Origin of the sequence: Pseudomonas sp. MM213 (assembly GCF_020423045.1) — a bacterium.
GTDB lineage: Bacteria > Pseudomonadota > Gammaproteobacteria > Pseudomonadales > Pseudomonadaceae > Aquipseudomonas > Aquipseudomonas migulae.
The window spans coordinates 6643428-6701098 of sequence record NZ_CP081943.1 but is presented as its reverse complement, the minus strand read 5'-3'; the positions used below and the strand labels follow the sequence as shown (position 1 = coordinate 6701098).

The following is a 57671-nucleotide window of genomic DNA, read 5'->3' as shown; positions in this document are numbered from 1 at the left end:
CGCGGCAGATCACGCTGATCACCAGCACCTCTTCGGCTTGCGGTTGTTCTTTGTCGCTGACCGAAGGCGAAGACTTGGCATCAACCGGGAAATCGTCGTCACGACTGCTGAAGCTCGGGCCGCCGTCCAGGTCCAGGCTGAGGTTCATATCGCCTTGCGACGGCTCGCCATGGCCACGCTTGCCGCGCTTGGAACCCGACTCACGGGGCTCACGGGCAGGCATGCTCACCGACGGCAGATCGTGCTCGTCCAGTTGCGGTTCTTTGTGGGTATCCAGAACGCGCGGCGGGCCCAATAGCTCGGCGCTGGTGTCCTCGTCCGGCAAATTGGACAGACTTCGATCAAGACGGAACTTCAGTTTTCCCTTGCCGCCGCGCATACGGCGCCAGCCATCGAAAAGAATACCGGCAATGACAATAATGCCGATGACGATCAGCCACTCGCGCAGACCGATTTCCATGTAATCCCGTGCCTCTATAAAAAATGCTGAAAAATAAGGGGTTTACAACTCGTAAACCGCTTTAAAACGTGGCGCCAACTCTATGTTCTGACAGGCGTTTTGCCCACGTATACGAAAAATTGACATTAAACTAGCACGACCAAAGGCAACTTTACACCGTCTGTCACAATGGCTTGCGCGAATATGTCGATTAGCCAGCAAGTAGAGGAAGGTAAATAAGTCCTACGGACAAAAAATACTCAACCTACAGACGCCGACTCAGGCATCCACCATCGCCATCGCCTCCTCGACATCCACTGCCACCAGACGCGAGCAACCCGGTTCGTGCATCGTCACCCCCATCAATTGATCGGCCATTTCCATGGCGATCTTGTTGTGGGTGATATAGATGAACTGCACCGTCTGCGACATCTCTTTCACCAGCCGGGCGTAGCGTCCAACGTTAGCGTCATCCAGCGGCGCGTCAACTTCATCGAGCATGCAGAACGGCGCCGGATTCAACTTGAAGATCGCAAAAACCAGGGCCAATGCGGTCAGGGCTTTTTCGCCACCGGAGAGCAAATGGATGGTGCTGTTCTTCTTTCCGGGCGGCTGCGCCATGATCGTCACCCCTGTATCGAGTAGATCTTCGCCCGTCAGTTCCAAATACGCGCGCCCTCCACCGAAAACTTTTGGGAAAAGCGCCTGTAAACCGCCATTGATCTGATCAAAGGTATCCTTGAAGCGGTTGCGGGTTTCCTTGTCGATCTTGCGGATCACGTTCTCGAGGGTGTCCAGCGCTTCGACCAGATCGTCGTTCTGCGCATCCAGATAACGTTTACGCTCGGATTGTTGCTGATATTCGTCGATGGCCGCGAGGTTGATCGCGCCGAGGCGCTGAATACGTGCGGCAATGCGTTCGAGTTCTTCTTCGGCGTCCTTCTCGCTGGCTTCGGTGGTCAGCGTGGCGAGTACGCCGTGCAGGTCGTAACCGTCTTCCAGCAACTGATCTTCCAGGGTCTTGCGGCGCACGGTCAGGGCTTGCCATTCCATGCGCTGGGTTTCCATCTGGCCACGAATCAACTGCGATTGCTGCTCGGCCTGATGGCGGCGTTTTTCGGCGTCACGCAATTCGCGGTCGGCGTCTTCGAGGGCAATCTGTGCGGTCTTGAGTTCTTCGTCGACAGTCATGCGCTTGTCGAGCAACTCTTCGAGCTTCAGGCGCAGCTCTTCCAGCGGCGCCTCGCCCTCCTCCAGATTGAGGCTGAGCTGTTCGCGTTTTTCGGTGAGACGCTCGGACTGCATTTCCAGCCGCTCCAGCGCCTGACGCGTCGAGTCGTGTTGCGCCTTGAGCGAACCCAGGCGCACCGCCAATTGATGCGCGTGATCCTTGTGCTGCCGGGCTTCCTGACGCACGCGGTCAAGGCGCTCGCGCAGGCTGTCGCGCTGGGCCAGCAGCAGCTCACGCTGCTCGGTGTCCAACGCCATGGCGTCGAGAGCTTCCTGCAATTGCAGACGTGCTTCGCCGATGTTTTCGTGTTCCAGCGCACGCTGCTCGGCCAGCTCGGTGAGTTCTTCATCGAGCCGCGTACGGCGCAAGGTCAACTGCTCGACCTTGGCTTTGCCGGCAGACAACTGGGCTTTCAGTTCGCCTTGCTGACGCGCTTCGTCCTGCAGCAAACGGCGCAAATGTTCGCGACCGTTTTCCTGCTGACGCTGTTGCGCCCGCAGGTTCTGAAGTTGGGTTTCGAGGGTTTCGACCGTGGCCTCACGCTCTTCGCGTTCGCTGCTCAGACGCTGGATTTCCTGACCGCGAGCCAGCACGCCACTTTCCGCTTCGCTGGCGCGGCGCACCCGTAAAAAGTGCCGGCCGACCCAGTATCCATCGCGGCTGATCAGGCTCTGACCGGCGCTCAACTGACTGCGCAATGCCAAGGCCTGTTCGAGGTTTTCAACCGGCTTGACCTGCCCCAGCCACGGCGACAGATCGATCTGCGCCTCGACCTTGTCGAGCAAGCTGCCGGGCACGCGCACGCCATCGCTGGCGGGGCTGAGCAATCGCAAATCGCCTTGGGCAAAACCGGCCAGATCGAAGCCGCCGAAATCATCCACCAGCACCGCTTGCAGATCGGCACCGAGCACGGTTTCCACCGCCAGCTCCCAACCGGCTTCAACCTTGAGGCCTTCGGCCAGGCGTGGACGGTCCGCCAAGTGTTGTTCGCGCAACCATTCAGCGGTGCCGGTGCCCGGGTCGAGCGCGGCTTGCTGCAAGGCTTCAAGCGAGGCGAGACGCCCGTTGAGACGCTGCAAATCGCCCTGCGCCTGTTGCTGCGCCGACAACGCTTGCTGCAATTCCTGACGCAGTTGCTCAAGTCGCTCGACCTGCGCTTCTTCACTGGCCTGCAAGTCTTCGAGCGTGGCTTCTGAAGCGGCCAGTTGCTCGCTGAGCTCCATGATCGCCGCGTCTTCCGGGTCCGCCGAAAGCAAGGCGCGTTCTTCGCCGAGGCGCTTCTGGCGATCAGCCAAACGCTCCATGCTGGTTTCCAGCTGCTGGATGCGCGACTGCTGGACTTCGGACTGGCGACGCGGTTCGGCGGCGGTCAGGTTGAACGTGTCCCACTGCTCCTGCCAGCCGTGCATGGTGGTTTCGGATTCTTCCAGCGCCGCGGCGGCTTCTTCAGCGGCGGCGCTGGTGACTTCCTGCTCCGGCGTGAGCATGTCCAGCTCTTCGCCGAGGGTCAGCAGCAACGTGCGGTCGTGACCCAGGTGAGATTCGGTTTCCAGACGCGCGCGCTCGGCTTCTTTCAGATCGTCTTGCAGCTGACGCAGGCGTTGCTGACCGTGCTGGATGCTCTGCTCGACCCGGGCGATGTCGCCACCGACCGAATAGAAACGCCCCTGCACCAGATTGAAGCGCTCCGACAGGTCATGGTGCCCGTCGCGAAAGCGTTCGATGCTCGCGTCGGCGTTGCGCTGCTCGGCCACCAGCGCTTCGAACGTGACTTCCTGGGTGCCAATGATCGCTTCGCGCTGGCCGACCTGTTCGTTCAAGGCCTGCCAGCGCAGGGCCGACAGTTGCGCCTTGAGCTGACGCTCCTCGCCCTTGTATTCCTGATACTTCTTGGCCGCTTCCGCCTGGCGATGCAGGCGTTCAAGCTGACGCGTCAGCTCTTCGCGCAGGTCCGTCAGGCGCTCCAGGTTTTCGTGGGTGCGACGAATGCGGTTTTCGGTCTCGCGCCGGCGCTCCTTGTACTTGGAGATGCCCGCCGCTTCTTCAATGAAGTTGCGCAAGTCTTCGGGCTTGGACTCGATCAGCTTGGAGATCATCCCCTGCTCGATGATCGAGTAGCTGCGCGGGCCCAGGCCGGTACCGAGGAAGATGTCGGTGATATCGCGGCGACGGCACTTGGTGCCGTTGAGGTAATAGGTGGTCTGGCTGTCGCGGGTCACTTTGCGGCGAATGGAAATTTCCGCATAGGCGGCGTATTCGCCAAGCAGGGTGCCGTCGGTGTTGTCGAACACCAGCTCGATGCTGGCCTGGCTCACCGGTTTACGGCTGGTCGAACCGTTGAAGATGACGTCGGTCATCGACTCGCCGCGCAAGTTCTTGGCCGAGCTCTCGCCCATCACCCAGCGCACGGCGTCGATGATGTTCGATTTGCCGCAGCCATTGGGCCCGACCACCGCCGCCATGTTACTGGGGAAGTTCACCGTGGTCGGATCGACGAAGGATTTGAACCCCGCCAGCTTGATGCACTTGAGCCGCACGCTTAAGCGTCCGTCAGGGCAGAAATCACCAGATCGCAACTGCGCTGGCAATACGCGGTCAGCACGGTGCGAATCAGCGCATGGTCACGGGCGATCACGGCCGCGAGCAAGCGTTCGAACAGTTCCAGATACTCGCTCATCGAGGCCTTGCGCTGCTCCAGGGCGAGGAAGTACGCACGGCTCATGGCCGGTTGCAGATTCTCGACGGTTTCCTGCAAGTACGGGTTGTTGGCAAACCCGTACGTGGCGCGCATCACATTGAAACTGTCGTCGACGAAGGCATGGATGTCCTGGCGCTCGTAGCTCGCGGTCAGGCGCTGCTGGATCTGCACGAACGGCGCCAGGTCGGCCTGGACTTGCCAGCCAGTGGCCACGGCATTGGCGAGCAGGATGTACATCTCGCCCATCAGCGCGCACAGGCTCTGCACCTTGTGGGCGGTGAGTTCGGTCACATGCGCGCCGCGTCGCGGCAGGATCGCGATCAGGTGGCGACGCTCGAGGATCAGCAAGGCTTCGCGGACCGAGCCGCGGCTGACATTGAGGGCCAGCGTGACCTTCTGTTCCTGGATGCGCTCCCCGGGCTTCATTTCGCCACGAATGATGCGTTCGGCGAGGTGGTGAGCAATTTGCTCGGCGAGGCTGTCCGGCGCCTTGAACGTCATGGGTGTCCTTCAAATTCTTCGATCTGTACAAGCGGCGCAGTGTAGCGCACATGAGGGGTCATGGCGGAGTGCCCACTCGGCGGTTTTTGGCACGAATCCCGCAAAAAGCAGGCTAACCCGCAAGGGTCAATAATGAAGGAACGAGTCGTTGATCGACAAAATGCTATTTCCTGACCTTTAAGTCAGAAAATCATTGACCGCAAAGTCAGACCTGATAAATTCGGTCCAAGTCGGTTAACAACAATAATGAGTCTGCGAGGCCTTCCGTGATCCAGTTTTTACTTAACCAGGAACTCCGTAGCGAGCACGCCCTGGACCCAAACCTGACCGTGCTCAATTATCTGCGCGACCATGTGGGCAAACCCGGCACCAAAGAAGGTTGCGCCAGCGGTGACTGTGGCGCGTGTACCGTGGTGGTCGGCGAGTTGCAAACGGATGACGATGGCCGCGAACACATTCGCTATCGCAGCCTCAACTCGTGCCTGACGTTTGTTTCGTCGCTGCATGGCAAGCAACTGATCAGCGTCGAAGACCTCAAGCACCAAGGCGAACTGCACAGCGTGCAGAAAGCCATGGTCGAATGCCACGGCTCGCAATGCGGCTTCTGCACCCCCGGTTTCGTGATGTCGCTGTTCGCGCTGCAAAAGAACAGCGAACAACCGGACTCGCATAAAGCGCACGAAGCACTGGCCGGCAACCTCTGCCGCTGCACCGGCTATCGGCCGATTCTGCAAGCTGCCGAGCAATCCTGCTGCGGCAAGCAACCCGATCAATTCGACGCTCGCGAAGCCGAGACCATTGCACGTCTGAAGGCCATCGCGCCGACCGATATCGGCGAACTCAACAGCGGCGACAAGCGCTGCCTGGTGCCGCTGACCGTCGCCGATCTGGCCGACCTCTACGACGCTTATCCACAGGCCCGGCTGCTGGCCGGCGGCACGGACCTGGCGCTGGAAGTCACGCAGTTCCACCGCACGCTGCCGGTGATGATTTACGTCGGCAACGTCGCCGAGATGAAGCGCATCGAACGCTTTGACGATCGCCTGGAAATCGGCGCCGCCACCGCCCTCTCCGATTGCTATGAAGCCTTGAACGCCGAGTACCCGGACTTCGGCGAATTGCTGCATCGTTTCGCTTCGTTGCAGATCCGCAACCAGGGCACCCTCGGCGGCAACATTGGCAACGCCTCGCCGATCGGTGACTCGCCACCACTGCTGATCGCCTTGGGCGCGCAGATTGTGCTGTGTAAGGGCGAAACCCGCCGCACCCTGGCCCTGGAAGATTACTTCATCGATTACCGCGTCACCGCGCGTCAGGAAAGCGAGTTCATCGAGAAGATCATCGTGCCGCGTGCCAGCGCCGAACAACTGTTCCGTGCGTACAAGGTTTCCAAGCGTCTGGACGATGACATTTCCGCCGTTTGCGCCGCCTTCAACATCCGCCTGGAAAACGGTGTGATCGCCGACGCACGCGTTGCCTTCGGTGGCATGGCTGCCATCCCGAAACGCGCCGCCAACTGCGAAGCCGTGTTACTCGGTTCACCGTTCAACAACGCCACCGTCGAACGCGCCTGCGCCGCACTGGCCGAAGATTTCACGCCGCTCTCGGACTTCCGCGCCAGCAAGGAATACCGCCTGCTCAGCGCGCAAAACCTGCTGCGCAAATACTTCATTGAACTGCAAACGCCGCACATCGAGACTCGGGTGACCGCTTATGTCTAATCATCACGCTGTAGAGAAGACCCAAGCCGAATTGGCTGAACTGTTCGCCAAGGACCTGACCACCGGCGTCGGCCGCAGCGTCAAGCACGACAGCGCCGCCAAGCATGTGTCCGGTGAGGCGCAGTACATCGACGACCGCCTGGAATTTCCGAACCAGCTGCACGTTTACGCACGGCTGTCGGACCGCGCCCACGCGAAAATCATCAGCATCGACACCAAGCCTTGCTACGCCTTCGAAGGCGTGCGCATCGCCATCACCCACGAAGACGTGCCGGGCCTGAAAGACATCGGCCCGCTGATGCCCGGTGATCCATTGCTGGCCATCGACACGGTGCAGTTCGTCGGTCAGGTCGTCATGGCCGTGGCCGCCCGCGACCTGGAGACTGCACGCAAAGCCGCCATGGCCGCAGTGATCGAATACGAAGACCTGGAACCGGTACTGGACGTGGTCGAGGCCTTTCGCAAAAAGCATTTCGTGCTGGACAGTCACACCCATGAACGCGGTGATTCAGCGGGCGCGTTGACGACAGCGAAAAATCGTATCCAGGGCACGCTGCACATTGGCGGCCAGGAGCACTTCTACCTCGAAACACAGATCTCGTCGGTGATGCCCACTGAAGACGGCGGGATGATTGTCTACTGCTCCACGCAAAACCCCACCGAAGTACAGAAACTGGTGGCGGAAGTGCTGGACGTGTCGATGAACAAAATCGTCGTCGACATGCGCCGCATGGGCGGTGGTTTTGGTGGCAAGGAAACCCAGGCAGCGAGCCCGGCCTGCCTGTGCGCGGTGATTGCGCACCTGACCGGCCAGCCAACCAAAATGCGCTTGCCGCGTGTCGAAGACATGCTGATGACCGGCAAGCGTCACCCGTTCTATGTCGAGTACGACGTGGGCTTTGACGACAGCGGGCGCCTGCACGGCATCCAGCTGGAACTGGCGGGTAACTGCGGCTGCTCGCCGGACCTGTCGAACTCGATTGTCGACCGTGCGATGTTCCACGCCGACAACTCGTACTACCTCGGCGATGCAACCATCAACGGTCACCGCTGCAAGACCAACACCGCATCGAACACCGCTTACCGTGGCTTCGGCGGCCCGCAAGGCATGGTCGCCATCGAAGAAGTGATGGACGCGATTGCCCGGCATCTGGCCCTCGACCCGCTGGCGGTGCGCAAGGCCAACTACTACGGCAAGACCGAGCGCAACGTCACCCATTACTACCAGACCGTCGAGCACAACATGCTCGAGGAAATGACCGCCGAACTGGAAGAAAGCAGCCAGTACGCCGAGCGCCGCGAAGCGATCCGCCGCTACAACGCCAACAGCCCGATCCTGAAAAAAGGCCTGGCGCTGACTCCGGTGAAATTCGGTATTTCCTTCACCGCCAGTTTCCTCAACCAGGCCGGTGCGCTGGTGCACGTCTACACCGACGGCAGCATCCACCTGAACCACGGTGGCACGGAAATGGGCCAGGGCTTGAACACCAAAGTCGCGCAGGTCGTGGCCGAAGTGTTCCAGGTGGAAATGAACCGCGTGCAGATCACCGCGACCAACACCGACAAAGTGCCGAACACCTCGCCGACCGCCGCGTCCAGCGGTGCCGACCTGAACGGTAAAGCCGCGCAAAACGCGGCGGAAATCATCAAGAAGCGCTTGGTGGAATTCGCCGCGCGGCAATACAAGGTCAGCGAAGAGGACGTGGAATTCCACAACGGTCATGTGCGGGTTCGCGATCACATCCTGACGTTCGAAGCGCTGATTCAGCAGGCGTATTTCGCTCAGGTCTCGCTGTCGAGCACCGGCTTCTACAAGACCCCGAAAATCTTCTACGACCGCAGCCAGGCACGTGGTCGGCCGTTCTACTACTACGCGTTCGGCGCGGCGTGCTGCGAAGTGATCGTCGATACGCTGACCGGCGAGTACAAAATGCTGCGCACCGACATTCTCCACGACGTCGGCGCCTCGCTGAACCCGGCGATCGACATCGGGCAGGTCGAGGGCGGTTTCATCCAGGGCATGGGCTGGCTGACCATGGAAGAGCTGGTCTGGAATGCCAAGGGCAAACTGATGACCAACGGCCCGGCTAGCTACAAGATTCCGGCGGTGGCGGACATGCCGCTGGACCTGCGGGTGAAGCTGGTGGAAAACCGCAAGAACCCGGAAGACACGGTGTTCCATTCCAAGGCTGTGGGCGAGCCGCCGTTCATGCTCGGCATCGCGTCGTGGTGTGCGATCAAGGACGCCGTGGCGAGTCTGGGTGATTACAAACATCAACCGAAAATCGATGCGCCGGCGACGCCGGAGCGGGTGTTGTGGGGCTGTGAGCAGATGCGGCAGTTGAAGGCGGCGAAGGCCGTTGAAACCGAAACCGAGTTGGCTTCGCTCTAAGACCGAGGCGCGGCCAATCGCTAGCAGGCTAGCTCCCACAGGGGAATGCGATCAACTGTGGGAGCTAGCCTGCTAGCGATTAGGCCCGGATAGACAACAGAAATGTTGAGGTGAATATGTACAACTGGATCGACGCCCTCGCCGACCTGCAAAACCGCGGTGAACCCTGCGTGTTGGTGACCATCATCGAAGAGCTCGGCTCGACGCCGCGCAATGCCGGTTCGAAAATGGTCATCAGCGCCAGCCAGACCTTCGACACCATCGGTGGCGGGCATCTGGAATACAAGGCCATGCAGATCGGCCGCGAAATGCTCGCCAGCGGCAAGCAGGACACGCACCTGGAGCGCTTCAGCCTCGGCGCCAGCCTCGGCCAGTGCTGCGGCGGCGTGACCGTGCTGCTGTTCGAACCGATGGGCCAGGTCCAGGCGCAGATCGCCGTGTTCGGCGCCGGCCATGTCGGTCGCGCACTGGTGCCGCTGCTCGCCAGCCTGCCCTGCCGGGTGCGCTGGATCGATTCGCGGGAAGATGAATTCCCTGAACAGATCCCCCACGGCGTGCGCAAAATCGTCGCCGAAGAGCCGGTGGATGAAATCGATGACCTGCCCGCCGGCAGCTACTGCATCGTCATGACCCACAACCACCAGCTCGACCTCGAACTCACCGCCGCGATCCTCAAGCGCAACGACTTCGCCTACTTCGGCCTGATCGGTTCGAAAACCAAACGGGTGAAGTTCGAACATCGCCTGCGCGACCGTGGTTTTGACAGCAGCGTGCTGCAACGCATGCGCTGCCCGATGGGCATCGGCGAAGTCAAAGGCAAATTGCCTGTGGAAATCGCCATCTCCATCGCCGGCGAAATCATCGCCACCTATAACGCGAATTTCGGCCAGCACACCGCCAGCGCCGGATCGTCGATTGCCAAATTGCTGCCTGCTTCACGCCGCAGCCAAGCCTCTAATTGAGAACGCCCATGCCTCTGACTCGCAAAGCCTACCGCGCCGCCATCCTGCACAGCATCGCCGACCCCGCTGAAGTGGGTATCGAAGCCTCGTACGAGTATTTCGAAGACGGCTTGCTGGTGGTCGATAACGGCCAGATCAGCGCCCTCGGTCACGCCAGCGAATTGCTGCCAACCCTGCCCGCCGATATCGAGATCACTCATTATCAGGACGCGCTGATCACCCCTGGCTTCATCGACACCCACATCCATTTGCCGCAAACCGGCATGGTCGGCGCCTACGGCGAGCAATTGCTGGACTGGCTCAACACTTACACCTTCCCGTGTGAAAGCCAGTTCGCCGACAAGACTCACGCCGACGAAGTCGCAGACATTTTCATCAAGGAACTGCTGCGCAACGGCACCACCACCGCGCTGGTGTTCGGCAGCGTGCACCCGCAATCGGTGAACTCGTTCTTCGAAGCGGCTGAACAGCTGGACCTGCGGATGATCGCCGGCAAGGTGATGATGGACCGCAACGCGCCGGACTACCTGACCGACACCGCCGAATCCAGCTACGTCGAAAGCAAGGCGCTGATCGAGCGCTGGCACGGCAAGGGTCGCTTGCACTACGCCGTGACGCCGCGCTTCGCCCCGACCAGCACCCCGGAACAGCTCACCCTGGCCGGCCAGTTGCTGAGTGAATATCCGGACCTGTACATGCAGACCCACATCAGCGAAAACCTCAAGGAAATCGAGTGGGTCAAGGAACTGTTCCCGGAGCGCAAAGGCTACCTGGACGTCTACGATCACTACCAGTTGCTCGGCGAGCGCTCGGTCTTCGCCCACGGTGTGCACCTGTGCGATGACGAATGCGCGCGATTGGCAGAAACCGGCTCGGCCATCTCGTTCTGCCCGACTTCGAACTTCTTCCTCGGCAGCGGCCTGTTCAACCTGCCGATGGCCGAGAAGCACAAACTCAATGTCGGCATCGGCACCGATGTGGGTGGCGGCACCAGTTTCTCGCTGCTGCAAACGTTGAACGAGGCGTACAAGGTCATGCAGTTGCAAGGGGCGCGACTGAGCCCGTTCAAATCGTTGTACCTGGCGACGCTGGGCGGCGCACGGGCACTGCGGCTTGAGGACAAGATCGGCACACTGCAACCGGGCACCGACGCGGACTTCCTGGTGCTGGATTACAACGCCACGCCGTTGCTGAGCTACCGCTTGAAGCAGGCGAACAACATTGCCGAGACGTTGTTTGTGTTGATGACGCTGGGGGATGACCGGACGGTGTTGCAGACGTATGCGGCGGGGAATCAGGTGCATCAGCGATAGGGTTTTTCGGGCATAAAAAAATCCCCCGCAATCGATGGTTGCGGGGGATTTTTATTGGCTTTGAGGTCGCCTTCGCGGGCAAGCCTCGCTCCTACAGGTACAGCGTAAACCCCGTAGGAGCGAGGCTTGCCCGCGAAGGCAGCGCCGCGGTCTATCAGATTTTCGCCGGCGAACGCCCTGGCTTCTTGGTCTGCAACAAATGCGAGAACACCGCGTGCAAATCATCCGACGCGCTTTCTTCGTCAAGGTTGAGTTTGCTGTCGATGTGGTCCATGTGGTGCATCATCAGGTTCACCGCCAGCTCACCGTTGCGCGCTTCGATCGCGTCGATCAGCTGGGTGTGTTCGTCATAGGAACAGTGCGAACGGTTGCCGCTTTCGTACTGCGCAATGATCAACGAAGTCTGGGACACCAGGCTGCGCTGGAAGCTGATCAGCGGTGCATTCTTCGCCGCTTCGGCCAGTTTCAGGTGGAATTCGCCCGACAGACGAATGCCAGCACCGCGATCGCCACGGGAGAAGCTGTCACGCTCGTCGTTGACCATCTGCCGCAACTCGGCGATTTGCTCGGCGGTGGCGTGCTGCACGGCCAGTTCAGTGATCGCGCGCTCGACCAGACGGCGGGCGAGGAACACCTGGCGCGCTTCTTCGACACTCGGGCTGGCAACCACGGCGCCGCGATTCGGCCGCAACAGCACGACGCCTTCATGGGCCAGGCGCGACAGCGCGCGGCGAATGATGGTGCGACTGACCCCGAAAATTTCCCCCAGCGCTTCTTCGCTCAACTTGGTGCCGGGCGCCAGGCGCTGTTCGAGGATGGCCTCGAAGATATGCGCGTAGACAATATCGTCCTGGGTACCGCTGCGGCCGGCTTTGCCTGCTCGCGGTTGTTTCTTGAGGGGTTGCAACTGTTCGTTCATGGGCACTCGAGTCGGGAGAACTGCGGCGAATTGACCGTGACTGTAATACGGCACAGTGGGTCGCTGGCAAGTATCGCGTAAAAAACACCGCGATTGTACACAATGGATGGTGGCAACACGACTGTACGGCTGTTTGTCGCCTTTGCTGTATCGCAACGATTGCTTACGTTTGAGTTTAGGCTTATCCGCAGAATCCGCAGCGAATACGATCCCCTGTAGGAGCGAGGCTTGCCCGCGAAGGCGTCGTGTCAGTTGACATCAATGTTGAATGATATGACGCCTTCGCGGGCAAGCCTCGCTCCTACATTGGGGATTGTGTTGCTTTGGGTATTTTCGTACGTATTAAGGAACACCGTTGTCATGAACGACGCCACGCACACGCAGCTCCGCCCATTGGCGGACACGTCCCCTTCCGCCATCGTCGCCGGGTTCATCGCGATGATGACCGGCTACACCAGCTCGCTGGTGCTGATGTTCCAGGCCGGGCAAGCGGCAGGCCTGAGCAGCGGGCAGATTTCGTCGTGGATCTGGGCGATTTCCATTGGCATGGCGGTGTGTTCGATTGGCCTGTCCCTGCGTTATCGCACGCCGATCACCATCGCGTGGTCGACACCCGGCGCGGCGTTGCTGATCACCAGCCTGGGCGGCGTGAGCTACGGCGAAGCCATTGGCGCCTACATGACCTGTGCGGTGCTGGTCACCGTGTGTGGCATGACCGGCAGCTTCGAACGCCTGGTGAAGAAGATTCCAGCCTCATTGGCCGCCGCGTTGCTGGCCGGGATTCTGTTCAAGATCGGCAGCGAAATCTTCGTCGCCGCCCAACATCGCACCGCGCTGGTGCTGGGGATGTTTTTCACCTACCTGGTGGTCAAGCGCCTGTCGCCGCGCTACGCGGTACTCGCTGCGCTGCTGATCGGTACAGCGCTGTCAGGGTTCATGGGGCTGCTGGATTTCAGCGCGTTTCACCTGGAAGTGGCGACGCCGGTCTGGACCACGCCGCACTTCTCCCTGGCCGCGACCATCAGCATCGGCATTCCGCTGTTTGTGGTGGCGATGACCTCGCAGAACATGCCGGGCATTGCGGTGCTGCGCGCCGACGGCTACACCGTGCCGGCCTCGCCGCTGATTACTACGACGGGCATCGCCTCGCTGCTGCTAGCGCCGTTCGGTTCCCACGGGATCAACCTGGCCGCCATCAGCGCGGCGATCTGCACCGGGCCGCATGCCCACGAAGACCGCAACAAGCGTTACACGGCCGCCGTGTGGTGCGGGGTTTTCTACGGGATTGCCGGGGTATTCGGCGCGACGCTGGCGGCGCTGTTTGCCGCGCTCCCCAAAGAACTGGTGCTGTCGATTGCGGCACTGGCGTTGTTCGGCTCGATCATCAATGGCTTGAGCATTGCCATGGCCGAAGTGAAGGAACGCGAAGCGGCGCTGATCACCTTTATGGTCACGGCGTCGGGGTTGACGCTGTTTTCCGTGGGTTCGGCGTTCTGGGGGATTGTGGCGGGGGTGTTGACGCTGGTGATTCTGAATTGGCGCAAGGCCTGAGGGCCCCTTCGCGGGCAAGCCTCGCTCCTACAGGTACAGCGCAAAGCCCTTGTAGGAGCGAGGCTTGCCCGCGAAGGCATTCCCGAGATCGCCATGGCGGCCAAGCCATGCACCATCAAAAAGCAGGCATAAAAAAACGGCGACCCTTGGGTCGCCGCTTCTTTTATGACATCAAGCTACCGGATTGATCGGCTTTTCCGGGTACCAGACGTCGATCAGCGGGCTGACGGTGACTTCAGTCAGTTCGCTGCGGCCTTTGAGCCAGGCTTCAACAGCTGCACGCTGCTCTTCGGACACCGAGCCACGTTTCTGCAGGCAAACCAGACCGAAGTCGTCGCCGCCAACATAGCCCAGACCGTTGGCTTCCATGGCTTCTTTCAGGAACGCGTCGAGGAAAGCATCAATGGCTTCATCAGCCAAATCTTCTTTGAAATCCAGGTTCAGCTCGAAACCCAGCTCTTGAAATTCATCGACGCACAGTTTTTTGCGCAGACGCTGGGAACGGTTAGTCGCCATTGGAACAATCCTCATAAGTAATAACGGGCGGCACTTTAGCAGTTTAAGCCGCCAATTGCCCGACTCTCTGGGCGCAACGCGTTACCGCCGGTAAAAAAATAGCGGATTAGAAGGCGCGGGCACGGCACAAGCCGCTACACCTTGGGGCATAATGCCGACACTTTCATGACCACTGAGGGAAATTATCTTCATGCCCTCGTCTTTTTTCCCCTCGGCTGTAGGGTTTTATTTCAGATGATCAAATCTTTGCGTCCACTGCTGCTGGCCAGTCTTCTTCTCCCGCTGGCCCTCCCCGTTTCCGCCGCCACCATCAACACCGCGCTGTCGCCCAACGTCGAAAAAGCCCTCAAGGCCAGCAAGCTGCAGGACAACGCCCTGTCGCTGGTGATGATCCCGCTCAACGGTCCTGGCACCCCGACCATTTTCAACGCTGACGTCTCGGTCAACCCGGCGTCCACCATGAAACTGGTGACCACCTATGCAGCGCTGGAAATGCTCGGCCCGAACCACCAGTGGAAAACCGAGTTCTACACCGACGGCACCCTCAGCGGCGGCATTCTCAACGGCAACCTCTACCTCAAGGGTGGCGGCGATCCGAAGCTGAACATGGAAAAACTCTGGCTGCTGATGCGCGATCTGCGGGCCAACGGCGTGACGCAAGTCACCGGCGACCTGGTGCTGGATCGTGGCTTCTTCGTGCAACCGCAACTGCCGGAGTTCAACGATGACGGCAATGACGAGAACAAACCGTTCCTGGTCAAACCCGATTCGCTGCTGGTCAACCTCAAGGCCCTGCGCTTCGTCGCGCGCAACGACAACGGCCGCGTGCTGATCTCGGTAGAGCCGCCGATTGCCAGCATCCGCATCGAAAACCAGGTCAAGGCCGTCAACGGCAAGCAATGCACCGGTGGCGTGCGTTACAACCCGGTGACCCAGGCCGACGGCAGCGTCACCGTGACCGTCGGCGGGCAATTGGGCGATGGCTGCAGCTCGCAGACTTACCTGTCGCTGCTCGACCACGCGACGTACACCGCCGGTGCCGTCCGGGCGATCTGGAAGGAACTGGGCGGCAGCATTCAGGGCAGGGACGTTCTGGCGCCTACGCCGAAAGACGCCAAGGTCCTGGCTCGCGCCTTCTCGCCGGACCTGGCGGAAGTCATCCGCGACATCAATAAATACAGCAACAACACCATGGCGCAGCAGCTGTTCCTGAGCCTGGGCCAGAAATTCCGCACCGACGCCGACGCCGATGACGCCAAAGCGGCCCAGCGCGTGGTGCGTCAGTGGCTGGCGAAGAAAGGCATTACCGCGCCGCACCTGGTGATGGAAAACGGTTCCGGCCTGTCCCGCGCAGAACGCGTGAGCGCCCGTGAAATGGCGGCGATGCTGCAAGCCGCGTGGCATAGCCCGTACGCTGCCGAGTTCATCAGTTCGATGCCGATTGCCGGCACCGACGGCACCATGCGCAAACGCCTGAAGACCACCGCGATGCGCGGCGAAGCCCACGTCAAGACCGGCACCCTGAACACCGTGCGCGCGATCTCCGGCTTCAGCCGCGACGTCAATGGCAACACCTGGGCGGTGGTGGCGATCCTCAACGACAAGGCCCCGTTTGGCGCATCGTCGGTGCTGGATCAGGTGCTGCTGGACCTGTATCGCCAGCCGAAACTGCCTGATACGGCTTCAGTGTTGTAAGCACACCTCAAATCCAATGTGGGAGCTAGCCTGCTAGCGATAGCGGTGTGTCAGTCGGCACATGTATTGACTGACACACCGCTATCGCTAGCAGGCTAGCTCCCACAGGGGGTTGTGTGTATCCCCGACTTAACCCAACTCCCCCTGAACCCGATCCCGTCCCGCCTGTTTCGCCGCATACACCCCCGAGTCCGCCCGCAGCAACAGCGCATCCGCGCCCTCGTCGGCACGCCAACTGGCAATGCCGAAACTCGCCGTGACGACCCCGACATCGTCGATCGGTGAACTGCGCAAGCCCTGCCACAACTCCAGCGCCAGCCCATAGGCTTGTTCGCCATCGATGTCCGGGCAGAGCACCATGAACTCTTCACCGCCCAGGCGACAGAACACATCGGTGCGACGCAGGCGATTGCCGATGCGCTCGCACACCGCCTGCAACACCCGATCGCCCACGGCGTGGCCATGCTGGTCATTGATGCGTTTGAAATGGTCGATGTCGAGCATGATCACCGACAACTCGCCGCCACCGCGCTCCACACGAACCATCTCGGTGGTCAGGCGCTCCTGGAAGTAGCGACGGTTGTGGATCCCGGTCAGCGAGTCGGTGATCGACAGCGCCCGCAGCTCTTCTTCGACGCGCTTGAGGTCGGAGATGTCCGAGATGTAACCATGCCAGAGCACGCCACCGCCCGGCAGTTCCTCCGGGGTCGCTTCGCCACGGACCCAGCGCACCCCCCGCGTTGGCAACTGCACGCGGTATTCCTCGCGCCACGGACTGAGCGTGTCCGCCGACGCCCGGATCGAAGCGCGGACCCGGGTGGTGTCCTGGGGGTGAATCCGGGTGAAAATCGCTTCGGCATTGAGCAACAAGACATCCGGCTCGAGCTCGTAGATATCGCGGATGCCGTCGCTGGCGTAGATCACACTGAAGCGCCCGTCGAATTCCATCTTGAACTGGTAAATCCCGCCGGGCACATGGGCGCTGAGTTTCTTCAGGAGCAAATCCCGTGCGGCGAGCGCTTCGTACACGCGCTTGCGCTCGGTGACGTCGATGCAGATCGCCAGGTGCCCGACCCACAAACCTTGCTCGTCGAGCACTGGGGTCGCCAGCATGTTCACCGTCAACTGGCTGCCATCGCCACGCACCAGCGTCCACTCCCGCGCCTCGTGACCGCCCTCCTCGCCGCCCTCGACCAACATCGCCTGGCAGGTCGGAATCGGTTTGCCATAACGTGCACTCAACTCGGCCGAACGCGCGGCAAGTTCCCGGGGCAGGTGCAGGTTTTCCAGGGTCATGTGCCCCACCACTTCCACGCTTGAATAGCCGAGCATCTGCTCCGCCCCGGCGTTGAACGTGCTGATGACGCCGCGCAGGTCGGTGGCGATGATTGCCACCTGGGTCGCGGCATTCAACACGCCACGCAGTTGACCATGGGTACCGCGCAGCTCCTGCTCACGGGCACGCAACTCCTGGGTCCGTTGCTCGACCATTTTCAGCGCGCGTTGCCGCTGACTGACCAACACATAAAGCAGCGAGCTGAGCAGCAGACTGAGCAACCCGCCCAGCACCACCAGGCTGCTGACCGAAGAGTGGTTGGCTTGCAGGAAGGCCTCGCTGGGCTGGATGTCGACCTGATAGTCATGGTCGGCCAGCCGCAGCAGCCGGGTCGCGGACAACTCACTGACGGCAGGGCCGTTGGGCGATTCGTAAAGCACTTCGTGCTGTTCTTCGATGGACAGGTCGAGGATTCGCACTGACAGATAATCACGGCCCGCTTCCGGCAAGCCATCGGCCAGCAACTGCCGCATGCTGATCACCGCCATCACATAACCGTAAGGTTTCGTGTCTGGACTTTTGCGTGGCATGACCGGTGCCACCAGCAACACGCCCCGCGCATAAGCCGGCTCGATAGCGACAAGATGCATCGGCTGCGACACCGCCATCCGGCCATGCTGGTCCGCCCGGTCCAGGGTGGCACGGCGCAGGGGCTGCGCGGCCAGGTCGTAACCCAACGGTGAGCCGAGCTTGCTCTGGGTCTGGCTGTACAGCACCGCGACATACTCATCGCGCTCCGCCGCCAATTGCAGCTGACCGTCGGCATTGAGCTCACGAATGTTGAAATCGGGTACCCCCTCTTTCCGCACCCGACGCTCAAACTCCGCCCGCTCGGCACGACTGACCCGCAGGGCGAACGAATAGGCCTGAGTCCGGTGCAGCAAAGGTTGGGTGTAACCGTCGAATTCCTCGCGGGCAACCGAAGCGGAATTGACAAAGAACCGGCGCAGGCCATCGAGGCGCTGCTCCTGATCTTCGAAGCGTTCTTCGATACGGCTGTAACGTTCACTGGCCAGCAGTTGGAAACGTTGCCGCAATTGTTGGTGAAACAGATTCAGGGTCGACCAGGCGAGCAACCCGGTGAGAACCCCGCCGACGACCAATACAAACAGCGCGACCAGCCAGGCCGAGACGTCTTCACTGATAAAACCCAGGATCTTTGGGCGCACGGCGTGCAACGACATAGAGGCAACTCAAAACGCCAGGTGCCGGAAAAGCCCATTGGCCATGCGATGAGTTATAGCTATTAGCCATCAATTTGACCAGCACTGAAAGAAGCCAAGAGCCTTTAAAAATCAAGGCTCTGTGGATCCAATGCAAAAAACTGTCAACGCGCGGTGATTTTCCAGGCCCGGTGGATCTTGCCGTTGCGGGCGAAGTCCGGATCGATGGTCTGGGTCGTGATCTCCTCGACCGCGTAACGCTCGGTGAGGTTTTCCTCGAGCGCGAACTTGCGGAAGTTGTTGGAGAAGTACAACACGCCACCCGGCGCCAGTCGCGCCATGGCCAGGTCGATCAACTGCACCTGATCGCGCTGCACGTCGAAGATCCCTTCCATGCGCTTGGAGTTGGAGAAGGTCGGCGGGTCGATGAAGATCAGGTCGAACTCGTCACGGCAGGCATCCAGCCAGACCATCACGTCGCTCTGCTCCAGACGGTTCTTGTCGGAGAAACCGTTCAGCGACAGGTTGCGACGCGCCCAGTCGAGGTAGGTTTTCGACAAGTCGACGCTGGTCGTACTACGCGCGCCGCCCTTGGCTGCGTGGACGCTGGCCGTCGCGGTGTAGCAATACAGATTGAGGAAGCGCTTGCCGGCCGCCTCTTTCTGGATGCGCATGCGCATTGGCCGGTGGTCGAGGAACAGCCCGGTGTCGAGGTAGTCGGTGAGGTTGACCAGCAGCTTCACGCCGCCTTCGTTGACCTCGACGAACTTGCCTTGCGCCGCCTGGCGTTCGTACTGCTTGGTGCCGCTCTGACGCTCGCGACGCTTGACCACTACGCGGTTCTTGTCGATGTTCAACGCCTGCGGAATGGCTGCCAGTGCATCGAACATGCGCGCCGAGGCTTTTTCCGGGTCGATGGATTTCGGCGCGGCGTATTCCTGGACGTGGACCCAATCCTGATACAGGTCGATGGCCATCGAGTATTCCGGCATGTCGGCATCGTAGACGCGATAGCAGTCGATGCCTTCACGCTTGACCCACTTGCCCAGCGCCTTGAGGTTCTTTTGCAGACGGTTGGCAAACATTTGCCCGCCTTCGCTCAAACGCGGTTGCTCGATCACCGGAGCGGGTGCCGCGGCCGGTTTGATCGGGTTACCGTTTTTGTTGTACTGGCGTTCCTGCGGCTCGTTCGGTGCCTGATCGTATTCCGCCTGCTCGCGCTCGACTTGACGCTGTTCCGGGGTGCGACGCTCGCCGGTGACGAACTGATCCGGCGTGACCTTGATCAGCAGCAGCTTGCACGGCAACGCGCCGTTCCAGAACGAATACTGTTTGTGGCTGCGGATGCCCATGCGCTTGCCCAGGTCCGGCGCGCCGGTGAACACCGCCGCTTCCCAGTTCAGGCAGGCCTGACGCAGACGCTCGCCGAGGTTCTGGTAGAGGTAGAGCAGGCTCGCCTCGTCGCCCAGACGCTCGCCGTACGGTGGGTTGCAGATCACCAGGCCTTTCTGGTTCTGGTCCGGACGCGGCTCGAAGGTGCCGACTTCGCCCTGGTAGATCTTGATCCACTCGCTCAGGCCGGCACGCTCGACGTTGTTGCGGCCCGGTTGAATCAGGCGCGGGTCGGCTTCGTAGCCACGAATCCACAACGGTGGCTTGGCCAGACCGGCCGCAGCGCGCTCGGTGGCTTCTTCGTGAAGCTTTTTCCACAGCGCCGGCACGTGGCCAAGCCACGCGGTGAAACCCCACTGCTCGCGACGCAGGTTCGGTGCCATATCGGCGGCGATCATCGCCGCTTCGACGAGGAACGTACCGACACCGCACATCGGGTCAGCCAGCGCGCCGCCGTCGGCGGCAATGCGCGGCCAGCCGGAACGGATCAGGATGGCAGCCGCGAGGTTTTCCTTCAGCGGCGCCGCGCCTTGCTGCAGGCGGTAACCGCGCTGGTGCAGGCTGTGGCCGGAGAGGTCGAGGGACAGGATCGCTTCGCCACGGTCCAGGCGCAGGTGAATGCGCAGGTCCGGGTTGAGTTTGTCGATGGACGGACGGTCGCCCTGCGGAGTGCGCAGTTTGTCGACGATGGCGTCTTTGACTTTCAGGGCGCCGAAGTGCGTGTTATCGATGCCCGAACCGTGACCGCTGAACTCGACGGCCAGGGTGCCGTCGTTGAGCATGTGGTCTTGCCACTCGATATCGAGCACGCCGTGATACAGGTCTTCGGCGTCCTTCATCGGGAAACGCTTGAGCACCAGCAGCACCCGGTTCGCCAGACGCGACCACAGGCACAGGCGATAAGCGGTTTCCATGGTCGCCATGCCGCGCACGGCAGAGGTGTGCTCACGCGCTTCTTCAAGGCCAAGCCCGACGGCTTCCTCGATGAGCAGGCCTTCGAGGCCTTTGGGGCAAGTGAGGAAGATTTCGAATTGATCGGACATTGGAATTTCAGAGCCTTTGGCTAAGTGAACCGACAACGCATTGCCGGCCCGGTTTTCAATCAGGCGCTTTTCTAAAAGAGCGCCCGCGTGGCACGAAGGTGTGCCGTCCCACCCGTGCTGCTCAGGTTAGAAGAGCTTAGATGCACGGGCAGATAAAAAAGTTGATGCAACAAAATGTCATAACTCGACCCTTCGTCGAATAATGCCCGAGACCAACGCGAGGCATTCTCACTAAAGGATTAACCCCATCATCCTGCGGGGGGCCGATCATACAGGGCTTTGGCTAATAAACACGGGACAAACATCGTGTTACTTATGGCCATAGCATCTTTATGGTTACGTCCTTATGACAAAACGATCATTCCCTCGATGTGACGCATTGGTTAGAACTCAATACAGGTTGGCGCCACAACGGACGTCAACACCTTGGCTCGCCACGCCGGCAGCGAGCCCCCCAACGGCAGACATTTCTGCCAGACCTCGATTGAGGTCAACGCGATACATACAGTCAACAAGTGAGGGCAACACCCTATGAGAAGACTTAAGCGTGATCCGTTGGAAAGAGCATTTTTACGCGGATATCAATATGGCGTTGGTGGCAAATCCCGTGAGCTTTGCCCATTTACTCTACCGTCAGTACGCCAAGCCTGGATTAACGGCTGGCGAGAAGGACGCGGCGACAACTGGGACGGTATGACCGGCACTGCGGGAATCCATAGACTCAACGAACTTCACGCCGTCGGCTAACACAGGGCACACACTCCGACACGACAACCTGATTACGTAACGACTTACCACGCACGCCCCATCCGGGCGGCGGGCTTCGGCCCAGGGGCTCCTTCAAGGGGCCCTTTTTTATGCCTGCATTCTGACAAAACACATTCCCCTTGTAGGAGCCGGCTTGCTGGCGATGGCGTCCTATCAGGCGATACATGTGTCGCTGCCCCACCGCTATCGCCAGCAAGCCGGCTCCTACAAGGGTTATGCAATGCTGCGAAAGCGATCTCGAGGACGCCAACGACCTTGTAGGAGCACGGCTTGCCGGCGAAAGCGATCGTCAGGACGCCTTCGCCGGCAAACGGAACGCCGCCCGGCCGCTCCTACAAGTACGGGGTTTAGCGCAGGGCGGCGATGGCGTCCACGGACTCGCGAATCAGCGCCGGGCCTTTGTAGATGAAGCCGGAATAGAGCTGCACCAGGCTCGCACCCGCCGCGATTTTCTCGGCGGCATGCTTGCCTTCGGTGATGCCGCCCACGGCGATGATCGGCAAACGACCCGCCAACTCGGCCGCCAGCACCTTCACGGTGTGGGTGCTCTTGTCACGAACCGGCGCCCCGGACAGACCGCCCGCCTCGTCACCGTATTCCATGCCTTCGACGCCAACGCGGCTCAGGGTGGTGTTGGTGGCGATCACCGCGTCCATCCCGGTTTCGATCAGCGCTTGAGCGACTTGTGCGGTTTCTTCGTCGGTCATGTCCGGTGCGATCTTGATCGCCAACGGAACATGTTTACCGTGACGCAACGCCAGCTCGGCACGACGAGTCGCCAGGTCAGCCAGCAATTGCTTGAGCGAATCACCGAACTGCAGGCTGCGCAGGCCCGGGGTGTTCGGCGAGCTGACGTTGACCGTCACATAGCTGGCGTGGGCATAGACCTTGTCCAGGCAGATCAGGTAGTCGTCGACCGCACGCTCGACCGGGGTATCGAAGTTCTTGCCGATGTTGATGCCCAGCACGCCCTTGTACTTGGCCGCAGCCACGCGGGCCAGCAGGTGATCGACGCCGAGGTTGTTGAAGCCCATGCGGTTGATGATCGCTTCAGCTTCCGGCAAACGGAAAATCCGTGGTTTCGGATTGCCCGGCTGTGGACGTGGCGTGATGGTGCCGATTTCGACAAAACCAAAACCCAACTGGGCAAAACCGTCGATGGCCGCGCCGTTCTTGTCCAGACCGGCAGCCAGACCCACCGGGTTCGGGAAGTCCAGGCCCATGACGCTCACCGGCATTTTTGCCGGCGCCTTGCACAGCAAGCCGTTGAGGCCCAAACGCCCGCCCGCGCCGATCAGGTCCAGGGACAGATCGTGGGAGGTTTCCGGGGAAAGTTTGAACAACAGCTGACGGGCCAGGGTGTACATGGGCGGCGTTGACTCGAATGGCGGCGAAATGAGGCGGCGATTATAGCCGGGCATCGGGGTCGCAAGCGAGGCGCGCGACAAAATCAGCAAGCGATGGCATATGCCTTGCACCAACACAGGCATCAGCACTCATGCCAACGACGGGATGAGTGGAAGGACAATGGCGTCGTCACCCGGCTTTGCTTGCGCGAAGGCCTGGGACGACGTTTTTTTTGAAGGTGTTTTGCCATGAATGAAACCACAGCGGGCCCACTGGCCTGGGTCAACGGCAGCGATGCCCCGGAAAAGACCGACATCAACCTCGGTTTCATGGCCTTGAGCGATTGCGCCTCGGTGGTGGTCGCCGCCACTCAGGGCTTCGCCCAGCCCTACGGCCTGACCTTGAACCTCAAGCGCCAGTCTTCCTGGGCCAACCTGCGGGACAAACTGGTCAGCGGCGAACTCGATGCCGCCCACAGCCTGTACGGTTTGATCTACGCCGTGCACCTGGGCATCGGCGGCGTGGCGCCGACCGAGATGGCGGTGCTCATGGGCCTGAACCAGAACGGCCAGAGCATCAACCTTTCCCACGGCTTGCAGGCGCTGGGCGTGACCGGTCCTGAAGCACTGGACCGCCACGTGCACCAAACTCGCCCAAAACTCACCTTCGCCCAGACTTTTCCGACCGGCACCCACGCCATGTGGCTGTATTACTGGCTGGCGAGCCAGGGCATTCATCCGCTGCACGACGTCGACAGTGTGGTGGTGCCGCCGCCGCAAATGGTCGCGCACCTGCAAGCCGGGCGAATCGACGGTTTCTGCGTCGGTGAACCCTGGTCCGCCAGCGCCGTGAAACACAATCTCGGCTTCACCATGGCAACGACCCAGACCATCTGGCCCGATCATCCGGAAAAAGTCCTCGGCTGCACCCGCGCCTTCGTCGAGCAATATCCCAATACCGCCCGGGCGCTGGTGAAGGCGATTCTGGAGGCCAGCCGCTTCATTGAAGAAAGCGTCGAGAATCGCCGCAGCACCGCGCAGTTGCTGAGCGCCCCCCAATACCTGGACGCGCCGCTCGACTGCATCGAACCGCGCCTGCTCGGCGACTACGCCGACGGCCTCGGCAACCGCTGGCAAGACCTGCACGCGCTGCGCTTCCATGGCGCTGGCGAGGTCAATCAGCCTTACCTGTCCGATGGCATGTGGTTCATGACCCAGTTCCGTCGCTGGGGTTTGCTGCGCGACGACCCGGACTACCTCGCCGTGGCCCGTCAGGTCCAGCAACTAGACTTGTATCGAGAGGCAGCCAGCGCGGTCGATGTCGATTCTTCGGCCAGGGAAATGCGCAGCAGCCAGTTGATCGACGGCAAAATCTGGGACGGCTCGGACCCGGCCGGGTATGCCCGCAGCTTCAAACTGCACGCCATGAGCGACAGCTCGCCCCTACTCGCCAGCCGCTGACAGGAGACTACGAACATGCTGCGTATCCTGCTGATCAACGACACCGCGAAGAAAGTCGGCCGCTTGAAGGCCGCCCTGACCGAAGCCGGATTCGAGGTCATCGACGAGTCCGGCCTGACCATCGACCTGCCCGCGCGCGTCGAAACGGTGCGTCCGGATGTGATTTTGATCGATACCGAGTCACCGAGCCGCGATGTGATGGAGCAAGTGGTGCTGGTGAGTCGAGACCAGCCACGGCCGATTGTGATGTTTACCGACGAACATGACCCCGACGTGATGCGTCAGGCGATCAAGTCCGGGGTCAGCGCCTACATCGTCGAAGGCATTCACGCACAACGCTTGCAGCCGATTCTCGACGTGGCCATGGCACGCTTCGAAAGCGACCAGGCCCTGCGCGCGCAACTGCACGCCCGCGACCAGCAACTGGCCGAGCGCAAGCGCATCGAGCTGGCCAAGGGGCTGCTGATGAAGATGAAGGACTGCAACGAAGAAGAGGCCTACACGCTGATGCGCCGCCAGGCCATGAGCCGGCAGCAGAAGCTGATTCAGGTGGCGGAGCAGATCATTGCGATGAGTGAGCTGCTCGGCTGAAGGCCCCTTCGCGGGCAAGCCTCGCTCCTACAGAGGAATTGCGTTCGAACTGTAGGAGCGAGGCTTGCCCGCGAAAGGGTCGACTCGATCTCGGACTGTTGGCACAAATCTCGCTAAGCAATCACTACAGGTAACCAACGGCGGTTGCCCCACCTACGACAAAGACGTCGCTCACCTCATTTGCCCATGGCGAATCGGGTGGCGGCGTTTTTTTGTTTTGGCCCCACAGACCGGGGCCGGTGGTGCGGCCGTTGCGGCCCCCCACCTGCAAGCTCATGACTCCTTCTCGAGACGACTCACAGCTGAGGTGCGCGATGAATTCAAGCTTCTGGAAATCCGGCCATACCCCGACCCTGTTCGCGGCCTTCCTCTATTTCGACCTGAGTTTCATGGTCTGGTACCTGCTCGGCCCTCTGGCGGTGCAGATTGCCGCCGACCTGCACCTGACCACCCAACAACGCGGGCTGGTGGTGGCCACGCCGATTCTGGCCGGGGCCGTACTGCGCTTTATCATGGGCATGCTGGCGGATCGCCTGTCGCCAAAAACCGCCGGGCTGATCGGCCAGGTGATCGTCATCTGCGCCCTGTTCGTCGCGTGGAAGCACGGCATTCAAAGTTACGAACAAGCGCTGCTGCTGGGCCTGTTCCTCGGCATGGCGGGCGCGTCGTTCGCCGTGGCCCTGCCGCTGGCGTCGCAGTGGTATCCGCCGCAGCATCAAGGCAAGGCCATGGGCATCGCCGGGGCCGGTAACTCGGGCACCGTGCTGGCCGCGCTGATCGCTCCGGTGCTGGCCGCCGCGTTCGGCTGGAGCAACGTGTTCGGCTTCGCGCTGATCCCGCTGATCCTGACCATCATCGTCTTCGCCTGGCTGGCCAAAAACGCGCCTGAGCGGCCGAAAGCCAAGTCGGTATCCGACTACTTCAAAGCCCTGGGCGACCGCGACAGCTGGTGGTTCATGTTTTTCTACAGCGTGACCTTTGGCGGCTTCATCGGCCTGGCCAGCGCCCTGCCCGGCTACTTCAACGACCAATACGGCCTGAGCCCGGTGACAGCCGGTTACTACACGGCGGCCTGCGTGTTTGGCGGCAGTTTGATGCGTCCTCTGGGCGGCGCACTGGCCGACCGCTTCGGCGGGATTCGCACACTGCTGGCGATGTACACGGTGGCGGCGATCTGCATTGCGGCGGTGGGTTTCAACTTGCCGAGTTCCTACGCGGCGCTGGCACTTTTCGTCTGCACGATGCTCGGCCTGGGTGCCGGTAACGGCGCGGTTTTCCAATTGGTCCCGCAACGTTTTCGTCGCGAAATCGGTGTGATGACCGGTTTGATCGGCATGGCCGGTGGCATCGGCGGCTTCGCCCTCGCGGCGGGCATGGGCGCGATCAAGCAAAGCACCGGCAGTTATCAACTGGCGCTGTGGTTGTTCGCCAGCCTCGGCGTCCTCGCCTGGTTCGGTCTGCACGGTGTGAAGCGCCGCTGGAGAACCACTTGGGGTTCGGCGGCCGTCACTGCTGCGCGGGTGTGAGGGCTGAATGAGCCTGCAACTGAGTTTTGCCGAAGCCAGCGCCATCGGTCCGCGCGAGGAGAACCAGGACGCCCTGCGCCTGGTGACGCCGGCCCCGGCACTGGCGGCGAGCAAGGGCTACCTGTTCGCCATCGCCGACGGCGTCAGCCAGTGCGCCGATGGCGGCCTCGCGGCACGTTCGACCTTGCAGGCGCTGGCGCTGGACTACTACGCCACCCCGGAAACCTGGGGTGTCGCCCAGGCACTGGACCGTTTGCTGCTGGCGCAAAATCGCTGGCTGCAGGCCAATGGCGGTGGGCAACCGCTGTTGACCACGGTCAGTGCCCTGGTCGTGCGCGGCAGGCGTTTTACCTTGGCGCATGTCGGGGACTGCAGGGTTTATCGCTGGCACGCCGATCAATTGCAGCGGGTCACGGAGGACCACGTCTGGGATCAACCGGGCATGCAGCATGTGCTCAAACGGGCGCTCGGCCTCGATCAGCATCTGGTGCTGGATTTTCTCGATGGCGAACTGCGGCTGAATGAGCATTTCGTGCTGCTCAGCGACGGCATCTGGGCCGTGTTGGGCGACACCGCGATTGCCGCGATTCTGCGCGATCAACCGGATCTGCACAGCGCCGCGCAAACCCTGGTGAATGCGGCGCATCTGGCGGGCAGTCAGGACAACGCCAGCGCGTTATTGGTGCGGGTCGATGCCCTCGGTGAAACGAGCATCGGCGATGCGTTGATTCATGTGCAGCAATGGCCACTGCCGCCAGCGCTGAAACCGGGCCAGACGTTTGAGGGCTGGCACGTCGAAGGAATACTCGGCCAAAGCCAGCAGTCGCTGCTCTATCGGGTGCGCGACGCTCAGCAACAACCCTGGCTGCTGAAAACCCTGCCCGGCGCGTTGCGCGACGATCACCTGGCCGGGCAAGCCTTGCTGTCGGAGGAATGGTTTCTCAAGCGCGTGGCTGGCCGGCATTTCCCTGAAGTCCATGCCGCCAGTCAGCGTCAGCATTTGTACTACGTAATGCGTGAATATTCCGGCTCGACTTTGGCGCAACTGGCTGAGCGAGCCACAACGCTGCCGCTGGCCCAATGGCAGGATCTGGCGGAACGTTTGCTGCGGGCGGTCGGGATGTTGCATCGACGGCAGATTCTGCATCGCGACATCAAACCGGAGAATTTGCTGCTGGGGGATGACGGCGAACTGCGGCTGCTGGATTTCGGCCTGGCCTATTGCCCTGGCCTGTCTGAAGATCAGGCCTCGACCCTGCCCGGAACACCCAGCTACATTGCGCCGGAAGCTTTTCGCGGTGACGCGCCGAGCCCGCAACAGGATCTGTATGCGGCCGGCGTGACCTTGTATTTCCTGCTCACCGGGCATTATCCCTACGGCGAAATCGAAGCGTTCCAGCGTCCACGGTTTGGTGTACCGGTCAGCGCCAGTCGTTACCGCCCGGACCTGCCCGAGTGGATCGCACAAAGCCTGGAGCGTGCTGTGGCGGCGGACCCGGCGGAGCGATTCGAAACTGCGGAAGAATGGTTATTGGTGCTGGAACAGGGTGAACGACGCAGTTTGAGCGTACGGCCCCGGCCGCTGCTGGAGCGCGAGCCAGTGAAGGTCTGGCGGACGTTGGCGTTGGTGGCGCTACTGGTGAATGTGGTGCTGCTGGTTTTGCTGTTTCGCGGCTAGACCGAGTCGCGCCTTTCGCGAGCAAGCTTCGCTCCTACAGGTTGCGGGTTGATCGACCTGTAGGAGCTGAGCTTGCTCGCGAAGGCGGACTGACAGCCAACACAAATCCATCAGCAACCCGCTCCATTAGCGGGCACCACGCTTCGATTCGGTGCAGAAGCCCCCTTTGATTAAGCACTCCGAGCCAACAAAACCGGGTGTAGGTCAACTTGGCACAACCACTGCATTACCTCTCTCAACAGACATAAAGCCCAGCCTTCAACGACGAAGGATGCGCTTCCCGAGATAACGGGACCAGGACAAAGGCGTCCTCGCTAGGCAACTAGCGGGACGCCTTTTTTTGTTTGCGCAAAATTTGTCGAGCACGACCTGAACGCCCTGTCGAGGCGGGTCCGAGCTCCCCGGAGAACCTGATGAAAAAACTAAAACTGGTGATGATCGGCAACGGCATGGCCGGGGTTCGCACCCTGGAAGAGCTGCTCAAGCTGAGCAACGAGCTGTACGACATCACGGTCTTCGGTGCCGAACCCCATACCAACTACAACCGCATCCTGCTGTCGCCGGTACTGGCCGGCGAGCAAACCTTCGAAGAGATCGCGCTCAACGACCTGGACTGGTACCTGGACAACAACATCAAGTTGCTGCTCAACCGCAGAGTCGTAGAGATCGACCGGATCAAACGTCGGGTCATCGCCGACGACGGCACCGAGGCCGAATACGACCGCCTGCTGATTGCCACCGGCTCGACCCCGTTCATCCTGCCGATCCCGGGCAACACGTTGCACGGCGTGATCGGCTACCGCGACATCGCCGACACCCAAGCCATGATCAACACCGCAAAAACCCACAAGCACGCGGTGGTCATCGGCGGCGGCCTGCTCGGCCTGGAAGCGGCCAATGGCCTGATGCTGCGCGGCATGCACGTCACCGTGGTGCACAACGGTGAATGGTTGCTGGAACGGCAACTGGACAGTGTCAGCGGCCGCTTGCTGCAAACCGCGCTTGAGGACCGTGGCCTGCACTTTCGCCTGTGCGAGCAAACCCAGGCCTTGCACGATGCCGGCAATGGCCGGGTCGGCTCGGTCGAGTTCAAGAACGGCGACCGCATCCCCGCCGACCTGGTGGTGATGGCCGCCGGCATCCGCCCCGCGACCGAGCTCGCGGAGCGCTCCGGCCTCCCGTGCAACCGTGGGATTCTGGTCAACGACACCCTGCAAACCTACGACCCACGGGTTTACGCCATCGGCGAATGCGCCAGCCATCGCGGCATCGCCTACGGCCTGGTGGCGCCGCTGTTCGAACAGGCCAAGGTCTGCGCCAATCATCTCGCACAGCTTGGCTTCGCCAGCTACAAAGGCTCGGTGACCTCGACCAAATTGAAAGTCACCGGCATCGACCTGTTCTCCGCCGGCGATTTCATGGGCGGCGAAGGTACCGAAACCATCACCCTTTCCGACCCGATCGGCGGGATCTACAAAAAACTGGTGATCAAGGACGACGTGCTGGTCGGGGCCTGCCTGTACGGCGACACGGCCGATGGCGGTTGGTATTTCCGGCAGATTCGCGAGAACCGGAATATCGACGAAATCCGCAATCACCTGATGTTTGGTGAAGCCATGCGGGAAGCCAGCTGATGAACCGCCAGATCACCGCCTCCACCTGTTGCTACTGCGGGGTCGGCTGCGGCGTGCTGATCGAGCATGACGGCGAGCGCATCCTCGGCGTCAGCGGCGATCCGGCCCACCCGGCCAACTTCGGTAAGCTGTGCAGCAAGGGCTCAACCCTGCACTTGACCGGCGACCTCGCAGCCCGAGCGCTGTACCCGGAACTGCGCCTGGGCAAAGGCCTGGCCCGCAGCCGCACCGACTGGGACACCGCCCTCGATCACGCCGCCAGCGTGTTCGCCGAAACCATCGCCGAACATGGTCCGGACAGCGTGGCGTTTTACATCTCCGGGCAGTTACTGACCGAGGATTACTACAGCTTCAACAAACTGGCGCGAGCGTTGGTCGGCACCAACAACATCGACAGCAATTCGCGCCTGTGCATGTCATCGGCAGTGGTCGGCTACAAGCGCAGCCTCGGTGCCGACGCACCGCCATGCAGTTACGAAGACCTTGAGACAAGCGACTGCGTGATGATCGTCGGCAGTAACATGGCCTACGCCCACCCGGTCCTGTTTCGTCGCCTGGAAGAGGCCAAATCCCGCCGACCACAGATGAAAGTCATCGTCATCGACCCGCGTCGTACGGATACCTGCGACTTGGCTGACCTGCATCTGGCGATTCTTCCCGGCACCGATGTCGCCTTGTTCCATGGGATTTTGTACCTGCTGCTGTGGGAAGGCTGGATCGACCGCGACTTCATCGAGACCCACACCGAAGGCCTGGCTGAACTGAAAAACCTGGTGCGCGACTACACGCCGCCAATGGTCTCGCAGCTGTGCGGGATCAGCGTCGAGCAACTGCAGCAATGCGCCGAGTGGGTCGGCACCTCGCCGAGCTTTCTGTCGCTGTGGTGCATGGGACTGAACCAGTCCACCGCCGGCAGTGCGAAAAACAGTGCCTTGATCAACCTGCACCTGGCCACCGGGCAGATCGGCCGTCCCGGCGCAGGACCTTTCTCCCTGACCGGTCAGCCGAATGCCATGGGTGGCCGCGAAACCGGCAGCCTGTCGAACCTGCTGCCAGGCCATCGCGAAGCGGCCAATGCCGAGCATCGCGCAGAAGTCGCAGCCTACTGGGGCGTGGATCAACTGCCGGCAAACACCGGGCTCACCGCGATCGAATTGTTTGAGCAGGTTCGTAACGGAACCATCAAAGCCCTGTGGATCGCCTGCACCAACCCCGCGCAGTCGATGCCGGACCAGAGCGCCGTGCGCGAGGCGCTGCAAGCCTGCCCGTTCGTGGTATTGCAGGAAGCCTTTCGCACCACCGAAACCGCCGCGTTCGCCGATCTACTGCTGCCTGCCGCCAGTTGGGGTGAAAAAGACGGCACGGTGACCAACTCCGAACGGCGGATTTCCCACGTTCGCCGGGCGATTGTCGCCCCCGGAGAAACGCGTTCCGACTGGGCAATTACAGTGGATTTCGCACAGCGCCTGGAAAAATACCTGCGCCCCGGACAACCCAGTCTGTTTGCGTTCGACACCCCGGCGCAGGTCTTCGATGAGTACAAACTCCTGACGCGCGACCGGGACCTGGATTTGTCCGGTATCAGTCATGAGCTGATTGATCGTCTCGGTCCACAGCAATGGCCGTTTCCCGCCGGCGCCCGTGAAGGTACGGCCCGACTGTATCGGGACGGAATTTTCCCGACCGCCAACGGGCGTGCCCGGTTCGTGGCCGATCCGTACCTTGCCGCCAAGGAACAACGCGATGGGCAATTCCCGCTGACCCTGATCACCGGCCGCCTGCGCGATCAATGGCACGGCATGAGCCGCACCGGCACTGCCGCGCAGTTGTTCGGTCATGTCAGCGAGGCCGTGCTGAGCCTGCACCCGGATGATTTGCATCGCCATGGACTGCAACCGGAAGAACTGGTCAGTTTGAAAAGCCGTCGCGGCGCGGTGATTGTCGCCGTCGGCAGCGATGACAGCGTGCGTCCGGGCCAGGCGTTTCTGCCGATGCACTGGGGCGACCGGTTCCTGAAGGGCGGGGTCAATGCGCTCACCCAACCGGCGTTCGATCCGTTATCGAAACAACCGGAACTCAAACACAGCGGCGTACGAATCGACCCCGTGCATTTGCCCTGGAACCTTTTCGTACTGATTGAGGGCGATGTTCAACAGCATTTTGAGACGCTACGACCGCTCTGTGAGGCGTTTTCCTACGTCAGCCTCAGCCTTACCGGTCGTGAGCGCCCTGCGCTGCTCATACGCGCTGCCAGCGCCACAGCGCCAGATCCGCAATTGTTATGCGAAATCGACCGCTGCCTTGGGCTCAATGAAGGGCCGGTCCTGGCGTACGACGACCCACGGCGCGCCATCGGCAAACGGGTGCGGATCGAGCATGGCCGGATCACCGCGATTCGCCTGGCTGGCGAAACCCTCGCACAGCACTGGCTGCAGGACCTTTGGCTGGAAGGTCGCGCCGATGAACAACTGCGGCGCTGGCTGCTTGCACCACTGAGCGCACCACCGGGCAACGCCACCACATCGGTTGCCGGCACTAAAACCCTGTGCAACTGCAAAAACGTCAGCCAAGGCGCGGTCTGTGCCGGTATCCGTCGGGGCCTGGATTTGCAGGGGTTGAAACAGGAATTGGGCTGCGGCACGCAATGCGGCTCGTGCGTCCCGGAAATCAAGCGTTTGCTGGCCACCACGGCACAGCCGATCGCCGTCATCTCGTGAGGAAAACACTATGAACGCAAAAGTCTGGCTGGTGGGTGCGGGTCCTGGTGACCCGGAATTGCTGACCCTCAAAGCCGTCAGGGCGTTGAGCGAAGCGGATGTGGTGCTGATCGACGATCTGGTGAATGGCGCCGTGCTGGAACATTGCCCGCAGGCGCGGATCATTCCGGTGGGCAAGCGCGGTGGCTGTCGCTCGACGCCTCAGGCGTTCATTCATCGATTGATGCTGCGTTATGCCCGCCACGGCAAATGCGTGGTGCGGCTCAAGGGTGGCGATCCGTGCATTTTTGGGCGGGGCGGTGAAGAAGCGCAGTGGCTGCGCGAACGCGGGGTCGACGTGGAGCTGGTCAATGGCATCACCGCCGGGCTGGCCGGTGCGACGCAATGCGATATTCCGCTGACCCTGCGGGGCGTGGCGCGCGGCGTGACGCTGGTCACGGCCCACACTCAGGATGGCAGCAGCCTGAATTGGCAAGCCCTGGCGCAAAGTGGCACAACGCTGGTGGTGTACATGGGCGTGGCGAAGCTCAGTGAAATTCGCGAGCAACTGCTGGCCGGAGGGATGGCGGCGGATACGCCGGTGGCGATGATTGAAAACGCTTCCCTGCCGCATCAACGGGAATGTCGGAGCGATCTGACAGCGATGGAGGAAGATGCCTGCGCCTTTGAGTTGAAAAGCCCGGCGATTCTGGTGATCGGTGTTGTAGCGGCACGCCCCGAAACCTGTAGGAGCCAGCTCGCTGGCGAAGAACTTGAGATCACCGCAGCGTGTCAGGCTTAAAGCGTCATCGTTGACGACCATCGCCGGCAAGCCGGCTCCTACAGGGGGGCCGGTGATTCGAAAACCCAAATCGCAGACAAAGAAAAGCCCGGCCTAAGCCGGGCTTTTCTCAGAGCTGCGGGCTAATTACTTAGCTTGAGCTTCAACCTGCGCTTCTACGCGACGGTTTACAGCGCGGCCAGCGTCAGTTTTGTTGTCAGCAACTGGGCGGGATTCGCCGTAGCCAACAGACTGAACGCGGGACGATTCAACACCGTACTGGTTGGTCAGAACTTGCTTAACGGCGTTTGCACGACGCTCAGACAGTTTCTGGTTGTAAGCGTCAGGACCGACGTTGTCAGTGTGACCTTCAACAGTAGTGGTGGTGGATGGGTACTGCTTCATGAAGTCAGCCAGGTTCTTGATGTCGCCGTAGCTGTTGGTTTTAACAACAGATTTGTCGAAATCGAACTTAACGTCCAGCTCAACACGAACGACTTCGGCAACTGCTGGGCAGCCATCAGCGTCAACAGTTACGTTGGCTGGGGTGTCCGGGCACTTGTCAACGTTGTCGCAAACGCCATCGTTGTCGCTGTCGGAGCAGACTTCAGCTGGTGCTGGAACTGGAGCAGCTGCAGGCTTGGAGCCGCCACCGAAGTTCACACCGATACCGACGCTTGGAGCCCACTCGGTGTCACCTTGGTCGATGTTGTACTGAGCTTCAACGCCGGCACGGGCGTAGAAATTGTCAGTGAAGTACAGCTTGGCACCGCCGCCAACGTTGGCGAAGGTGGAACCGTTACGACCACCGCGATCGTTCTGACCGATGCTCTGATCGGAGAAGCCGGCCGAAACGTACGGACGCAGCATGTCGCCTGGGTTGTTGAAGTGGTACAGAGCGTCCAGGGCAGTGTTGGAGCCCTTGATGTTCTTGCCCGACTCGCTACGAACGTTGTGCACTTCGTCGTAGCCCAGACGCAGTTCAACGTCGTCGGTCAGGAAGTAACCAACCGAACCACCGAACAGGTTGCCGTCGTTTTTGAAATCGCGCTGGCTATCGTAATACTCTTTCTTTGCAAAGCCTTCGATTTCAACTGCGCCTTGGCCTTGTGCCAATGCGCCGAACGAAGTGGCCGCAATAAGAGAACCAATGGCCAAGCCCAAGGTGTTTTTCAGTTTCATCCGTTAAATCCCCATCTGGTGATTGTGAAGCAGTCCCGCAAACCGGGGGACAACTCGGCGGCAAGTCTATCAGAACTTGCCTACACGTAAGAGATATTTGCGCCGAACTAAGTTTCAGCAATGCCTGCAAATTTCTCACGCAATTTGTCTAGAGCGCGTTTGTAACGCATTTTTGTCGCACTCAAACCCATGTGCATGATGTCTGCGATCTCCTGAAACTCTAGCTCTGCGACAAATCGTAGCACCAGAATTTCACGGTCAATCGGGTTCACATACACTAGCCAGCGATCAAGCCCGCCCTTCTCCTCGGGTTTCGGCGCCTTTTCTTCAGACGCTTCCTCGAGGGGGTCCAGACTCAATGCGTCCATCAAGCGACGCTTTCGCCGTTCTTTCCGATACTGTGTGATGCACTCGTTGTACGTGATGCTATATAGCCATGTCTTGAACTTCGATTTACCTTCGAAGTTCTTCAAGCCATACAACACCTTCAACATCACTTCCTGACAGACATCGTCTGCATCGCGATCGTTCCCAAGATATCGTGCACAAACGTTAAATAATGTTCGTTGGTAACGGCGCATCAATTCTTCATAGGCGCGCGTTACGTGAAACAGCTCGGTATGCGAGCGCGCGACCAACTCCTCATCAGAGAGCTCGCGGGGGTCGTAGCGCGTGGAGAGCGATTGAGCTTTATTCAAAACAAGTCTGGCCGACAGTCAGGTCAATGTCCGCCGCAGCCCTTCAGGGCATTTTGCGGCGGCATACATTAGCAGGGTTTGCCGGGTTAGCGGCTACTCACATGCTGCTCCAGGAGAATCCGATTAGAGAGAGAGACTAGCTCACCCTCATCGGTCAGCAATGTGGTCTTAACCGTGCCGATCTCTTCGATCTGACCTTCGACCTCGCCAACACGCACTTGTTGCCCAACCTGATACAACTCACGCACATAGATTCCCGCAAGAATCTGACCGGCAATTTCCCGGCTTCCCAACCCCATGGCCAGCGCCACTGCCAGACCAACGGTAATCAAAACAATCACAATCACATGGTTGAGCAGGTCAGTCTTGACCTCCAACTGGCTGATTGCGACCGAAATACTGATGATAATCACCAGGCCCTGGGCAATTCGCCCCAGCCCGGCGGCGTAATCCAGCCCTACGCCCTCTGCCGCACCTCGCACCAGCCCATTGGCCAGTTGTGCCAGCAAAACACCTACCAGCAGCACCAGCGCGGCGCCAAACACTTTCGGCAAATACAGCGCAAGCATGTCCAGCGTAGCCGAAACTCGCTCAAGTCCAAGCGATTCTGCTGCGGAAACCAGAAAAATCAGCAAAACGAACCAATAGACAATTTTGCCTATCAGCGTCGAAATCGGCACTTGAAGGCCGGCCCGGGACAGCAATTTTGTCAGACCGGTGCCGCCCATCAAGCGGTCGAGACCGAGCTTGGCGAGCAACTTGGACAGCAAAGTATCCAAAAGTTTCGCTACGACGAAACCCAACAGCAGCACGACCAGTGCGCCGAACAGGTTCGGAATGAAATTCGCAACCTTGGTCCATAACGCAGTCATTGCAGTGACGAGGCTCTGAGTCCAGAGATCAAGTTCCATATTCAATCAGCCTTATCAGCAGTGCGAACGGTAGGTTTACGGTGACGGGAAACCGGCGAGACGTGAGCCGATCCGTTGTTCAAGGCAATCATCAGCGCGGGCAACCAGCGGCCCAGCAGGCTGAACAGATCACCAGCGCCGACCTGGCGGTTGGCGGTTTTCAGGACGCGCCCAAGACACGCATCGTCGTCGCGGGTGGACGGCGAAGCGTTCAGCATGTCACGCAAAGACTGTTCAAACGGATCGTGCATACGCACCTCTCGTGATGTCTGTGAAAGACGCGGTCAAATTTACCCGGGTCACATGGCGCATCGTCATACCCAGCGCAAACGTCGGAATAACCACCACTGCCCCAGTGCCACCGAGATCATCATCAGGCAGGCAATCAGGAAGCCATACGGGCTGGCAGAGAACGGAATACCGCCGACGTTGATACCCAAAAGACCGGTCAGAAAACTCATCGGCAAAAAGATTCCGGTGATGATCCCGAAGCGGTACATCGTGCGATTCATGCGCACGCTCAAACGTCTGTCCTCGGCCTCGAGGACCAGCCCCACCCGCTCCCGCGTCAATTCCAGCTCCTCGAGATAGCGGGTCAGGCTGTTGTTCAATTCGTTCCAGTAGTCGCCGTCATCTTCGACAAACCAGGGCAGTTTTATCCGGGTCAGTTGTCCGAAAATATCCCGCTGCGGTGCCAGGAAACGTTTCAGCGCAGCAGCCCTGCGACGGATCTGCAAAATGGAGTCATGCTCGGGCGAATACCGTTCGTCGGCATCCAGTTTTTCTTCTTCCTCATCGACCACTTCCGAGAGGCAACTGACCAGATCCTGCACTTTGTTGGTGAGGTACTGGGCCATATAAAGGATGAGTTCGGAGGCAGTCTTCGGCCCCTTGCCTTCCGCGAGCTGCACCAGCAACTCGTCGGTGGCGCGCAATGGACGCAGGCGCAGGGAAATAACCCGCTGTGCCGAGGCGAAGATCCGCACCGAGACCATGTCTTCCGGCTCGGCCCCGGGGTTGAGGTTGACCCCACGCAAAAATAGCAGCAGTTCGCTGTCGGAAAGCTGTAAGAGACGCGGACGGGTGTTCTCTTCCAGCAGCAGATCACAGCTGAATTCGCTCAGACCGCTGGATTTGCGCAGCCAGGTCTGGGTTTGCGGGTGACTGCGATCCCAGTGCAGCCACAGGCTTTCATGGGCCTGAAGCTGCAAGTCATCGAGTTCAGTCCGGGCTATCGAACGCGCACCGCCTTTACCGTCCAGCACCAGGGCATGCACCAGCCCCCACTGCGCGTTTTCTTCCTCGAACATCCTCACCCCTTCGGTTGGCGCAACGCTTATTCAGGCATCTTCAGCGGGCTTGGCGAGATGATCACGCCATTATTGTCCGCATAAATGTATTCGCCTGGACGGAACGTCACACCGGCAAACGTCACCACAACGTTGAGATCGCCAATGCCACGCTTGTCGGTTTTCATCGGGTGACTGGCCAGGGCCTGAACGCCCAGATCAGTCTGCGCGATGACATCGACGTCGCGGATGCACCCGTAGATCACCATCCCTTCCCAACCGTTTTTAGCGGCTTTCTCGGCGATCATGTCGCCCAGCAGCGCACGACGCAGGGAACCGCCACCATCGACCACCAACACCTTGCCATTACCCTTGAGTTCGGCTTGCTCCTTGACCAGCGAGTTGTCTTCGAAGCACTTGATGGTCACGATTTCGCCGCCGAAGGAATCACGGCCGCCGAAATTGCTGAACATCGGTTCCAGCACCTGTACCAGTTCCGGATAGGCGTCGCACAGGTCAGGCGTGAGGTAATGGTTCATCGAGAAACTCCTGTAAAGAGGAAGACAATCGAGGATGTCGCAAAGTGACCAGAAAAGCTCAATGCGTCATATCTTAGCCGCAAGCCGATCAGAGCGGAATGCCCTTGATAGAGCATCGGGCTCAGACTGCCGAGGCCAAATCCGCTTTTTCACCGAGCAAAGGCGTGTGCTGGTCCGACAGCCAACGCGCCACCAACGGCCAGACTTCGGCTTGAGCCGCTTTGCTGACCAACATTTCCACGTGACCGAAATTGTCGCCAAAGCCCTGCTCGCGGCCAAGGTTGATGAATTGTTTGTGCTCGGAACCGATCTGATCAAACAACTTGCGGCACGCCCACGCTGGATCCTGATGATCGCTGACGGCACTCACGGCCAACACAGGGCTCTGAACGTCAGCCAATCCGGCCCACCAATCCTTGTCGGCATCGCCAAAACGCCCGAACAGGCCATACCAACGCATGCTTTCCAGGGCCAGGCCAATCGGCTCGTCCTCCGGGCCGCGCTTGAGCCGTGAACCGGACAATTGGGCGAAACGCTTGAGAATGAAGCGCCCGCTCCACTCCACCGGCGGAATTTTCAACGGCCAATAGGTGCGGCTGACTTGCGTACCGAAGAATGCCGCAGACGCGACGACCGGTTCCCCGATGTACCCGCCACCCAAGGCTGCCGCCAGGGTAATGCCACCCAGCGAGTGACCGATCCAGTGCGGAACCTGGCCGCTCTGCTCGCGCACGAACGCGCCAATGGCCGGCAGATCGTAACGAGCGTAGTCGGCGACGCGGTTCTTGCGATAATTCTGGTTGCGCTGGGACAGGCCATGACCGCGCATTTCCGCGATCCACACATCAAATCCCAGACGCGCCAGATAAGCGCCCAACCCCAGGCCTTTTGGGGAGAACCAGAAGCGCCGATTGGAAAAGCTGCCGTGCAACAGAATCACCGGCACACCACCGTGCGCGGGTGCGTCTGCCATGCCCAGACGGGTCACGGCCAGTTCCACGGTGCCGTCAGGGCTGTTGCCGGGTTTCAAACGATAGACGTCTTCGCTCAGATCACCGCGCCGCTCGGCGCTGATCAGGGCGACAGGAAATAGGTTGCTGCTGCTTTGCATAGTCTCTTGCACAAAAAAGGGCGGCATCCAGAGGAGCCCGCCCTACTTCAATCTCTTAAAACGGCCGCCCCCTGTAGGAGCACAGCTTGCTGGCGATGGCGATTTTGAAGACGCCATCGCGGGCAAGCCTTGCTCCTACAGTGAGCGAGCCGTTCCCACACCATCAAGCCGAAGCTTGACCTTCAGCCAGGAAGAACCAGGTTTCCAGTACGGAATCGGGGTTCAACGAAACGCTTTCGATGCCCTGCTCCATCAGCCACTTGGCCAGATCAGGGTGGTCCGAAGGCCCCTGACCGCAGATACCGATGTACTTGCCCGCCTTGTTGCACGCAGCAATGGCGTTCGCCAGCAGCTTCTTGACCGCAGGGTTACGCTCGTCGAACAGGTGAGCGATGATCCCGGAGTCACGGTCCAGGCCCAGCGTCAGCTGAGTCAGGTCGTTGGAGCCGATGGAGAAACCGTCGAAGAACTCAAGGAATTCTTCCGCCAGAATCGCGTTGGACGGCAGTTCGCACATCATGATCACGCGCAGACCGTTGTCGCCACGGGCCAGACCGTTTTCGGCCAGCAGGTCGACGACCTGGCTCGCTTCGCCCAGGGTACGGACGAACGGCACCATGATTTCAACGTTGGTCAGGCCCATCTCGTTGCGCACACGCTTGAGGGCGCGGCACTCGAGCTCGAAGCAGTCACGGAACGATTCGCTGATGTAACGCGAGGCGCCACGGAAGCCCAGCATCGGGTTTTCTTCTTCCGGCTCGTAAAGCTTGCCGCCGATCAGGTTCGCGTATTCGTTGGACTTGAAGTCCGACAGACGCACGATGACCTTTTTCGGATAAAACGCAGCCGCCAGTGTGCTGATGCCTTCGACCAGTTTCTCGACGTAGAAGCCGACCGGATCGTTGTAACCGGCGATGCGCTTGTCGACGCTGTCCTTGATTTCCTGCGGCAGGCCGTCGTAGTTCAGCAGCGCTTTAGGGTGCACACCGATCATGCGGTTGATGATGAATTCCAGACGGGCCAGGCCCACACCGGCGTTCGGCAGTTGCGCGAAGTCGAAGGCGCGATCCGGGTTGCCGACGTTCATCATGATCTTGAACGGCAGATCCGGCATGGCATCCACGGAGTTCTTCTTGATGTCGAAGCCCAGCTCACCTTCGAAGATGTAACCGGTGTCGCCTTCCGCGCAGGAAACGGTCACGCCCTGGCCGTCTTTCAGCAGTTGGGTGGCGTTGCCGCAACCGACCACGGCCGGAATGCCCAGTTCGCGAGCGATGATCGCCGCGTGGCAGGTACGACCGCCACGGTTGGTGACGATGGCGCTGGCGCGCTTCATGACCGGTTCCCAGTCCGGGTCGGTCATGTCGGAAACCAGCACGTCGCCTGGCTGGACTTTGTCCATCTCGGACACGTCCTTGATGATCCGCACTTTGCCGGCACCGATGCGCTGGCCGATGGCGCGACCTTCAACCAGCACGGTGCCGGTTTCTTTCAACAGGTAACGTTCCATGACGTTGGCCTGGGTGCGGCTCTTCACGGTTTCAGGACGGGCCTGAACGATGTAGAGCTTGCCGTCGTCGCCGTCTTTGGCCCATTCGATGTCCATCGGGCACTGGTAGTGCTTCTCGATGATCATCGCTTGTTTGGCCAGTTCGCTGACTTCGGCGTCGCTCAGGCAGAAACGTGCGCGATCGGCCTTGTCGACGTCGATGGTCTTGACCGACTTGCCGGCCGTGGCGACTTCGCCGTAGATCATCTTGATGGCTTTGCTGCCCAGGTTGCGACGCAGGATGGCCGGACGACCGGCGGCCAGCGTGCCTTTGTGGACGTAGAACTCATCCGGGTTCACCGCGCCTTGTACGACGGTTTCACCCAGGCCGTAGGCGCCGGTGATGAACACCACGTCACGGAAGCCCGATTCGGTATCGAGGGTGAACATCACGCCGGCGGTGCCGGTTTCGGAGCGGACCATGCGCTGCACGCCAGCCGACAGGGCGACCAGCTTGTGGTCGAAGCCCTGGTGCACGCGGTAGGAGATCGCACGGTCGTTGAACAGCGAAGCGAACACCTCTTTGGCGGCGCGAATGACGTTTTCGACACCACGGATGTTCAGGAAGGTTTCCTGCTGACCGGCGAAGGAAGCGTCCGGCAGGTCTTCGGCGGTAGCGGAAGAGCGCACGGCCACGGCCATGTCAGGGTTACCGGCCGACAGCGTGGCGAACGCGGTGCGGATCTCGGTGTTGAGCTTCTCGGGGAACTCGGCTTCCATGATCCATTGACGGATCTGGGCGCCGGTCTTGGCCAGGGCGTTGACATCATCGACGTCCAGGGCGTCGAGGGCGGCGTGGATCTGATCGTTCAGGCCGCTCAGTTCCAGAAAATCACGATAAGCCTGAGCTGTCGTGGCGAAGCCACCGGGCACCGATACACCGGCACCTGCAAGGTTACTGATCATCTCGCCCAGGGATGCGTTCTTGCCCCCCACATGCTCAACATCGTGTTTGCCGAGCTTATCGAGGGAAACTACGTACTCTACCAAGGTGATCTCTCCACTAACTGTGTTGGAAAAGCTCAGAAGCCGGCGCTCGAAAGGAGCATTTGCCGGCTGTATGGCCTGGACCTGGAAAATAAGTGAGAATGCGGGCCACTAGAGGCCGGCAAACCGCGCCTATCATATCCAAGATTCGTCACTAGCTTAAGGCCCAAGGTGCAAATGAAACGATCTGCTTTCTTTATCTCCGATGGCACCGGCATTACCGCCGAAACCCTGGGTCAAAGCCTCCTGGCGCAGTTCGAAAACATTACCTTCAGCAAATTCACGCGGCCGTACATCGACAACGTGGATAAAGCGCGGGCCATGGTACAACAAATCAACAAGGCCGCCGAAACCGACGGCTTCCGGCCGATCATATTCGACACCATCGTCAACCAGGACATTCGTGAGATCCTCGCGACGTCCAATGGTTTCATGATCGACATTTTCTCGACTTTCCTGGCACCGCTTGAACAGGAACTGACCGAGCATTCTTCCTACACTGTCGGCAAGTCTCACTCTATCGGTGGCAACTCCAATTACATGGAACGCATCGAGGCGGTGAACTTCGCCCTCGACAACGACGACGGTGCGCGCACGCATTATTACGACAAGGCCGACCTGATCCTAGTGGGGGTGTCGCGTTGTGGTAAGACGCCGACGTGCCTGTACATGGCGATGCAATTCGGCATCCGCGCGGCCAACTATCCGCTGACCGAAGACGACATGGAGCGCCTGACGCTGCCAAACGCCCTGCGCGCCCACCAGCACAAGTTGTTCGGACTGACCATCGACCCGGACCGCCTGACCGCGATCCGCAACGAGCGCAAGCCCAACAGCCGCTATTCGAGCTACGCGCAGTGCGAGTTTGAAGTGCGCGAAGTGGAGAACCTGTTCCGCCGCGAGAATATTGCGCACATCAACTCCACGCATTTTTCGGTGGAAGAGATTTCGGCGAAGATTCTGGTGGAGAAAGGTGTGGAGCGGCGGTTCAAGTAGTTATTCAGCGTCTGCCAGGCCGCCATCGCGAGCAGGCTCGCTCCCACAGGGGTTTTGTGAACGCCGCAAATCCACTGTAGGAGCGAGGCTTGCCCGCGAAGAACGATTACACGGTCTCTGTTAATGCCTCGACCAACGCTTCAAACCCTCGAATCAACAATCCATCATCCCCCGCCGAATTACACACACTCGCCCGAATGAACTGCGGCACCGCCCCGTGCCCGACCGCAAACGCCTCGGCGGTGGCGACCAGGTAATTGTTCTCCTTGAGTTCCGCCGCAATCTGCGACGCCCGCCATGGCTCGGGCACTTCGATCCAAAAGTGCGGGCTGTCGGGATGGGTTTTGTATGCCACGCCCTCCAACACCCCACTGACCAACGCCTTGCGCCGGCCGATCTCGATAATCTGTTGAGCCAGCAACTGCGCCGCACTACCGTTTCCGATCCAAAGGCTCGCCACCTCCAGCGCCAACGGACTGGCCATCCAGCACGTTCCGCGTACCGCCGCGCTCAAGCGCCCGATCAACGGTTGCGGCGCATGCAGATAACCGACGCGCAACCCCGCCGAAACCGCTTTGCTCAGGCTGCCGATCAACACCGAGCGCTCCGGGGCGAAATAACTCAAGGGCAACGGTCGCTGCCGAGCCAACACCGCGTGGGCTTCATCCTCAAAGATCAGCAGATTGTGCTGCCGACAGACCTCGGCAATCGCCTCTCGCCGTGGGACGGACATCACCGCCGCCGTAGGATTCTGGATCGTCGGCGTGCAGTACAGCGCCGACACACGATGGTTGCGGCAAACGTCTTCCAGCGCATCCGGCATCAACCCTTCGTCATCCATCGCGACGCCGATCAGTTTGATCCCAAGCATGCGTGCAACGCTGATCAACCCCGGGTAAGTCAGGTGTTCCGTGACCACGGTATCGCCCGCCTTGAGCAACCCCATCAAGGCACACAACAGACCGTGCTGGCCGCCGTTCACGCATACGACCTGCTCGGCGTCCGGCACAAATTGCAGGTGCCGCAACCAGTGCACGCCCGCCGCGCGATGGCGTAGCGATCCGGCATCGGCGGTGTAGCCGCCGATGCTCTGCAAGGCATCGGGATCGAGCGCCAACGCCTGCAAGCTCTGGCTTAAAAACAGTGTTTCCTGCCCCGGAATCGGTTGATTACGGCTCATGTCGAAACATGCCTGCGGCTCTTCGCTGACATTGCGAAAGCCAGCATCGCGCTGACGTTCCATCCCGCGCTGACGCACGTAAGTGCCATCTCCTACGCGAGCGACCACCCGTCCTACGCGCTCGAGCTCGCCGTAAGCACGGCTGACGGTGCCGATGGTCACGCCGAGGCTGTCGGCCAACAGCCGATGCGGTGGCAGTTTGCAGCCGGGCTCGATCACGCCTTCAACGATCGCTTTTTCCACGGCGTCCGCCAGGCGCTTGTACTTCACGCCCAGTCCGTTGACGAGCCCGTCGCGCAGGATTGACACCATGGCAATACTTACTTTGACACTCATTTCAGTCCCGAATAGCGTGCTTTAAGCAGGTTCAATCAGGGATAGACCTTTTGCAGATGCAGGTCAATTCCGACAACAAAAAAGGAACTCGATCATGTCCATCGCTCTCAGCGCGAATTCAAGCACTGGAAAACCCTGGTTAGCCGCGCTGATCACCAGCGTCCTTTTTCTGATCGTGTGCCTGAGCTGGGGAACGACATGGCTCGGGATCAAGATTGCGGTTGAAACGGTGCCACCGCTGACGGCCGCCGGGCTGCGGTTCCTGATCGCCTTTCCGTTGTTCCTTGTTTTCGCCCTCATCCGTCGTGAGCCGTTGATGTTCCCCAAGGAAAGCCGCTGGTTTTTCCTGTTCGTGACGCTGTCGTATTTCAGCCTGCCGTATTACTTGCTCAACTACGGCGAGATGCATGTTTCATCCGGGCTCACGGCCCTGTTGTTCAGTTGCATGCCGGTGTTCATCCTGCTGTTTTCCGCGCTGTTTCTGCGGGAAAAAATCTACCCGTCACAAGTGCTCGGCATTGCCATCGGCTTCGGCAGTCTGTTCATGATTATTCGCAGCCAGGGATTGCATCTGGACCACGCTGAACTGTTCGGCGTGCTGGCGATTCTCTGCGCGGCGGTGATGCATGCGTTGTGTTACGTGGTGACCAAGAAACACGGCTCGGCGATCAGCGTGATTACCTACAACACGCTGCCGATCGGCATTGCGGGCTTGATGCTGTTTGTCGCGGGGCTGAATGTCGAAGCGCCGGTGTTCGATGGGATCAGCCTGCGTTCCTGGGGCGCCCTGCTCTACCTGGGACTGGTGGCGTCGGTGGGCGGGTTTATCGTTTATTTTTTGCTGCTCAAGCGGTTGAGCCCGATCATTTTGTCGTTTGTGTTCATCATTTTTCCGGTGTTCGCGGTGATCATCGGCGCGTGGTACGAGGGGCAAAGCCTTTCGCGAGAGTTGATGATCTATTCGGCGATTTTGTTGACCGGGTTTGCGATCACCAAACTGCCGCTGGAAAAATGGCTGACACGGAACCTGTAGGAGCCAGGCTTGCCGGCGAAGGCGTATTCAAGGACGCCTTCGCCGGCAAGCCTGGCTCCTACAAGGGGTTCCGTCAGATCACGAACAGGTCCATGAAGCGGTTCACCGGTGTGGCTTCAAGCGCTGCCTGGTCCTTGCACAAGGCAAAAATCTCGGCACTGCGCTGGCCGGTGAAGCGTGTCGCCAGGTTGGCTTTGAACTTGTCTTCCAGCAACGGAATGCCGTCGGTGCGGCGACGGCGATGGCCGATCGGGTATTCCACCACCACGTTCTCGGTGCTGGAGCCGTCCTTGAAAAACACCTGAATCGCATTGGCGATAGAGCGTTTGTCAGCCTCCAGGTATTCGCGGGTGAAGCGAGGGTCTTCGACGATGACCATTTTCTCGCGCAGCACATCGATGATCGGGTGCGCCGCGTGGAACTCGTCTTCGTATTGCTCGGCCACCAGATTGCCGAACGCCAACGGCACGGCGGCCATGTATTGGAGGCAATGATCGCGGTCCGCCGCATTGGCCAGCGGGCCGACCTTGGAGATGATGCGGATCGCCGACTCGTGGGTGGTGATGACGATTTTGTCGATTTCGTGCAGGCGATTCCTGACTTGCGGGTGCAAGGTGACGGCGGCTTCGCAGGCGGTTTGTGCGTGGAATTCGGCCGGGAAGCTGATCTTGAACAGCACGTTTTCCATCACGTAACTGCCGTACGGTCGGGAGAAACTGAACACACGTTTGCCTTCAGGCTTGAGCGCCAGGTCGTTGTTGCTGTGACTGAACAATACGTCGTAGAAGCCCCACTGTTTGGCGGTCAATACGCCGGGGATGCCCATCTCGCCACGCATCGCGATGTCGGCCAGACGCACGCCCCGGCTGGAGGCATCGCCCGCCGCCCAGGATTTGCGCGACCCGGCATTCGGTGCATGCCGATACGTGCGCAACGCCTGACCATCGGCGAAAGCATGGGACAACGCCGACAGCATCTGCTCGCGATTGGCGCCCATGAGTTTGGCGGTGACGGCGGTCGAGGCAACTTTCACCAGGATGACGTGATCGAGGCCGACACGATTGAAGGAGTTTTCCAGCGCAATCACGCCTTGAATCTCGTGGGCCATGATCATCGCTTCGAGTACGGCGCGAACGGTCAGCGGCGCATCGCCATTGGCCAGGCGCTTCTGCGACAGGTGATCGGCCACCGCAAGAATGCCCCCGAGGTTATCGGAGGGATGTCCCCATTCGGCGGCGAGCCAGGTGTCGTTGTAGTCGAGCCAGCGCACGATGCAGCCGATGTCCCAGGCGGCCTTGACCGGGTCGAGACGGTAGTTGGTGCCCGGCACGCGAGCGCCGAACGGCACGACGGTGCCTTCGACAATCGGGCCAAGGTGCTTGGTGCATTCGGGAAAGCGCAGGGCCAGGAGGCCGCAGCCCAAAGTGTCCATCAGGCAGTTGCGGGCGGTGTCGAGGGCTTCTTTGGATTCGATTTTGAAGTTGAGGACGTAGTCGGCAATGTCCTGCAGGACCGTGTCGTAGTCGGGGCGGTTGTTCAGGTCGACGTTGGTGCTCATGTTCGATTCACTCGTAAAGTGGTTCGTTAATGGGACCTCGGTTCAGGTAAATCACATTCTTATAATTGAAATGCGGCCCCTGTAGGAGCCGGCTTGCTGGCGATTCAGACGACTCGGTATGTCAGGCAGACCGCGTTGACAGGATCGCCAGCAAGCCGGCTCCTACAGGGGTTGTGTGGGTTAGAAGGAGTCTCCCGGCACCCGCACGAAGCCTTCCATCAGCACCCGCGCACTGCGGCTCATGATGGCTTTGTTGACGGTCCACTCGCCGTTCACCTGGCTGGCTTCAGCACCCACACGCAACGTGCCGGACGGATGGCCGAAGCGCACGGCGTTACGTTCGATACCGCCCGCAGCGAGGTTTACCAGCGTGCCGGAAATGGCGGCAGCAGTGCCGATAGCCACCGCAGCAGTCCCCATCATCGCGTGGTGCAACTTGCCCATCGACAACGCACGCACCAGCAAGTCGACGTCACCCGCAGCAATCGCTTTACCGCTGGAGGCAACGTAATCCGCCGGTTTGGCCACGAAGGCAACCTTGGGCGTGTGTTGACGTTTGGCCGCTTCATCCAGATTCGAAATCAGCCCCATGCGCAACGCGCCATACGCACGAATGGTCTCGAACATCGCCAGCGCTTTCGGATCACCGTTGATGGCGCCCTGCAACTCGGTGCCGGTGTAACCGATGTCTTCGGCATTGACGAAGATGGTCGGAATGCCGGCATTGATCATGGTCGCCTTGAAGGTCCCGACGCCGGGCACTTCGAGGTCATCCACCAGATTGCCGGTAGGAAACATCGAACCACCGCCGCCCTCTTCTTCTGCCGCCGGGTCCATGAATTCGACCTGCACTTCGGCCGCCGGAAAGGTCACGCCGTCGAGTTCGAAATCACCGGTTTCCTGCACTTCACCGTTGGTGATCGGCACGTGGGCGATGATGGTCTTGCCAATATTGGCTTGCCACACGCGCACCACCGCCACACCGTTGTGCGGAATGCGGCTGGCATCGACCAGACCGTTGCTGATGGCGAACGAACCGACCGCTGCGGACAGGTTGCCGCAGTTGCCGCTCCAGTCGACGAAAGGTTTGTCGATGGAGACTTGGCCGAACAGGTAATCGACGTCGTGATCAGCCTTGATGCTTTTCGACAGGATCACGGTTTTGCTGGTGCTGGAGGTCGCGCCGCCCATGCCGTCGATTTGCTTGTCGTACGGGTCGGGACTGCCGATCACCCGCAACAACAAGGCATCGCGCGCCGGGCCTGGAACCTGCGCCGCTTCGGGCAAGTCTTTCAGGCTGAAAAACACGCCTTTGCTGGTGCCGCCACGCATGTAGGTGGCGGGGATTTTGATTTGAGGTGCGTGAGCCATTGGTGCTCCTTCAAAGCGGACACGGAATTTGAAACTCCGTGCCCGCACAGCGTGTTTTAGACGGCGACGGCCGATTCTTCGAGGAAGTCCTGGGCGAAGCGTTGCAGCACGCCACCGGCCTCGTAGATCGACACCTCTTCGGCGGTGTCGAGACGACAGGTGACCGGCACCTCGACGCGCTCGCCATTCTTGCGATGGATCACCAGCGTCAGCTCGGCGCGCGGCGTACGCTCACCGATCACGTCGTAGGTTTCGCTGCCGTCGATGGCCAGGGTGTGACGGTTGGTGCCCGGCTTGAACTCCAGCGGCAACACGCCCATGCCCACCAGGTTGGTGCGGTGGATGCGCTCGAAACCTTCGGCGGCAATCGCTTCCACACCGGCCAGACGCACGCCTTTGGCCGCCCAGTCGCGGGACGAACCCTGACCGTAGTCGGCGCCGGCAATGATGATCAGCGGCTGCTTGCGCTCCATGTAGGTTTCGATGGCTTCCCACATGCGCATGACCTTGCCTTCCGGCTCGACGCGGGCCAGCGAACCCTGCTTGACCTTGCCGTTTTCCTGGACCATTTCATTGAACAGTTTCGGGTTGGCAAAGGTGGCGCGTTGCGCGGTCAGGTGGTCACCGCGGTGCGTGGCATAGGAGTTGAAGTCCTCTTCCGGCAAGCCCATTTTCGCCAGGTATTCGCCGGCGGCGCTGTCGAGCATGATCGCGTTCGACGGCGACAGGTGATCGGTGGTGATGTTGTCCGGCAGCACCGCCAGCGGGCGCATGCCCTTGAGCGGACGCGCGCCGGCCAGCGCACCTTCCCAGTACGGCGGACGGCGGATGTAGGTGCTCATCTCGCGCCAGTCGTACAGCGGCGAGACTTTCGGGCCGGTGTCTTCGTGGATGGCGAACATCGGAATGTAGACCTGACGGAACTGCTCCGGCTTCACCGAGGCTTTCACCACCGCATCGATTTCTTCATCGCTCGGCCAGATGTCTTTCAGGCGGATTTCCTTGCCATTCGCATCCAGGCCCAGCACATCTTTTTCGATGTCGAAACGGATGGTACCGGCGATGGCGTACGCGACCACCAACGGCGGCGAAGCGAGGAATGCTTGCTTGGCGTACGGGTGAATCCGGCCATCGAAGTTACGGTTGCCGGAGAGCACGGCCGTGGCATACAGGTCACGGTCGATGATCTCTTGCTGGATCACCGGATCGAGCGCGCCGGACATGCCGTTGCAAGTGGTGCAAGCGAAAGCCACGACGCCGAAACCGAGTTGTTCCAGTTCGTCAGTCAGGCCCGCCTCATCGAGGTACAACGCCACGGTTTTCGAGCCCGGTGCCAGGGACGATTTGACCCATGGCTTACGGGTCAACCCGAGCTTGTTGGCGTTGCGCGCCAGCAGGCCGGCAGCGATCACGTTGCGCGGGTTGCTGGTGTTGGTGCAGCTGGTGATGGCGGCGATGATGACTGCGCCGTCCGGCATCTGGCCGGGCACATCTTCCCACTGGCCGGAAATGCCTTTGGCCGCCAGATCCGACACCGCTACACGGGCGTGCGGGTTGCTCGGGCCGGCCATGTTGCGCACCACCGAGGACAGGTTGAAGGTCAAGCCACGCTCGTATTGCGCGCCCTTCAGGCTGTCGGCCCACAGGCCCGTGGTCTTGGCGTAGTTCTCGACCAACTGCACCTGCTCGTCTTCGCGGCCGGTGAGTTTGAGGTAGTCGATGGTCTGCTGGTCGATGTAGAACATCGCCGCCGTGGCGCCGTATTCAGGAGCCATGTTGGAGATGGTTGCGCGGTCGCCGAGGGTCAGCGCGGAAGCGCCTTCGCCGAAGAATTCCAGCCATGCGCCGACGACTTTTTGCTTGCGCAGGAACTCGGTCAGCGCCAGCACCATGTCGGTGGCGGTGATGCCTGGTTGCAGCTTGCCGGTCAGTTCAACGCCGACGCTTTCCGGCAGGCGCATCCACGATGCGCGGCCGAGCATCACGCTTTCCGCTTCGAGGCCACCGACGCCGATAGCGATCACGCCCAGTGCATCGACGTGCGGGGTGTGGCTGTCGGTGCCGACGCAGGTGTCAGGGAACGCGACGCCGTCACGCACCTGAATCACCGGAGACATTTTCTCCAGGTTGATCTGGTGCATGATCCCGTTGCCCGGCGGGATCACGTCAACGTTCTTGAAGGCCTTCTTGGTCCAGTTGATGAAGTGGAAACGGTCTTCGTTGCGACGGTCTTCGATGGCGCGGTTCTTCTCGAACGCCTGTGGATCGAAGCCACCGCGCTCAACGGCCAGCGAGTGATCGACGATCAATTGCGTCGGCACCACCGGGTTCACTTGCGCCGGGTCGCCACCTTGCAAAGCGATGGCGTCACGCAGGCCGGCGAGGTCGACCAATGCGGTCTGGCCGAGGATGTCGTGGCACACCACGCGAGCCGGAAACCACGGGAAGTCGAGGTCGCGTTTGCGCTCGATGAATTGCTTCAGGGATTCGGTGAGCGTGGCCGGGTCGCAGCGACGCACCAGGTTTTCCGCCAGCACGCGGGAGGTGTACGGCAGAGTGTCATAGGCGCCGGGCTGGATGGCTTCGACTGCCGCACGGACGTCGAAATAATCCAGATGGCTGCCGGGCAGCGGTTTACGGAATTCAGTGTTCATCGTCAGGACTCGGTCACGGTAATAACAAAAGGCGGGGCGGCACCAGAATTTGATTGGAAAACCGCCCCCCTGTAGGAGCGAAGCTTGCTCGCGAAAGCGGTGTACCAGTCGACATTGATTTGGAATGTCAGACCGCCTTCGCGAGCAAGCTTCGCTCCTACAAGGTTCACGGCTCGGTGCCCGCCCCCACCATTCAGCGTTGTTCGATTGGCACGAACTTGCGCTGTTCGACGCCGGTGTATTCGGCGCTCGGGCGGATGATGCGGTTGTTGGCACGTTGTTCGAACACATGCGCCGCCCAGCCGGTCAGGCGCGAGCAGACGAAAATCGGTGTGAACAACTTGGTCGGGATACCCATGAAGTGATACGTCGACGCATGGTAGAAGTCGGCGTTGGGGAACAGTTTCTTCTGCTCCCACATGGTCTTGTCGATGGCTTCGGAAACCGGGAACAAGACAGTGTCACCCACCTCTTCAGCGAGCTTCTTCGACCAACCCTTGATCACCTCGTTGCGCGGATCGTTGTCCTTATAGATCGCGTGACCGAAGCCCATGATCTTGTCCTTGCGCTCAAGCATGCCGAGGGTGCCTTTGATCGCCTCTTCCGGCGATTTGAAGCGTTCGATCATTTCCATCGCCGCTTCGTTGGCGCCGCCGTGCAGCGGACCGCGCAGGGAGCCGATGGCGGCGGTGATGCAGGAGAACAGGTCAGACAAAGTCGATGCACACACCCGTGCGGTGAAGGTCGAGGCGTTGAACTCGTGTTCCGCGTAGAGGATCAGCGAAACGTTCATCACTTTGACGTGCAACTCGCTCGGTTTCTTGTCGTGCAGCAGGTGCAGGAAGTGGCCACCGATGGAGGGCTCGTCGCTCACGCAACTGATGCGTTTGCCGTCGTGGCTGAAGCGATACCAGTAGCACATGATCGCCGGGAACGCGGCCAGCAGGCGGTCGGTTTTGTCATGTTGCTCGGAGAAGTCTTTCTCCGGCTCGATGTTGCCCAGGAACGAGCAACCGGTGCGCATCACGTCCATCGGGTGGGCGTCGGCGGGGATGCGTTCCAGCACTTCTTTCAGCGCTTGTGGCAGGTCGCGCAGCTTGCCGAGTTTGCTCACGTAAGCGGCGAGTTGCGCCTGGGTCGGCAGTTCGCCGTACAGCAGCAGGTAAGCCACTTCTTCGAATTGGGCGTCAGCCGCCAGTTCGCGAACGTCGTAGCCGCGATAGGTCAGGCCTGCGCCCGACTGGCCCACGGTGGACAGTGCGGTTTGCCCGGCAACCTGGCCACGGAGCCCGGCGCCACTGAGTACTTTTGCTTCGGCCATTGCTGTCTCCAGTTTTTGAATTTGTTAGGGAAACTTGTGGGAGCGAAGCTTGCTCGCGAAAGCGGTGTCTCAGACGACATTGATTTTGAATGTCAGTCCGTCTTCGCGAGCAAGCTTCGCTCCTACAGGGCTTTCATTACTTTTTAGCAGCGAACAACGCATCGAGCTTCTGCTCGAACGTGTGGTAGTCGATGCGATCGTAAAGCTCCATGCGCGTCTGCATGGTGTCGATCACGTTCTGTTGCGTGCCGTCGCGGCGGATCGCGGTGTAGACGTTTTCCGCGGCCTTGTTCATGGCGCGGAACGCGGACAATGGGTATAGCACCAGCGACACATCGGCACCGGCCAACTGCTCGGTGGTGTACAGCGGCGTCGCGCCGAATTCGGTGATGTTGGCCAGGATCGGCGCTTTCACACGGCTGGCGAACAGCTTGTACATCTCCAGTTCGGTGATGGCTTCCGGGAAGATCATGTCGGCGCCGGCCTCGATGCACGCTGCAGCGCGATCCAGTGCGGATTCCAGACCTTCAACGGCCAGGGCGTCGGTGCGAGCCATGATCACGAAGCTGTCATCGGTGCGCGCATCAACCGCCGCCTTGATGCGGTCGACCATTTCCTGCTGCGAAACGATTTCTTTGTTAGGACGGTGACCGCAGCGCTTGGCGCCAACCTGGTCTTCGATGTGAATCGCCGCCGCGCCGAACTTGATCATCGACTTCACGGTACGGGCGACGTTGAACGCCGAGGAACCGAAACCGGTGTCCACGTCCACCAGCAGCGGCAGGTCGCAGACGTCGGTGATGCGGCGTACGTCGGTCAGCACGTCGTCCAGGCCGGTGATGCCCAGGTCCGGCACGCCGAGGGAGCCGGCAGCAACGCCGCCGCCCGACAGGTAAATAGCCTTGAAACCGGCGCGCTTGGCCAGCAACGCGTGGTTGGCGTTGATCGCGCCGACCACTTGCAGCGGATGTTCGCTGGCGACCGCATCGCGGAAACGCTGGCCTGGAGTGCTCTTGTTGGAACTCATGACTCACCTCGTTCAGTGGCTGTCGGGTTAGCGCCGTCCTGGTAGTGACGGGCGATATTGCGTTTGGAGGCGCCGATGTGACGGCGCATCAACAACTCGGCCAGTTCACCGTCACGGTCGGCGATGGCATCGAGAATCCGGTGGTGCTCGGCAAAGGCCTGGCGCGGGCGATTGGGCGTGGTGGAAAACTGGATGCGGTACATGCGCACCAGTTGATAAAGCTCGCCGCAGAGCATCTGCGTCAGGGTGCGGTTGCCGCTGCCCTGGATGATTCGGTAGTGGAAGTCGAAATCGCCTTCCTGCTGGTAGTAGCCGACACCGGCCTGAAACGCGGCGTCGCGCTCGTGGGTTTCGAGGACCCGGCGCAGTTCGTCGATTTCTTCGACCGTCATGCGTTCGGCGGCCAGGCGACAGGCCATGCCTTCGAGGGATTCGCGGATTTCGTAGAGCTCCAGCAGCTCGGCGTGGCTCAGGGAAACCACTCGTGCGCCGACGTGCGGCACGCGAACCAGCAGGCGCTGGCCTTCCAGGCGGTGGATCGCTTCGCGCAGCGGACCGCGGCTGATGCCGTAGGTGCGAGCCAGTTCCGGTTCGGAGATTTTGCTGCCCGGGGCGATCTCGCCCTTGACGATGGCCGCCTGAATGCGCCGGAAAACGTTCTCGGAAAGTGTTTCCGAATCGTCTTGGGCTATGACTGGGGGATCGAGTTGATCCAGCATATTGTCGACACCTTGAAAGCTGATGCGGCAAAAACTAGCGAATAGCAGGGTAATAGTCAAAGGATAAATAGGTATTGTCGACAATCGTCTAATAACCTATCTGCTTTTTGTAGGAGCGAAGCTTGCTCGCGAAGGCTTTGTGTCAGGCTGTGGTTTTTTTGATGGTGTACATATCCGTTACTGCGGTCACGGCTGCTTATGGTTTCGCTTTTACAGCGAGTCACTTGGAAGAGCCCCAAGTAACCAAGGGCTCTTGCCCCTTTCGTTCGGTGCCTCGCTATGGCTCGGCATACCCTCGCTCCGGTCCTGCTCCGTGGGCCCGCCGCCATCGGCCATCCATGGCCGGGGGCGGCTAACCCGGCATCCATGCCGGGTTGCCCACTGCGCAGAACCTCCACTCGGCCTCTCGAGGGGGCGCTCAGATCAAAAGCTGAAGGCGAGCTAACGCTCGACCTGATGAGTGGTGAAAATCAAAAGCGCACGCAGATCCCTGTAGGAGCCGGCTTGCCGGCGAAAAACGCCCAGACACCGCGTTTATCCAGACAGCCCGCGTCATCGTTTACGTCCATCGCCAGCAAGCTGGCTCCTACAATTTCGACCGAGTGAACCCAATCCCATGTAGGAGCCGGCTTGCTGGCGATAGCGGTGTATCAGTCGACGCATTTATCGCCTGAACAGACGCCATCGCCAGCAAGCCGGCTCCTACAGGGGAGCGGTGTACATGTCCGGAATGGGTGAGCGCAGCAGAGAAGGACAACGCGCCCCCCCCCCAAAGAGCCAGGTCGGCTTTCAGGCCGCCTCGGCGGCTGTGGCGGTAGTCGCCCCCTCGAGAGGCCGAGCGCAGGTTCTGCGCAGTGGGCAACCCGGCATGGATGCCGGGTTAGCCGCCCCCGGCCAGGGATGGCCGATGGCGGCGGGCCCACGGAGCAGGACCGGAGCGAGGGCATGCCGAGCCACAGCGAGGCACCGAACGAAAGGGGCAAAAGCGCTTGGTTACTTGGCGCTCTTCCAAGTGACTCGCCGTAAGGGCGAAACCAATCCCCGCCATCACCCAAATAACGGATATCCCCCCCATCACCCAAACACCAAACCCAAGAGCCCAGCGCTGGCGCCATAAAACCACCGTGCTAGAATGCCGCCCGCATTTGTTTGTGACATCTGCACGAACTGTCACAAATAGTTGATAGGCATACGAGGGAGCTTGCGCAGCGATGCCAGGGCCTTGAATCGAAACACGGACCGCTGCGCACCAGGATTTATGAGACTCAAGCCCTTCCCCACCTTCCTTTATCTGCTTTGCCTGCCCGGTGTCGCCGCGGCGGGGGAAAAAACCGTGTACGGCCTCAACGAGTACGCCTCGCTGGACGGCATCAATCTGGAAGTCGCGGCCAAACTCGACACCGGGGCGAAAACCGCCTCCCTGAGTGCCCGCGACATCAAACGCTTCAAACGCAATGGCGAGTCCTGGGTGCGCTTCTATCTGGCGATCGACGCCGCGCACTCGCACCCGATCGAACGACCACTGGCCCGCGTCAGCAAGATCAAGCGCCGTGCCGGCGACTACGATCCGGAAGAAGGCAAGAAGTACACCGCCCGTCCGGTGATCGAGCTGGATATCTGCATGGGCTCGGCGTTACGCAGTATCGAAGTGAACCTTACCGACCGCAGCGCTTTCCAATACCCGCTCCTGATCGGCTCCGAAGCGCTCAAGCGCTTTGATGCGCTGGTCGACCCCAGTCTTAAATACGCTGCTGGCAAACCCGCCTGCGCCACCGACGCTCATACCGCAGAGTAATTCCAATGCGCTCTCTTACCCTCCATCTGAAAATGCTGATCGCCATCCTGGTGGTGCTGGGCATTTCAGTTACGGCCTATCAGATCTTCGTGCTCGGCATTCCCGTGACCGAAGACGCCACCGACGACTTGTGGAACATCGACGCCAAGGTCGAGTTCGTCGCCAGTGCCAAAGACCCGGTCAAGATCCAGATGTTCGTGCCACCGCTGAGCCGTGATTTCGTCAGCCTCAACGAAAGCTTCATCTCCAATAATTATGGCGTGGCCGTGAACCGTATCGACGGTAACCGCAAGGTGACCTGGTCGGCACGCCGGGCCAAAGGCAACCAGACCCTTTATTACCGTCTGGTGCTGACCAAGCGCTACACCGGTGAAAAATCCAAGGTCAAAGGCCCGACCTTCCGCGACAGCATCGCCGTCGAAGGCGCGGAAAAAGTTGCCGCTGAAGCCTTGCTCGCGCCGATCCGCCAGCACTCGGCTGACGTCGAAACCTTCATCGGCGAAGCGATCAAGCGGGTCAACAACGTCAACGACGACAACGTGAAGCTGTTGCTGGGCGGCGATCCGTCCAGCGGGCACAAGGCCAAAATCGTTGAACTGGTCCTGTCCATCGCCCACGTGCCGGTGGAAAAGGTCCACACCATCCGCCTCGTGGCCGACCAGCCGCAAACCCCGGAACTCTGGCTGCGCAGCTTCAACGGCACCGACTGGCTGTATTTCAACCCGGAAACCGGCGAGCAAGGCCTGCCGACCGACCGCCTGTTGTGGTGGACCGGTGACGAAAACCTGATCACCGTCGATGGCGGCAAGAAAGCCACCGTCACCTTCAGCATGAACAACAGCGAAATGAACGCCATTCGCCTGGCCAAGCTGACCGACGAAAATACCGACGCCAATTTCCTCGAATACTCGCTGTACGGCCTGCCGCTGCAAACCCAGCAGACTTTCATGATCATGGTGATGATCCCGATCGGCGTGCTGGTGATCCTGATCCTGCGCAACCTGATCGGCTTGCAGACCCTCGGCACCTTTACCCCGGTGCTGATCGCCCTCGCCTTCCGCGAAACCCAGCTCGGGTTCGGCATCGTGCTGTTCACCATCATCACGGCGCTGGGGCTGTCGTTGCGCTCCTACCTTGAACACCTGAAGCTGCAAATGCTGCCGAGGTTGTCGGTGGTGCTGACCTTCGTAGTGGTGCTAATCGCGGCGATCAGCCTGTTCAGCCACAAGCTGGGCCTGGAACGCGGGTTGTCCGTGGCGCTGTTCCCGATGGTGATTCTGACCATGACCATCGAACGCCTGTCGATCACCTGGGAAGAACGCGGCTCCGGGCATGCGATGAAAGTGGCTATCGGCACGTTGTTCGCTGCGTCCCTGGCGCACCTGATCATGAGCGTGCCGGAGCTGGTTTACTTCGTGTTCACCTTCCCGGCAATCCTGCTGATCCTGGTGGGCTTCATGCTGGCGATGGGTCGTTATCGCGGCTACCGCCTGACCGAACTGGTGCGTTTCAAGGCTTTCCTGAAGAAGGCTGACGCCTGATGTTCGGCTTCTGGAAGACCTGGAAAGCCCTGGAAGCCCGGGGCATCATGGGGATCAATCGGCGCAACGCGGACTACGTGCTCAAGTACAACAAGCGCAGCCTGTACCCGATTGTCGATGACAAGATCATCACCAAGGAGCGCGCCATCGCCGCCGGCATTCATGTGCCGGAACTGTATGGCGTGATTTCCACCGAGAAGGAAATCGACAACCTCGACGAAATCATCGGCGGGCGCAGCGATTTCGTGATCAAACCGGCCCAGGGCGCCGGTGGCGACGGCATCATTGTCATTGCCGACCGCTTCGAGGGGCGTTATCGCACGGTGTCCGGCAAGATCATCAGCCATGAGGAAATCGAGCACCATGTCTCCAGCATCCTCACCGGCCTGTATTCGCTGGGCGGCCATCGTGACCGTGCACTGATCGAATACCGCGTGATCCCAGACCAGATCTTCAAAAGCATCAGCTACGAAGGCGTGCCGGACATTCGCATCATCGTGTTGATGGGCTATCCGGTCATG

41 protein-coding genes and 2 pseudogenes (2 of these 43 cut by a window edge) are annotated in these 57671 nt (G+C 60.4%); 19 read left to right on the top strand and 24 right to left on the bottom strand.

The features are described from left to right. The 3 genes from zipA to K5R88_RS30465 all read right to left on the bottom strand — a co-directional run. A protein-coding gene (zipA, locus tag K5R88_RS30475) for a cell division protein ZipA (protein ID WP_008027358.1) crosses the window boundary here: on the bottom strand, window positions 1-460 show its 5' portion. It extends 395 nt beyond the left edge of the window; 460 of the gene's 855 nt are visible here — the first part of the coding sequence; it begins with the start codon at window positions 458-460; its stop codon lies off the left edge, out of view. 258 nt (window positions 461-718) lie between these two features. Next, window positions 719-4207, bottom strand: coding sequence for a chromosome segregation protein SMC (gene smc, locus K5R88_RS30470; RefSeq protein WP_192226246.1), 3489 nt, complete (start codon window positions 4205-4207; stop codon window positions 719-721). 2 nt (window positions 4208-4209) lie between these two features. Then, window positions 4210-4869: a GntR family transcriptional regulator gene (locus K5R88_RS30465; protein WP_008037757.1), complete on the bottom strand. Its 660-nt coding sequence runs from the start codon at window positions 4867-4869 to the stop codon at window positions 4210-4212. A gap of 266 nt (window positions 4870-5135) precedes the next feature. Here K5R88_RS30465 and xdhA point away from each other — a divergent pair, with 266 nt between their 5' ends. The 4 genes from xdhA (at window position 5136) to guaD (ending at window position 11257) form a co-directional block, all read left to right on the top strand. Next, the gene (gene xdhA, locus K5R88_RS30460) at window positions 5136-6590 is read left to right on the top strand and encodes a xanthine dehydrogenase small subunit (RefSeq protein WP_008037760.1); all 1455 of its coding nucleotides are present in this window, start codon (window positions 5136-5138) and stop codon (window positions 6588-6590) included. Beyond that, window positions 6583-8982: a xanthine dehydrogenase molybdopterin binding subunit gene (gene xdhB / locus K5R88_RS30455; protein ID WP_226298883.1), complete on the top strand. Its 2400-nt coding sequence runs from the start codon at window positions 6583-6585 to the stop codon at window positions 8980-8982. The genes xdhA and xdhB overlap by 8 nt, the downstream gene beginning before the upstream one ends. A 116-nt stretch (window positions 8983-9098) precedes the next feature. Further along, on the top strand, window positions 9099-9944 hold the full coding sequence (gene xdhC / locus K5R88_RS30450) for a xanthine dehydrogenase accessory protein XdhC (protein WP_008027370.1): 846 nt from the start codon (window positions 9099-9101) through the stop codon (window positions 9942-9944). Window positions 9945-9952: 8 nt separating this feature from the next. Further along, entirely contained in the window at window positions 9953-11257 is a 1305-nt protein-coding gene (guaD, locus tag K5R88_RS30445; RefSeq protein WP_008027372.1) for a guanine deaminase, read from the top strand. Window positions 11258-11411: 154 nt separating this feature from the next. Here the strand turns inward: guaD and K5R88_RS30440 are convergent, their stop codons facing one another. Then, the gene (locus tag K5R88_RS30440) at window positions 11412-12176 is read right to left on the bottom strand and encodes a GntR family transcriptional regulator (RefSeq protein ID WP_008027375.1); all 765 of its coding nucleotides are present in this window, start codon (window positions 12174-12176) and stop codon (window positions 11412-11414) included. A 360-nt stretch (window positions 12177-12536) separates the two neighbouring features. On the opposite strand from K5R88_RS30440, the gene K5R88_RS30435 reads away from it, so the two are divergent. Continuing rightward, window positions 12537-13727: a benzoate/H(+) symporter BenE family transporter gene (locus tag K5R88_RS30435; protein WP_226298882.1), complete on the top strand. Its 1191-nt coding sequence runs from the start codon at window positions 12537-12539 to the stop codon at window positions 13725-13727. A 171-nt stretch (window positions 13728-13898) separates the two neighbouring features. On the opposite strand, the gene K5R88_RS30430 is transcribed toward K5R88_RS30435, so the two are convergent. After that, complete coding sequence (locus K5R88_RS30430; protein WP_008027379.1) at window positions 13899-14243, bottom strand: YggL family protein; 345 nt, start codon at window positions 14241-14243, stop codon at window positions 13899-13901. Window positions 14244-14477: 234 nt separating this feature from the next. Between K5R88_RS30430 and dacB the strand changes: the two genes are divergently transcribed. Beyond that, window positions 14478-15938 carry a D-alanyl-D-alanine carboxypeptidase/D-alanyl-D-alanine endopeptidase gene (gene dacB / locus K5R88_RS30425; RefSeq protein ID WP_223415720.1) on the top strand — a complete coding sequence of 487 codons (1461 nt, stop codon included), beginning with the start codon at window positions 14478-14480 and terminating at the stop codon, window positions 15936-15938. 129 nt (window positions 15939-16067) lie between these two features. On the opposite strand, the gene K5R88_RS30420 is transcribed toward dacB, so the two are convergent. After that, the gene (locus tag K5R88_RS30420; protein WP_226298881.1) at window positions 16068-18458 is read right to left on the bottom strand and encodes a sensor domain-containing diguanylate cyclase; all 2391 of its coding nucleotides are present in this window, start codon (window positions 18456-18458) and stop codon (window positions 16068-16070) included. A 143-nt stretch (window positions 18459-18601) separates the two neighbouring features. Further along, complete coding sequence (gene rlmKL / locus K5R88_RS30415; RefSeq protein WP_008027386.1) at window positions 18602-20872, bottom strand: bifunctional 23S rRNA (guanine(2069)-N(7))-methyltransferase RlmK/23S rRNA (guanine(2445)-N(2))-methyltransferase RlmL; 2271 nt, start codon at window positions 20870-20872, stop codon at window positions 18602-18604. A gap of 531 nt (window positions 20873-21403) precedes the next feature. On the opposite strand from rlmKL, the gene rmf reads away from it, so the two are divergent. Further along, a complete protein-coding gene (gene rmf, locus K5R88_RS30410) occupies window positions 21404-21619 on the top strand; it encodes a ribosome modulation factor (RefSeq protein WP_003223300.1) in 216 nt (71 codons plus the stop codon). Between the two features lie 368 nt (window positions 21620-21987). On the opposite strand, the gene K5R88_RS30405 is transcribed toward rmf, so the two are convergent. After that, a complete protein-coding gene (locus K5R88_RS30405) occupies window positions 21988-23007 on the bottom strand; it encodes a quinone-dependent dihydroorotate dehydrogenase (RefSeq protein ID WP_032832392.1) in 1020 nt (339 codons plus the stop codon). Window positions 23008-23235: 228 nt separating this feature from the next. Here K5R88_RS30405 and K5R88_RS30400 point away from each other — a divergent pair, with 228 nt between their 5' ends. The 7 genes and pseudogenes from K5R88_RS30400 to cobA all read left to right on the top strand — a co-directional run bounded on the left by K5R88_RS30400 (window position 23236) and on the right by cobA (window position 33374). Then, a complete protein-coding gene (locus K5R88_RS30400) occupies window positions 23236-24447 on the top strand; it encodes a CmpA/NrtA family ABC transporter substrate-binding protein (protein ID WP_008027389.1) in 1212 nt (403 codons plus the stop codon). A gap of 15 nt (window positions 24448-24462) precedes the next feature. Beyond that, window positions 24463-25038, top strand: a complete 576-nt coding sequence (locus K5R88_RS30395; RefSeq protein WP_008027390.1) for an ANTAR domain-containing response regulator — start codon at window positions 24463-24465, stop codon at window positions 25036-25038. Window positions 25039-25352: 314 nt separating this feature from the next. Next, on the top strand, window positions 25353-26564 hold the full coding sequence (locus K5R88_RS30390; protein ID WP_008027395.1) for a nitrate/nitrite transporter: 1212 nt from the start codon (window positions 25353-25355) through the stop codon (window positions 26562-26564). Window positions 26565-26571: 7 nt separating this feature from the next. After that, window positions 26572-28242 (top strand): bifunctional protein-serine/threonine kinase/phosphatase, encoded by a 1671-nt coding sequence (locus K5R88_RS30385; RefSeq protein WP_226298880.1) that lies wholly within the window; start codon window positions 26572-26574, stop codon window positions 28240-28242. Between the two features lie 413 nt (window positions 28243-28655). Further along, window positions 28656-29855, top strand: a pseudogene (locus tag K5R88_RS30380) (NAD(P)/FAD-dependent oxidoreductase); the annotation flags it as partial. Window positions 29856-29875: 20 nt separating this feature from the next. Continuing rightward, entirely contained in the window at window positions 29876-32593 is a 2718-nt protein-coding gene (locus K5R88_RS30375) for a nitrate reductase (RefSeq protein WP_226298879.1), read from the top strand. A 10-nt stretch (window positions 32594-32603) separates the two neighbouring features. Next, the gene (cobA, locus tag K5R88_RS30370; RefSeq protein ID WP_226298878.1) at window positions 32604-33374 is read left to right on the top strand and encodes a uroporphyrinogen-III C-methyltransferase; all 771 of its coding nucleotides are present in this window, start codon (window positions 32604-32606) and stop codon (window positions 33372-33374) included. Here cobA and K5R88_RS30365 read toward each other — a convergent pair. The 9 genes and pseudogenes from K5R88_RS30365 to ppsA all read right to left on the bottom strand — a co-directional run. Continuing rightward, window positions 33312-33443: pseudogene (locus K5R88_RS30365) on the bottom strand (outer membrane lipoprotein carrier protein LolA); the annotation flags it as partial. The gene cobA and the pseudogene K5R88_RS30365 overlap by 63 nt on opposite strands. A gap of 57 nt (window positions 33444-33500) precedes the next feature. Then, on the bottom strand, window positions 33501-34535 hold the full coding sequence (locus K5R88_RS30360; protein WP_008027405.1) for an OmpA family protein: 1035 nt from the start codon (window positions 34533-34535) through the stop codon (window positions 33501-33503). Window positions 34536-34642: 107 nt separating this feature from the next. Then, entirely contained in the window at window positions 34643-35233 is a 591-nt protein-coding gene (gene sigX, locus K5R88_RS30355) for an RNA polymerase sigma factor SigX (RefSeq protein ID WP_017337463.1), read from the bottom strand. Window positions 35234-35319: 86 nt separating this feature from the next. Next, the gene (locus K5R88_RS30350; protein ID WP_008027407.1) at window positions 35320-36144 is read right to left on the bottom strand and encodes a mechanosensitive ion channel family protein; all 825 of its coding nucleotides are present in this window, start codon (window positions 36142-36144) and stop codon (window positions 35320-35322) included. Window positions 36145-36146: 2 nt separating this feature from the next. Beyond that, complete coding sequence (locus K5R88_RS30345; RefSeq protein ID WP_007944521.1) at window positions 36147-36395, bottom strand: hypothetical protein; 249 nt, start codon at window positions 36393-36395, stop codon at window positions 36147-36149. 63 nt (window positions 36396-36458) lie between these two features. After that, window positions 36459-37454, bottom strand: coding sequence for a zinc transporter ZntB (locus K5R88_RS30340; protein ID WP_008027409.1), 996 nt, complete (start codon window positions 37452-37454; stop codon window positions 36459-36461). 26 nt (window positions 37455-37480) lie between these two features. Then, on the bottom strand, window positions 37481-37972 hold the full coding sequence (gene rraA, locus K5R88_RS30335) for a ribonuclease E activity regulator RraA (RefSeq protein WP_008037775.1): 492 nt from the start codon (window positions 37970-37972) through the stop codon (window positions 37481-37483). 121 nt (window positions 37973-38093) lie between these two features. Then, window positions 38094-39083: an alpha/beta fold hydrolase gene (locus K5R88_RS30330; RefSeq protein ID WP_032832384.1), complete on the bottom strand. Its 990-nt coding sequence runs from the start codon at window positions 39081-39083 to the stop codon at window positions 38094-38096. A gap of 163 nt (window positions 39084-39246) precedes the next feature. Continuing rightward, window positions 39247-41622 (bottom strand): phosphoenolpyruvate synthase, encoded by a 2376-nt coding sequence (gene ppsA, locus K5R88_RS30325; protein WP_008027416.1) that lies wholly within the window; start codon window positions 41620-41622, stop codon window positions 39247-39249. A 174-nt stretch (window positions 41623-41796) separates the two neighbouring features. Between ppsA and ppsR the strand changes: the two genes are divergently transcribed. After that, entirely contained in the window at window positions 41797-42615 is an 819-nt protein-coding gene (gene ppsR, locus K5R88_RS30320; RefSeq protein WP_008027418.1) for a posphoenolpyruvate synthetase regulatory kinase/phosphorylase PpsR, read from the top strand. 106 nt (window positions 42616-42721) lie between these two features. On the opposite strand, the gene K5R88_RS30315 is transcribed toward ppsR, so the two are convergent. Further along, window positions 42722-44131, bottom strand: a complete 1410-nt coding sequence (locus K5R88_RS30315) for an aminotransferase-like domain-containing protein (protein WP_226298877.1) — start codon at window positions 44129-44131, stop codon at window positions 42722-42724. A gap of 94 nt (window positions 44132-44225) precedes the next feature. Between K5R88_RS30315 and K5R88_RS30310 the strand changes: the two genes are divergently transcribed. Further along, a complete protein-coding gene (locus K5R88_RS30310; RefSeq protein WP_226298876.1) occupies window positions 44226-45164 on the top strand; it encodes a DMT family transporter in 939 nt (312 codons plus the stop codon). 73 nt (window positions 45165-45237) lie between these two features. Here the strand turns inward: K5R88_RS30310 and prpD are convergent, their stop codons facing one another. From prpD to K5R88_RS30280, 6 genes are all read right to left on the bottom strand, one after another. After that, complete coding sequence (prpD, locus tag K5R88_RS30305) at window positions 45238-46722, bottom strand: 2-methylcitrate dehydratase (protein ID WP_226298875.1); 1485 nt, start codon at window positions 46720-46722, stop codon at window positions 45238-45240. A 180-nt stretch (window positions 46723-46902) separates the two neighbouring features. Then, window positions 46903-48093 (bottom strand): 2-methylaconitate cis-trans isomerase PrpF, encoded by a 1191-nt coding sequence (prpF, locus tag K5R88_RS30300; protein WP_223452088.1) that lies wholly within the window; start codon window positions 48091-48093, stop codon window positions 46903-46905. A gap of 56 nt (window positions 48094-48149) precedes the next feature. Beyond that, on the bottom strand, window positions 48150-50747 hold the full coding sequence (gene acnD / locus K5R88_RS30295) for a Fe/S-dependent 2-methylisocitrate dehydratase AcnD (RefSeq protein WP_226298874.1): 2598 nt from the start codon (window positions 50745-50747) through the stop codon (window positions 48150-48152). Between the two features lie 193 nt (window positions 50748-50940). Beyond that, window positions 50941-52068 (bottom strand): bifunctional 2-methylcitrate synthase/citrate synthase, encoded by a 1128-nt coding sequence (gene prpC / locus K5R88_RS30290; protein WP_008027431.1) that lies wholly within the window; start codon window positions 52066-52068, stop codon window positions 50941-50943. A 136-nt stretch (window positions 52069-52204) separates the two neighbouring features. Continuing rightward, window positions 52205-53095, bottom strand: coding sequence for a methylisocitrate lyase (gene prpB / locus K5R88_RS30285; protein ID WP_008027432.1), 891 nt, complete (start codon window positions 53093-53095; stop codon window positions 52205-52207). After that, window positions 53092-53811: a GntR family transcriptional regulator gene (locus K5R88_RS30280; RefSeq protein WP_177318157.1), complete on the bottom strand. Its 720-nt coding sequence runs from the start codon at window positions 53809-53811 to the stop codon at window positions 53092-53094. The genes prpB and K5R88_RS30280 overlap by 4 nt, the downstream gene beginning before the upstream one ends. Window positions 53812-55072: 1261 nt before the next feature. On the opposite strand from K5R88_RS30280, the gene rloA reads away from it, so the two are divergent. The 3 genes in view from rloA to K5R88_RS30265 are tightly spaced (at most 5 nt apart) and all read left to right on the top strand, a layout consistent with a single transcriptional unit that may run on beyond the window. Continuing rightward, window positions 55073-55609: a retropepsin-like aspartic peptidase RloA gene (rloA, locus tag K5R88_RS30275; RefSeq protein WP_008042313.1), complete on the top strand. Its 537-nt coding sequence runs from the start codon at window positions 55073-55075 to the stop codon at window positions 55607-55609. Window positions 55610-55614: 5 nt separating this feature from the next. After that, complete coding sequence (rloB, locus tag K5R88_RS30270; protein ID WP_008042311.1) at window positions 55615-57150, top strand: osmotic stress tolerance membrane protein RloB; 1536 nt, start codon at window positions 55615-55617, stop codon at window positions 57148-57150. Further along, window positions 57150-57671: the 5' portion of an alpha-L-glutamate ligase-like protein gene (locus tag K5R88_RS30265; RefSeq protein ID WP_008027343.1), read on the top strand. Its footprint extends 465 nt past the window's final position; the window shows 522 of its 987 coding nt (coding positions 1-522); its start codon is at window positions 57150-57152; the stop codon falls past the right edge of the window. Before rloB ends, K5R88_RS30265 begins: the two co-directional genes overlap by 1 nt.

What these genes read in the sequence shown, in the direction of transcription:
- K5R88_RS30375 (WP_226298879.1), top strand. Translation starts at nt 29,876, where the DNA reads ATGAACCGCCAGATCACCGCCTCCACCTGTTGCTACTGCGGGGTCGGC.
- K5R88_RS30440 (WP_008027375.1), bottom strand. Translation starts at nt 12,176, where the DNA reads ATGAACGAACAGTTGCAACCCCTCAAGAAACAACCGCGAGCAGGCAAA.
- xdhC (WP_008027370.1), top strand. Translation starts at nt 9,099, where the DNA reads ATGTACAACTGGATCGACGCCCTCGCCGACCTGCAAAACCGCGGTGAA.
- K5R88_RS30340 (WP_008027409.1), bottom strand. Translation starts at nt 37,454, where the DNA reads ATGTTCGAGGAAGAAAACGCGCAGTGGGGGCTGGTGCATGCCCTGGTG.
- rmf (WP_003223300.1), top strand. Translation starts at nt 21,404, where the DNA reads ATGAGAAGACTTAAGCGTGATCCGTTGGAAAGAGCATTTTTACGCGGA.
- ppsR (WP_008027418.1), top strand. Translation starts at nt 41,797, where the DNA reads ATGAAACGATCTGCTTTCTTTATCTCCGATGGCACCGGCATTACCGCC.
- K5R88_RS30395 (WP_008027390.1), top strand. Translation starts at nt 24,463, where the DNA reads ATGCTGCGTATCCTGCTGATCAACGACACCGCGAAGAAAGTCGGCCGC.
- rloA (WP_008042313.1), top strand. Translation starts at nt 55,073, where the DNA reads ATGAGACTCAAGCCCTTCCCCACCTTCCTTTATCTGCTTTGCCTGCCC.
- K5R88_RS30430 (WP_008027379.1), bottom strand. Translation starts at nt 14,243, where the DNA reads ATGGCGACTAACCGTTCCCAGCGTCTGCGCAAAAAACTGTGCGTCGAT.
- prpC (WP_008027431.1), bottom strand. Translation starts at nt 52,068, where the DNA reads ATGGCCGAAGCAAAAGTACTCAGTGGCGCCGGGCTCCGTGGCCAGGTT.
- rlmKL (WP_008027386.1), bottom strand. Translation starts at nt 20,872, where the DNA reads ATGTCCGATCAATTCGAAATCTTCCTCACTTGCCCCAAAGGCCTCGAA.
- K5R88_RS30435 (WP_226298882.1), top strand. Translation starts at nt 12,537, where the DNA reads ATGAACGACGCCACGCACACGCAGCTCCGCCCATTGGCGGACACGTCC.
- K5R88_RS30330 (WP_032832384.1), bottom strand. Translation starts at nt 39,083, where the DNA reads ATGCAAAGCAGCAGCAACCTATTTCCTGTCGCCCTGATCAGCGCCGAG.
- K5R88_RS30385 (WP_226298880.1), top strand. Translation starts at nt 26,572, where the DNA reads ATGAGCCTGCAACTGAGTTTTGCCGAAGCCAGCGCCATCGGTCCGCGC.
- prpD (WP_226298875.1), bottom strand. Translation starts at nt 46,722, where the DNA reads ATGAGCACCAACGTCGACCTGAACAACCGCCCCGACTACGACACGGTC.
- K5R88_RS30465 (WP_008037757.1), bottom strand. Translation starts at nt 4,869, where the DNA reads ATGACGTTCAAGGCGCCGGACAGCCTCGCCGAGCAAATTGCTCACCAC.
- prpB (WP_008027432.1), bottom strand. Translation starts at nt 53,095, where the DNA reads ATGAGTTCCAACAAGAGCACTCCAGGCCAGCGTTTCCGCGATGCGGTC.
- acnD (WP_226298874.1), bottom strand. Translation starts at nt 50,747, where the DNA reads ATGAACACTGAATTCCGTAAACCGCTGCCCGGCAGCCATCTGGATTAT.
- K5R88_RS30350 (WP_008027407.1), bottom strand. Translation starts at nt 36,144, where the DNA reads ATGGAACTTGATCTCTGGACTCAGAGCCTCGTCACTGCAATGACTGCG.
- K5R88_RS30420 (WP_226298881.1), bottom strand. Translation starts at nt 18,458, where the DNA reads ATGTCGTTGCACGCCGTGCGCCCAAAGATCCTGGGTTTTATCAGTGAA.
- K5R88_RS30345 (WP_007944521.1), bottom strand. Translation starts at nt 36,395, where the DNA reads ATGCACGATCCGTTTGAACAGTCTTTGCGTGACATGCTGAACGCTTCG.
- K5R88_RS30360 (WP_008027405.1), bottom strand. Translation starts at nt 34,535, where the DNA reads ATGAAACTGAAAAACACCTTGGGCTTGGCCATTGGTTCTCTTATTGCG.
- prpF (WP_223452088.1), bottom strand. Translation starts at nt 48,093, where the DNA reads ATGGCTCACGCACCTCAAATCAAAATCCCCGCCACCTACATGCGTGGC.
- guaD (WP_008027372.1), top strand. Translation starts at nt 9,953, where the DNA reads ATGCCTCTGACTCGCAAAGCCTACCGCGCCGCCATCCTGCACAGCATC.
- rloB (WP_008042311.1), top strand. Translation starts at nt 55,615, where the DNA reads ATGCGCTCTCTTACCCTCCATCTGAAAATGCTGATCGCCATCCTGGTG.
- K5R88_RS30310 (WP_226298876.1), top strand. Translation starts at nt 44,226, where the DNA reads ATGTCCATCGCTCTCAGCGCGAATTCAAGCACTGGAAAACCCTGGTTA.
- K5R88_RS30390 (WP_008027395.1), top strand. Translation starts at nt 25,353, where the DNA reads ATGAATTCAAGCTTCTGGAAATCCGGCCATACCCCGACCCTGTTCGCG.
- K5R88_RS30315 (WP_226298877.1), bottom strand. Translation starts at nt 44,131, where the DNA reads ATGAGTGTCAAAGTAAGTATTGCCATGGTGTCAATCCTGCGCGACGGG.
- K5R88_RS30405 (WP_032832392.1), bottom strand. Translation starts at nt 23,007, where the DNA reads ATGTACACCCTGGCCCGTCAGCTGTTGTTCAAACTTTCCCCGGAAACC.
- cobA (WP_226298878.1), top strand. Translation starts at nt 32,604, where the DNA reads ATGAACGCAAAAGTCTGGCTGGTGGGTGCGGGTCCTGGTGACCCGGAA.
- xdhB (WP_226298883.1), top strand. Translation starts at nt 6,583, where the DNA reads ATGTCTAATCATCACGCTGTAGAGAAGACCCAAGCCGAATTGGCTGAA.
- rraA (WP_008037775.1), bottom strand. Translation starts at nt 37,972, where the DNA reads ATGAACCATTACCTCACGCCTGACCTGTGCGACGCCTATCCGGAACTG.
- K5R88_RS30400 (WP_008027389.1), top strand. Translation starts at nt 23,236, where the DNA reads ATGAATGAAACCACAGCGGGCCCACTGGCCTGGGTCAACGGCAGCGAT.
- dacB (WP_223415720.1), top strand. Translation starts at nt 14,478, where the DNA reads ATGATCAAATCTTTGCGTCCACTGCTGCTGGCCAGTCTTCTTCTCCCG.